This window comes from Kitasatospora sp. SC0581, from assembly GCF_048159585.1.
In the GTDB taxonomy this organism is placed as follows: Bacteria; Actinomycetota; Actinomycetes; order Streptomycetales; family Streptomycetaceae; genus Kitasatospora.
On the sequence record NZ_JBLRWA010000026.1, the window covers coordinates 57672 to 115342 of the forward strand.

Below are 57671 nucleotides of genomic sequence, written 5' to 3' on the forward strand. Positions count from 1 at the left end.
GCTGCTGCTCTCCGAATGCCGCCGGGCCGAACCGGACCTGATCGTGATCAGCAGCGTCAACGGGCACGGCCACCAGGAGGGCCTGCGGGTGATCGAGGCCCTCCGCGCCTGCCCGGAGCTGCGGAGCACCCCGACCGTCATCGGCGGCAAGCTCGGCATCGCCGGGGCCGACGACCCGGACCGCGAACGCGCGCTGCTGGCGGCCGGGTTCGACGCGGTCTTCGAGGACGGCGCCGCGGTGGCCGGGTTCCGCGCCTTCGTCGGCGGACTGCGCTCCGGGGTGCTGCTGTGACGGCTCCCGCCGGGGCCGGTCCCGCCGGGTTCGGTTCCGCGGCGGCCGGTCCTGAACGGGCGGGCCCCGCCGGGACGGGCTTCGGCGCGTTCGTGGCGCAGGCCGCCGAGGCGGGCGCGCTGGTGGTCCAGCCCCGGATGGGCATGGCGGAGGCGGCCCCGATGCGGGCGGGCCTGCTCGCCACCCGGGGCGCGGCCGCCGTCACCGTCGGCACCATCACCCTGGACAGCTACACCCGCACCGGCGACCTCGCGGCCGCCCGGCGCGCCCTGGCCGCCGGGGCGGGCCTCAACGGCTACCCGATCGCCACCCACCCCGTCGAGGTCACCCGGGCGGTGCTGCGCGGGGTGGCGGACGCGGGCTTCCCGGTGCAGGTCCGGCACGGCTCGGCCGCACCGGAGCGGATCGTCGAGGCGCTGTTGGCGGCCGGCCTGGACGCCACCGAGGGCGGACCGGTCTCCTACTGCCTGCCGTACGGCCGCACCCCGCTCCACGAGGCGGTGGCCCGTTGGCGTCGCGGCTGCGAACTTCTGTCCTCCGTCCGGGAGTTCGGCGCCGAGCCGCACCTGGAGACGTTCGGCGGCTGCCTGATGGGCCAGCTCTGCCCGCCCTCGCTGCTGATCGCCGTCAGCGTGCTGGAGGCGCTGTTCTTCCGTCGGCACGGGCTGCGCAGCATCTCGCTCAGCTACGCCCAGCAGGCCGACGCCCGCCAGGACGAGGAGGCGCTGGCCGCGCTCGGCCGGATCGCGGGGGAGCTGCTCACCGACGTCGACTGGCACCTGGTGGTGTACGCGTACATGGGCGTGTACCCGCGCTCGCCCGGCGGTGCGCGGCTGCTGCTGGAGGACGCGGCGCGGCTCGCGGTGCGCGGCGGCGCGGCCCGGCTGATCGTCAAGACCACGGCCGAGGCGCACCGCATCCCGACCGTCGCCGAGAACGTCCGGGCGCTGGAGGCCGCCGCCGCGGCCGCCACGGCGGAGCGGGCCCGGCCCCCGGCATCCGGCCGCCGTCCCGCCGTGCCGCCGGACACCGGGATCGAGGCCGAGGCCAGGGCGCTGATCGGCGCGGTGCTCGACCTAGACGCCGACGTCGGGCGGGCCCTGGTACGGGCGTTCGCGGCCGGCTACCTGGACGTGCCGTACTGCCTGCACCCCGACAACGCCGGGCGCACGCGCAGCTCGCTGGGCCCGGACGGGCGGCTGTACTGGTCCTCGGTCGGCTCGATGCCGATCGCCGGGCTGGGCGAGCGCGGCCGCGCGCCGATCCCCGGCTCGGCCGGGCTGCTCGCCGCCCTCTCCCACGTCCAGCGGAGCTACGACGGCCGGGCCCGGTACGCCGCCGCCTCCGCGTCCGCGTCCGCCGCCCGGGGCCTGCCCGTCGCGCGCTGAGCCGCCGCCCCGCCGAGCCGCCCGCGCTCCAGCCGTCCCGCCCGGCCGGCGCTCCACCACCGACGACCGCCCGCGCCCCCGACGGCGGACCACGGCCCCCGAGAGAAGAGGACTCCGACCATGCCCGACGCCACCCCCCTGCCCCCGACCGATCCGGGCCGGCACCTGACCGCCCCGACCACCCGCAGCGCGCTGCGGATCCAGCAGCACCTGCTGTCCGCCGCCCGCGAGTTCCTGCGCGGCCGGGGCTTCACCGAGCTGCTGCCGCCGATCATCGGCCCGGTCACCGACCCCGGCGCGCGCGGCTCCAAGCAGGTGGACATCGACTTCTACGGCCACCGCTACAAGCTGATGACCAGCGCGATCCTGTACAAGCAGGCCTCGCTGCTCGCCTTCGACAAGATCTTCTGCATCGCCCCGAACGTCCGTCTGGAGCCGCTGGAGACCGCCGGGACGAGCCGGCACCTGGCCGAGTTCCACCAGCTGGACGTGGAGGCGGCCGGCGCGAGCCGGGACGACGCCGTCCGGCTGGCCGAGGAGCTGGTGGTGCACATCGTCGGCAGCACGGTCCGCGAGCTGCCCAAGGAGTTCGCCGAACTCGGCCGGGACCCGCAGGCGTTCGCCGACCTGCTGAAGGGCTCCTTCGGCCGCGTCCGGCACGCCGAGGCGGTCGCCGAACTGCGCGGGATCGGGCACCCGCAGAGCCTGGACGCCGAACTCGACTGGGAGGGCGAGGCGTTGCTGTCGGCCCGGCGCGACCGGCCGTTCTTCGTCACCGACTACCCGAAGGGCTCGCGCGGCTTCTACGACCGCGAGCACCCGCAGGACCCGGGCCTGCTGCGGAACTTCGACCTGCTCGCGCCCGAGGGCTACGGCGAGCTGTGCAGCGGCAGCCAGCGCACCAACGACTACGCGGAGATCGTCACCCGGATGCGGGAGACCGGCGAGAACCCGCAGAAGTACCGCTGGTACCTGGACCTGGTGCGCGAGGGCGTGCCGGCCAGCGCGGGCTTCGGCATCGGCGTCGAGCGGCTCACCCGGTACGTCGCCGGGCTGGACGCCGTCTGGCAGGCCAGCGCGTTCCCCAAGGTCGCCGGGGTGGTGTCGCCATGAGCGACCTGACCGCGCCGGGGTTCCCGGAGGAGGAGGTCCGGCGGCGGGCCCGGGCCGGGGCGGCCGCCGTGTTCCCGCCCGCCGAGGAGTACGGGCGGGTGCTGTTCGGCGCCGGCGCGGCCGAGGAGGCGGCGCCGTCCGACGCCCTCGACGCCCTGCGGATCGTCCCACCGCTGTTCCTGCCGCAGCGGCTCGCCAAGCTGATCGACCTGGGCCGCGAGCCCGACTACCGGGACGTCGAACTCGCCACCGCCATCGGCGGGTTCGCCTCCGCGCTGCCGGTGTACGTCTCCGCGACCGGCTCCACCCGGGCGGCCGGCGGCGACCTCGGACTGGCCCTCAGCCGGCAGGCCGGGGCGCTCGGGATCCCGATGGTGATCGGCGAGAACGTGGTGCCGGTCAACGGCTACGGCCGGCTCGGCGAGGCCGCCGACCGCACCCTGCTCGGCCGGCTGCGCGCCTACGGCGAGGAACTCCCGGACGGGCTCGGCGGGGTGGCCGTCCAGCAGAGCACCGAGGACGCCGACGCCGAGGTGTGGAACCTCGTCCACAGCGACCCGGCCGCCCTGCCGCTGCTCGAATCCGGGCGGCTGGCCTTCGAGTTGAAGGTCGGCCAGGGCGCCAAGCCGGGCCTGGGCGGGATGACCGTGCTGGACGCGGAGGCCGCCGCCGCGCTCGGCGACCGCTTCGGGCTCGACCCGCTGTTCGGCGACGGGCGGGTGCTGCGCGCCGCCACCCCGGGCACCTTCACCGCGGAGATCCTGCGCCAGCAGATCCGGCTGATGCGCAACAACTACCCGCGGGTGCGGATCTGGGTGAAGCTCTACCCCGGCCGGGACGTGGCCGAGGCCGCCCGGGTGGCGCACGAGGCCGGGGCGGACGCCGTCGTGGTGGACGGCGCGGAGGGCGGCACCGGCTGGGCGCCGGGGGTGTTCCTGCCGCACGTCGGCCTGCCGCTCGCGGAGTGCCTGCGCCGGCTGGCGGTCGTGCCGCCGCCCTGCCTGCTGGTCTCCGGGCGGATCTGGGAGGGCGCCCGGGCGGTCAAGAGCCTGGCGCTGGGGGCCCGCGCGGTGGGCCTCGGGCGGGCGGCGCTGCTCGCCGTCGCGGAGGACCGGGAATCCGGGCTCCGCCGTTTCACGGAATGCCTGGCGCTGGAACTCCGGCTGCTGATCAGCGCGCTCGGGAAGTACTCCCCGGAGGCCCTGGAAGAGGCGGACGTCTGGTCCCCCGGGAATTCCGGAATCCCCCTCGGCCGGTAGCCCTGGCCTGCTCGGGAAGCGGCAGAAGGAAACTGCCGACTTCCTTCCGCCCGTTCTGCCGATAGGGCCTTCGTAATCCCCCTATCGCCTTCTTCGCCGATTCCTCTCACGATCTGGGGCTGGATGATGTCCTCTCGCGGTTTTCCCGTCGAATTCACGGCGCCCGCATTCGCGCCGTTCGCCTCCGCCGTCGCGCGCTTCCCGGGGCGGCCGGCCGTCCGGGCCGGGGCCCGGACCGTCGGCTACCGGGAGCTGGACGGACTGAGCGCCGCCCTCGCCGCCCGGCTCGCCCCCGGGCGGACGGTCGCCGTGACCGGCCGCGACCGGCTGGACCACGTGGTCGCGCTGCTGGCGGCGCTGCGGGCGGGTGCCACCTACCTGCCGCTGGACCGGGAGGCGCCCGAGGAGCGCAACCGCTGGATCGTCGAGGACGCCGGGGCCGGGCTCGCCCTCGACGGCGAGGAGCTCACCGAGCTCGGCGAAGGGAAGGGCGCGGGCGCCGGCTACGTCATCTACACCTCCGGCACCACCGGCCGCCCCAAGGGCGTGCACGTCCCGCTCGCGGCCCTGACCGGCCACCTGGCCGGTGTGGTCGAGGCCCTCGGCCTGACCGAGCGGGACGTGGTGCTGCAGTTCGCCCGTCCGACCGTGGACGTGGCCGTGGAGCAGGTGCTCGGCGCGCTGTCCGCCGGGGCCTGCCTGGTCCTGCCGGAGCAGCGGCTGCTCGCCCCGGCCGCGCTGCTGGAACTGCTGGACGCCGAGGGCGTCACCGTCGCCAACCTGGCCGCGGGCTACTTCCAGGACGTGGTGGCGGCGCTGGGCGGCCGGGTGCCGCGCACCCTGCGGCTGATGGTCTCCGGCAGCGACAAGCTGGAGCCGGCCACCGCCGCCGCCTGGTGGGCGGCGACCGGGGTGCCGCTGCTGAACGCGTACGGTCCGACCGAGACGGTGGTCACCGCCACCGTCCACCGGCTCGACGGCGGTCAGGAGCAGCCGGGCGCCCGGGTGCCGATCGGCACCGCCGTCGGCGGGCGGCTGCTGCACGTGCTCGACGAGCGGCTGCGGCCGGTGCCGCCCGGCGAGGCCGGTGAACTGTACGTCGGCGGGCCGCTGTTGGCCTCCGGCTACCTCGGCCGCCCGGGCCTGACCGCCGGCCGCTTCGTCGCCGACCCGTTCGCGGACCCGGACGGCCCCGGGGGTGCCCGGATGTACCGCACCGGCGACCTGGTGCGCCGAGCCGCCGGGGAGGGCCCGCTGGAGTTCCTCGGCCGCACCGACCACCAGGTGAAGATCCGCGGCTTCCGGGTCGAGCCCGGTGAGGTCGAGCAGGTGCTGGCCGGCCACCCCGGCGTCACCGGCTGCGTGGTGGTGGCGCACGAGGGCCGGCTGGCCGCGTACGTCACCGGCGCCGCGCCGGGGTACGCCGAGGCCCGGGCCTGGCTGGCCGAGCGGCTGCCCGAGCACATGGTCCCGGCGACGCTCACCGCGCTGGAGGCCTTCCCGCTGACGGCCGGCGGCAAGGTGGACCGCGCGGCGCTGCCCGAGCCGCGGACGGCGCCGGAGGGCCGGGCGGCCGGCCGCCCGCCGCGCACCCCCGCCGAGCAGCTGATCGCGGCGGTCTGGGCGGACGTGCTCGGGGTGCCGGAGGTCGGCGCCGACGACAACTTCTTCCACCTGGGCGGCGATTCGCTGACCGCCGTACGGGTGGTGGGCCGGGTCTTCGACGTCTTCGGCATGGTGTCGCCGTACACCATCTTCGACGCGCCGACCCTGGCCGGGTTCGCCGCCGCGGTGACCTCCGCGACCGGCGGCGCGCGCCCGGCCCCGGTGCGCTCGGGCGCCGCCGAGGCCCCGCTGTCGAAGTTCCAGCGCGGCCTGTGGTTCCTCGACCAGTGGAACCCGGACGCGCCGACCTACGTGGTGCCCTGGGTGTTCCACTTCTCCGGGCCGGTCGACCCCGAGCTGCTGCGGCGGGCGCTGGCGGGGGTGGTGGAGCGGCACGAGAGCCTGCGGACCACCTTCGAGCTCGCCGAGGACGGCCCGCGCCAGATCGTCCACCCCTCCGTGGAGCTGCCGTTCACGCTCACCGAGACCACCGCCGACCGGGTGGACGAGCTGGTCGCCGAGGCCGCGCTGGAGCCCTTCGACCTGGCGCGGGGACCGCTGGTGCGGGCCCGGGTCTTCCGGGCCGGCGGGGCGACCACGCTGCTGCTGCTCCTCCACCACATCGTCTGGGACGAGGGCTCGCTGCCCGTGCTGGAGGCCGAACTCCAGGAGCTGTACGCCGCGCTGGCCGAGGGCCGCCCGGCCGAGCTGCCGGAACTCGCCGTCCAGTACGGCGACTACGCCGCCTGGCAGTACCAGGACGACACCGCGGAGAAGCAACTCGACTACTGGCGCGAGCAGTTGCGCGACGCGCCGACCACCGACGCGCTGGCGCCGGACCGCCCCCGCCCCGAGGAGCAGGCCTTCCGCGGCGCCTTCCACCGCTTCGCCATGCCCGATCCGGTGGCCGAGGCCGTCCGGGCGCTCGCCCGCAGCGAGGACGCCACCCCGTTCATGGTGCTGCTGGCCGGGCTGGCGCTCACCCTGCACCGCCGCTCCGGGCAGCGCGACCTGGTCCTCGGCTCGCCGGTGAACGCCCGCGGCCGGGCCGAACTCGACGGCCTGATCGGCTACTTCGTCAACCTGCTGCCGCTGCGGCTGAAGCTGGAGGAGGGCACCTCCTTCCGCGAGCTGGTCCGGCACGTGCGCGAGGTGTCGATCGGCGGCTACCGGCACCAGGAGGTGCCCTTCGACGACATCGCGAACGCCGTGCTCGACGAGCGCCCCGAGGACCGCAACCCGCTCTGCCAGGTGCTGCTGGAGCTGCACCCGCTGGACCCCCGGCCGTTCACGGTCGGCGGGCACGCCGTCACCCGCTCCCTGCACTCCAACCCGGTCTCCCGCTTCGACCTGTCCGTCTCGGTGGACGACCTCGGCACCGGCTTCACCGGCCGCTTCGAGTACGACAGCGACCTCTTCGACCCGGCCACCATGGCCGGCCTGTGCGAGGAGTGGCTGGGCGCCCTGGCCGCCGCCGTCGAGGTGCCGGTGCACGCCCTGTTCGAGGCGCGGGCCGCCCGCGAGCCGGGCGCCGTCGCCCTGGTGTCCGGCGAACGCGCCGTCGGTTACGGCGAGTTGAACGCCGCCGCGAACCGGCTCGCCCGCCACCTGGCGGGCCTGGGCATCGGCCGCGGCGACACCGTCGCCGTGCTGACCGAGCGCGGGCCGGAGCTGGTCACCGCCCTGCTGGCGGCTCTCAAGACCGGCGCCGCGTACACCCTGCTCGACCCGGACTTCCCGGCCGAGCGGCTGGCCGGCGCCGTCGCCGACACCGGCGCCGCCACGGTGGTCACCCACCGGCACGCCACCGTGCCGTTCGCCGGCCCCGGCCAGGTGGACCTGGACGCCTCGGCCGCCGACCTCGCCCGGTACCCGGCCCACGACCTCGGCCTGCCGGTCGACGGCGCCGACCTCGCCACCGTGATGTTCACCTCCGGCTCCACCGGCCGCCCCAAGGGCGTCGCCGTCCCGCACCGCGCGCTCACCACCACCTACCTCGGCCAGGACTACGCCCGCTTCGGCCCCGACGAGGTCTGGCTGCAGTGCTCGCCGGTCTCCTGGGACGCCTTCGCGCTGGAGCTGTACGGCGCGCTCTGCTTCGGCGGCACCTGCGTCCTCCAGCCCGGCCAGCGCCCCGACCCGCAGACCGTCGCCGAGCTGACCCGCCGCCACGGCGTCACCCAACTCCAGCTCTCCGCCAGCCTGTTCAACTTCCTGCTGGAGGAGTTCCCGGAGACCTACGACGGCCTGAAGCTCGCCTTCACGGCCGGCGAGCGGGCCTCCACCACCCATGTCGCCAAGGCCCTGGAGGCCTACCCGGGCCTGGTCGTCGCCAACGGCTACGGCCCGGTGGAGAGCCTCGGCCTGACCACCTGCCACCGGGTCGGCCCCGCCGACGCCGCCGGCGGCTCCATCCCGATCGGCGTCGCGCTGCACGGCAAGGGCGTCCTCGTCCTGGACGAGCGGCTGCGCCCCGTCGCGCCCGGGGTGACCGGCGAGCTGTACGCCACCGGCGGCGGCCTCGCCCACGGCTACCTCGGCCGGCCCGCCCTGACCGCCGAACGCTTCGTCGCCTCCCCGTACGGCGCCCCCGGCGAGCGCCTCTACCGCACCGGCGACCTCGGCCACCGCACCGCCGAGGGCCTGCTGGAGGTCACCGGCCGGATCGACGACCAGGTCAAGATCCGCGGCTTCCGGGTCGAACCCGGCGAGATCGAGGACGCGCTCACCCGCCACCCGGCCGTCCGGGAGGCCGCCGTCGCAGTCCACGAGCCCGCCCCCGGCGACCGCCGGCTCGCCGCCTACGTCACCGTCGCCGCCGGCGCCCCCGGCCCGGACGCCCTGCTCGACCACCTGGCCGGCCTGCTGCCCGAGCACATGCTGCCCGCGACCCTGGACGTCCTGGCCGCGCTGCCGCTCAACCACAACGGCAAGGTGGACCGCAAGGCGCTGCCCGCCCCCGCCGGGCGCCCGGCCGCCTCCGACGAGGACGCGACGGCCGACGAGGCCGCCGACCCGCTGACCGAGGCCGAACGCCTGGTCGCCGAGGCGGTCCGCGAGGTGCTCGACCTCGCCGAGGTCGGCCGCGAGGACAACTTCTTCCGGATCGGCGGCAACTCGCTGGCCGCCGTCCGGGTCGCGATGCGGCTGTCCCGGGAGACCGGCAGCCGCGTCCCCCCGCAACTGGTGTTCCGGGCCCGGACCGTGAGCGCCATCGCCGAACGGCTGGCCGCCCGGTGACCGGCCGCACCGCACACGAAGGGAACGAGGCCGTGAGCCCGTCCGACCACCCGGCGCGCACCGCGCCCGTCTCCGGGCTGCAACGCGGCCTCTGGTTCCTCGACCGCCTCGACCCGAAGGCCGTCACCTACTGCACCCCCTGGACCCTCGACGTCACCGGCCCGCTCGACCTCGCGCTGCTCCGACGCGCGCTGGACGCCGTCACCGCCCGGCACGAGACCCTGCGCACCACCTTCGCGCTGCACCCCGACGGCCCCCGCCAGCACGTGCACCACCGCCTCGCCGTGCCGCTCGCGGAGACCGACCTGCGGGACCACCCCGACCGGGCCGCGCGCCTGGAGGAGCTGCTCGCCGCCCGCTGCGCCGAGCCCTTCGACCTGGCGGCCGGCCCGCTGCTGCGCGCCGAGGCCTTCCGGCTCGCGGACGAGCGCACCACCGTGCTGTTCACCGTCCACCACATCGTCTGGGACGGCTGGTCCGCCGAGGTCTTCGAGCGCGAACTCGCCGAGCTGTACGACGCGGCGCTGCGCGGCCGGGAGGCCGAACTGCCGGAGCTGACCGTGCAGTACGCCGACCGCGCCGAGGAGGAGCTCGGCACCTCCTACGAGGAGCACCTGACCTACTGGAAGGAGCAGCTGGACGGCACCCCCGCGCTGCTGGAGCTGCCCACCGACCGGCCCCGGCCCGCCGAGCGCGGCGCGGCCGGCCGCACCGAGGGGTTCGACCTCGCCCCGGGGACGGCGGCGCGGGTCCGCGCCCTGGCCGAGACCGAGGGCGTCACCCCGTTCACCGTCCAACTGGCCGCCTTCGCCCTGCTGCTGAACCGCTGGACCGGCGCCGACGACCTGGTGGTCGGCACCCCGGTCACCACCCGCGACCGGCCCGAACTGGAGCACCTGCTCGGCTACTTCGTCAACCTGCTGCCGCTGCGCCTGCGGCTCGCGCCCGCGCTGAGCTTCCGGGACCTGCTGGAGCACGTCCAGGACGTCGCCTTCGAGGCGTACGGCTACCTCGACCTGCCCTTCGACCAGATCGTCGACCGGCTCGGCGCCGCCCGCAGCGCCCAGCACCCGCCGCTGGTCCAGGTGGTGTTCGGCGCCCACGGCGAGGACCGCACCCCGCTGGCGCTCGGCCCGGCGGCCACCGCCCGGAGCCGGGTGCGCTCCAACGGCACCAGCAAGTTCGACCTCACCTGGTCCGTCTTCGACGGGGGAGACGGCGGCGAGCTGCGCGGCGAGGCCGAGTACCGCAGTGAGCTGTTCGACCCGCAGACCGTCCGCCGGCTGGCCGCCGAGTTCGACGCCCTGCTCGCCGCGGCCCTGGACGACCCCGACGCCACCGTGCTGCGGCTGACCACCCGCCCCGCCGAGGGGGCCGCGGCCACCGACACCCCCGGCCACTGCCTGCACCACCTGTTCGAACGGGCCGCCGACGCCCACCCCGACCGGCCCGCCGTCAGCGACCCCGACCGCACCCTGGGCTACGCCGAACTCGACCGCCGGGCCAACCGCCTCGCGCACGCCCTGCGCGCCCGCGGCGCCGGCCCCGGCGACCGCGTCGGCATGCTGCTGGACCGCACCGCCGACGTCCTGGTCACCGTCCTCGGCGTGCTCAAGACCGGCGCCGCCTACGTGCCCGTCGACCTGGCCGCCCCCGCCGACCGCGCCGCGCTGGTCTTCGGCGACACCGGCGTCGCCCTGGTCGTCACCGACCGCCCGGACCTGGTGCCCGAAGGCCCCTGGCAGGCCTACGACCTGACCGCCGAGGCCGCCGACCTGGCCGCCCGCCCCGACACCCGCCCGCCGGCCGCCGGCCGCCCCGGCGACGTCGCCTACGTCATCTTCACCTCCGGCTCCACCGGCCGCCCCAAGGGCGTCGCCGTCGCCCACGAGCACGTCAGCCGGCTGATGGCGGACGGCGAGCGGCACTTCGGCTTCGGCCCCCAGGAGACCTGGACGCTCTTCCACAGCTACGCCTTCGACTGGACGGTCTGGGAGATGTGGGGCGCCCTGCTGCACGGCGCCCGCCTGGTCGTCGTCCCGTACGTGACCAGCCGCTCGCCGGAGGAGTTCGCCGAGCTGCTGGCGGAGGAGGAGGTCTCGTACCTCTGCCTGACCCCCTCGGCGCTGCGCCAGCTGGAGCCGGTGCTGCGGCGCAGCCCGCGCGCCCTGCCCGCACTGAAGTGGATCATGCTGGGCGGGGAGGCGCTGGACCCGGCCGTCGTCCAGCGCTGGTTCGAACTCGACCCGCCGCCCCCGGCCCGGCTGTGCAACCTGTACGGCATCACCGAGACCACCGTCCACGTCACCACCCACGACCTGGCCGGCAGCGCCGGCTTCGAGCGCAGCCTGATCGGCACGCCGATGCCGCACCTGAGCGCCCAGGTCCTGGACGACTGGCTGCGGCCGGTGCCGCCCGGCGCGGCCGGCGAGCTGTACATCGGCGGCGGCAGCCTCGCCCACGGCTACTGGGGCCGCCCCGGCCTCACCGCCGGGCGCTTCGTCGCCGACCCGTACGGCCCGCCCGGGGCCCGGCTCTACCGCACCGGCGACGTCGCCCGGCGGCTGCCCGGCGGCGGGCTGGAGTACATCGGGCGCGCCGACTTCCAGGTCAAGCTGCGCGGCTTCCGGATCGAACTCGGCGAGATCGAGAACGCGCTCGCCGCCCACCCGGACGTGGACGCCTGCGTCGTCACCGTGCACGAGGACCGCCTCGCCGCGTACGTCACCGGACGCGAGCCCGCCGACGTCCGCGCCTTCCTCGGCCGCTCGCTGCCCCCGTACATGGTCCCGGCGAGCTTCACCGTGCTGGAGTCGCTGCCGCTGACCGTCAACGGCAAGGTGGACCGCGCCGCGCTGCCCGCCCCCGGCCAGCGGGCCACCGCCACCGGAGGCCGGCACGTCGAGCCGCGCACCCCGGAGGAGGAGGCCTTCGCCGCCGTCTGGACGGAGGTCCTCGGGGTGGACGGCATCGGCGTCCACGACGACTTCTTCCACCTCGGCGGCGACTCCATCCGGGCCGTCCAGCTGGCCGGCGCGCTGCACGAGCGCGGCTGGGGGCTGAGCCTGCGGGACGTCTTCAACGCCCCCACCGTCGCCGCCCTGCTGCCGCTCGCCGAGCCCGTCACCCAGGGCCCGGACGCCCACGAGCCCTTCGCCCTGGTCACCCCCGAGGACCGCGCCGACCTGCCGCCCGGTCTGGTCGACGCCTACCCGATGGTGTCCATGCAGCTCTCCATGGTCTTCCACATGGAGATCGCCGGCGGCACCGACAGCTACCACAACGTCAACTCCTACAAGATCTCCGGCGACCTCGACGAGCAGGCCTTCCGCCGCTCCGTCGCCGAGGCCATGGACCGCCACGCCGTGCTGCGCACCGGCCTGGACCTGTCCGGCTACGGCGAACCGCTGCAGCTCGTCCACGGCCGGCTGCCCGCCCCCGTCGAGTTCGCCGACCTGCGCGGCGCCGCCGAAGCGGACCAGGACGCCGCGATCCGCGAGGTGTTCGACACCCACCGGTGGACGCCCTTCGACCTCACCGCGCCGCCGCTGTTCCGGATCACCGTGCAGCGCCTCGCCGAGGACGCCTTCCAGCTCACCGTCTCCGAGCACCACGCGATCCTCGACGGCTGGAGCTTCACCTCGCTGCTCACCGAGATCCTGGAACGCCACACGGCCATCGCCGAGGACCCGCTCGGCGCGCCCGCCCCGCCGCCGCGCACCGCCTTCCGCGACTTCGTGGCCGTCGAACGGCAGGCCGCCGGGGACGAGCGCTCGCTCGCCTACTGGCGCGAGCGGCTGGACGGCGTCAGCGGCCAGTCCTTCCCCGGCAGCGAGTCCGTGCACGAGGCGCCGCGCACCGTCGAACGGGTGCTGCCGGAGGCGCCCGGACAGTTGCGCGACGTCGCCGACGCGCTCGGCGTGCCGGTCAAGTCGGTGGCGCTCGCCGCCCACCTGCACGCCCTCGCCGCCGTCACCGGGCGTCGGCGCGTCACCACCGGCCTGGCCGTCAACGGCCGGCTGGAACGGCTCGGCGGCACCGAGGTGTACGGGCTGTTCCTCAACACCGTCCCGCTGAGCTGCGAACCCACCGACGACCTGCTCGCCCTGGTCCGCGAGGTCCACCGGGAGGAGCTGGACATGATGCCGCACCGCCGGGTGCCCTTCGCCCGCCTCGCCCGGCTGATGACCGACACCGCGCTGGACAGCCAGTTCGGCTACCTGCGCTTCCACGCCCTCGGCCGGCTCAGCTCGGCCCGCATCGTGGACGGCCGGATCGGCACCGAGCCGACCCTGCGCCACGAACCCAACAGCTTCACCTTCGGCGCCTCGGTCATCCAGGACCCGGTCACGCAGCGGGTGCTGCTCGCCGTGGACCACCAGCGCTCGCTGGTCGCCGACCACACCGCCGAGCAGTTCATCGACACCTACGCCGCCGCCCTGCACACCATGGCCGCCGCCGCCCGAGAGTCCTGAGGAGCCGTCATGACCGATCTGCTGGACCGCCTGCGCGACACCGTCGCCGCCCACCCCGGGCGCACCGCCGTCCTGGCCGGCGCCGACCGCCTGGACTTCGCCGAACTCGACCGCCGCACCGCCGCCCTGGCCCGCGCCCTGCGCGAGCGCGGCGTCGGCCGCGGCGACCGGGTCGGCGTCCACCTCGCCCGCACCGCCGACCTGCCGGTCGCCCTGCTCGCCGTCTGGCGGGCCGGCGCCGCCTACGTCCCGCTCGACCCGGCCTACCCCGCCGAGCGGCTCGCCCACATGGCCGCCGACGCCCACCTCGCGGCCCTGATCAGCGCCGACGGCCTCCCGGCGGCCGACGGGGTGCCGGTGCTGCGCCCGGACGCCGCCGCCGACGGGCCCGAACTGCCCGAGCACGCCCACCCGCTGGACCCGGCGTACGTCATCTTCACCTCCGGCTCCACCGGCCGCCCCAAGGGCGTCGAGGTGCCGCGCGGCGCCGTCGCCGCCCTGGTCACGGCCCTGGAGGCGAGCGGCGCCTACCGCGCCGAGCCCGGTGTGGTCGGCTGGAACGCCAGCGTCTCCTTCGACGCCTCCGTCCAGCAGTGGGCCCGGATCTGCCGCGGCGACACCGTCCTGGTGATCGGCGAGGAGCACCGCGCCGACCCGGCCCGGGTGGCCGCCCTGCTGGCCGAGCACGCCGTCACCGACCTCGACCTGACCCCCTCGCACTGGGAGCTGCTGCGCGAGCCGCTGGCCGGCGCCCGGGTGCCGCGGCTGTTCATGGGCGGTGAGGCCGTCCCCGAGCGCACCTGGCGCGAGCTGGCCGACGGCGGCGTCGACGCGCTCAACCTGTACGGGCCCACCGAGTGCACCGTCGACGCCGTCACCGCGCCGATCAGCGGCCCCGGACCGCACCTGGGCGCGCCGCTGCCCGGGGTGCGCCTGCACCTGCTGGACGAGAAGCTCGCCCCCGTCCCCGACGGCGTCGTCGGCGAGCTGTACCTGGCCGGGCCCGGCCTCGCCCACGGCTATCTCGGCCGCCCCGGGCTGACCGCCGAACGCTTCGTCGCCGACCCGGTCGCCGCGGGGGAGAGGATGTACCGCACCGGCGACCAGGCCCGGCGCGGCGAGGGCGGCCGGCTGGAGTACGTCGGCCGGGTGGACCGCCAGGTCAAGCTGCGCGGCTACCGGGTCGAGCTCGGCGAGGTCGAGCACGCCCTGGCCGGGCTGGCGGGCGTCCGGGCCGCCGCCGTCACCGTCCACGAGCCCGCCCCCGGCGACCGCCGGCTGGCCGGCTACGTCACCGGCGCCGTCACCGCCGCCGAGCTGACCGAGCGGCTGCGGGCCACCGTGCCCGCCCACCTGGTGCCCTCGGTGATCACCGTGCTGGACGCCCTGCCGCTCACCCCGAACGGCAAGGTCGACCTGGCGGCGCTGCCCGCCCCCGCCCCCGCCGCCGCCCCCGCCTCCGCCGCCGCGGAGTCGGGCGCCGGCGGACTGGCCGGGCAGGTCGCCGAGGTCTGGGGCACCGTGCTCGGCGTCACCGGCCTCCGGCCCACCGACGACTTCTTCTCGCTCGGCGGCCACTCCATCGCCGCACTGCGGGTCGTCCACCTGCTGCGCCGCCGCCTCGGCATCGAACTCCAGCTGCGCCACCTGCTCGACTCGGCCGACCTGGCCGCCTTCACCGCCACCGTCGAACGGGCCGTCGCGGCCGGCACCGCCGCCCCCCGGCCCGCCCTGACCGCCCGTGCCCGGGCGGCCGGCGCATGACCACCGCCCTGCGGGTGCGGCCCCGCGTCGAAGGGGACTGGCTGTTCGTCCCCGTGCCCCAACCGCGGAGCCCGTACCGGCTGTTCTGCTTCCCGCACGCCGGGGGCGACGCCACCGCCTACACCCCGCTGGCCCGCGCCCTCGCCCCGGTGGCCGAGGTCTGGGCGCTGCGCCCGCCGGCCCGCGGCGGCCGGCTCGGCCACCCGATGCCCGCGAGCTTCGACCTGCTGGTCGACGCCGTCCTGGAGGCCCTCGGCCCGCACCTGACCGGGCGGTTCGGCTTCTACGGGCAGAGCTTCGGCGCCCTGCTCGGCTACGAGGCCGCCCGGGCGCTGCCGGCCGGGCGGCGGCCCGAACTGGTCGTCGCCGCCTCCGCCTCGCCGCCCGCCGCCTGGGCCGGGGCGGACCGCCCCCAGTACACCGCCGACGAGCTGCTGCGCCTCGCTGGAATGGGGCAACTCGTCGAGGGCGAAGCCGAGTTGAAGGAGCACGCGCTGCGCGGCATCCGCACCGACCTGGACGTGGTCGACACCTACCGGCCCCGTCCGCACCCGCCGATCGGCTCCGCCCTGCACACCGTCGTCGGCGCCGAGGACCCGCTCCTGGCCGTCGGCGGCCTCGAAGGCTGGGCCGCCCACACCAGTGGCGGCTCCGGCCACCACGTCGTCCCCGGCGGCCACCTGCTCGCCACCGTCGACGGGCCCGGCCCGGTCGACCTGCTGACCTCCCTCATCGCGCGGCCCGGCGCCGCGCACCTGTCCCGGACGGAGCACTGATGCCCACCACCACCGCGGTCGACCTCACCGACCCCGACCTCTGGGCCCGGCCCGACACCCCCGCGCTGGTCGCGGAGCTGCGCCGGGAGTCCGCCGTCCACCGCACCGACACCGTCGACGACGGGCCGGTCTGGTCGGTGCTCTCCTACCGGCACTCCGCCGAGGTGCTGCGCAACGCCGCCGTCTACAGCTCCGAGCAGGGCTCGCTGCTCGGCGCCGGCGAGGGCAACGTCCCGGTCGGCTCCGGCCGGATGATGGCCCTCACCGACCCGCCCCGGCACCGTGAACTGCGCGCCCCCGCCAACCCGTTCTTCTCGCCCGGCGCCGTGCGCGGGGCCGCCCGGGGCATCGCCGGACTCGCCGCCTCGATCGTCGACCGGGCCGTCGAACTGGGCGAGGTGGACCTCGTCGACGCGGTCTCCGCGCTGCCGCTGTCCGTCATGTGCGACCTGCTGGACGTCCCCGAGGGCGACCGCGAGATGGTCGAGCGGGTCTGCGACGTCGCGTTCCTCGGCCGCACCCCCGAGGAGCGCCGGGCAGGCCACCAGCAGCTCATCCCGTACCTGCTGCACCAGGTGATGCTGCGGCGCAGCGACCCGCGCGACGACCTGATCAGCATGATGGCCACCTACCGGGTCGGCGGGAGGCTGCTGCCGATCGAGGACGTCGTCCTCAACCTGGACAACATCGTGGTCGGCGGCGTCCAGACCGTCCGCCACACCGCCGCGATGGGCCTGTACACCCTGGTCCGGCACCCCGAGCTGTGGCGGAGGCTCCAGCGCGGCGAGGTCGGCATGGACTCGGCGCTGGACGAACTCCTGCGCTGGACCTCGGTCGGGCTGCACACCCTGCGCACCGCGAGCCGGGACACCGAGCTCGACGGGCGCACCATCCGGCGCGGCGACCGGGTCGCGGTCTGGGTCTGGTCCGCCAACCGGGACCCGGAGGCCTTCGACCGGCCCGAGGAGATCCTGCTCGACCGCGCCCCCAACAAGCACCTCGCGCTCGGCCTCGGCGCCCACTACTGCGTCGGCGCGCCGCTGGCCAAGGCCGAACTCGGCGGCCTGTTCACGGCGCTGCTGGAGCGCGTCGCCGTGATCGAGCAGACCGGGCCGGTCGTCCACAACCGCTCGATCATCAACTTCGGCCTGGACCGCTTCCCGGTCCGCCTCACCCCGCGCTGAACCGCCGGGTGCCGAGCCGGGCGATGGGACGGCGGGCGGGGCGGCAGGCGGCAGGGCCCAACTGCCGCGTTCCTGCCGCGACTCCTGCCCTTCCGCCCCGCGGCCCGCCCCTACCTTCGAAGCAACCCGAGCGAAGCAAGCCGAGCTTCGAAGAAACCCGAAGAGGACACCATGAGCAACCCGTTCGAGGACGACAGCGCCGGCTACCTGGTCCTGGCCAACGACGAGAACCAGCACTCGCTGTGGCCGGTCTGGATCGACGTGCCGGCCGGCTGGACCACCGTCCACGGCGAGGACACCCGCCAGGGCTGCCTCGACTACATCGAGGCCAACTGGACCGACATCAGGCCCGCCAGCCTGGTCGCCGCCCTCTCCGCCCCCGCCGACCGGTGACCGCCGCCATGCCGACCTGGGAACTGAACCCCGGCCGCCCGGCCCTCGCCCACGCGCCGCGCACCGCGGACATGGGCGAGGCCTGCGAGTGGCTGCGCGAGAACGAGAGCGCGCTCACCGACGCCCTGCACCGGTACGGCACCATCTTCCTGCGCGGCCTGCCGGTCACCGGCACCGAGGACGTCGCCGCCGTGCGCGACGTCCTCATCCCCGAGCGCACCCCCTACCGGGAGAAGGCCACCCCGCGCAGCGACTACGGCAACGGCGTCTACTCGTCCACCGACCTGCCGCCGGTCCAGCCGATCCGGATGCACAACGAGAACAGCTACACCCTGACCTTCCCCGGCCGGCTGCTCTTCGCCTGCCTGACCGCCCCCGACGAGGGCGGGGCCACCCCCACCGCGGACTGCCGCCAGGTGCTCGCGCAGCTGCCCGCCCACCTGGTGGAGCGGATGCGGACCAACGGCTGGACGCTCACCCGCAACTACTCGGACTACATCTCGCTCGGCTGGCGCACGGCCTTCGCCACCGAGGACCGCGCCGAGGTCGAGGCCTACTGCAAGGAGAACGGCATCAGCTGCGAGTGGCTGGCGGACGGCAACCTGCGCACCACCCAGGTGCGCCCCGGCACCATCCGCCACCCGCGGACCGGCGAGCAGGTCTGGTTCAACCACCTCGCCTTCTGGAACGCGTGGTCGCTCGACCCGGACATCCGGGAGGCGATGACCGAGGAGTTCGGGCCGGACGGACTGCCGTTCAACACCGGCTTCGGCGACGGCGAGCCGCTGGAGCGCGCCGACGTCGACGCCCTCAACGAGGCCTACCACGCCGCCACCGTGCGGGAGCGCTGGCAGGTCGGCGACGTGATGCTGGTCGACAACGTGCTCTGCGCCCACGGCCGGGACCCGTACCGGGGCGGGCGCAAGATCGCCGTCTCGATGGGTCAGCCCCTGGAGATCCAGGACTGCCGGCCCACCGCGGGGCTCACCGTCTGACCGCCGTCCGTCCCCTCGACCAGCCCGTGCCGTCAGTAGACCCGAGTAGAGGAAGCACCGTGATCCCGGTTTCGTACGCCCAACAGCGGCTCTGGCTGATCGACCAGATCGAGGGGCCGACCGCGCTGTACAACCTGCCGTTCGCCCTGCGCCTGCGCGGCGCGCTCGACACCGCCGCGCTGCGTGCCGCGACGGCGGACGTGGTCGCCCGGCACGAGGCCCTGCGCACGGTGTTCCCGGTGGCCGGGGGAGTCCCGGTGCAGCGGATCCTGCCGGCCGAGGAGGCGCGACCGCGCTTCCTGGCCGAGGACTGCGCACCGGCCGACTACCCGGCCCGCCGGGACGCCGCGGCCGCCGAGACCTTCGACCTGAGCCGCGAACTGCCCATCCGGGTCACGGTGTTCACCCTCTCCCCGACCGAGCACGTGCTGCTCGTGGTGCTCCACCACATCGCCGGCGACGGCTGGTCGCTCGGCCCGCTGCTGCGCGACCTCGCCGAGGCCTACCGGGCCCGGCTGGCCGGCGGCGCCCCCGACTGGGAGCCGCTGCCGATCCAGTACGCCGACTACGCGCTCTGGCAGCGCGACCTGCTCGGCGACGAGCACGACCCCGAGAGCCTGCTCGCCCGCCAACTCGCCCACTGGCGCGAGGCGTTGGCCGGGCTGCCGGAGGAACTGGAACTGCCGACGGACCGCCCCCGGCCGCCCGCCCCCACCGGCGCCGCCGACTCCGTCGACCTCGCCTGGGACGCCGGCCTGCACACCGCCCTGCTCGACCTCGCCCACACCCACCGCACCACCCTGTTCACCGTCCTCCAGGCCGGCCTGGCCGCCCTGTTCACCCGGCTCGGCGCCGGCACCGACATCCCGCTCGGCACCGGCCTCGCCGGACGCGCCGACGAGGCCCTGGACGACCTGGTCGGCTTCTTCGTCAACTCCCTGGTCCTGAGAGCGGACACCTCCGGCGACCCGGGCTTCGCCGAGCTGCTCGGCCGGGTCCGGGAGGCCCAGCTCGACGCCTTCGCCAACCAGGACCTCCCCTTCGAGCGCCTCGTCGAGGAGCTCAACCCGCCCCGCGCGCTCGGCCGCCACCCGCTGTTCCAGACCCTGCTGGTGCTCCAGAACCACGGCCAGGACGCCGAACTCGCCCTGCCCGGGCTGGAGTCCGCCCCCGAACCGATCGGCCTGCGGGTCGCCAAGTTCGACCTCAACATCGGCATCGCCGAACAGCACGGCCCCGACGGCGCCCCCGCCGGGCTCACCGGCTCGATCGAGTACGCCGCCGACCTCTACGACCGCGCCACCGTCGCCGCCCTCGCCGAGCGGCTCGGCCGGCTGCTGGCCGGCGCCGCCGCCGACCCCCACGCCCCCATCGGCACCCTGGAGCTGCTCGCCCCCGAGGAGCGCACCCGCGTCCTCACCGAGTGGAACGCCACCGACGCCCCCCGGTGGAGCGGCACCCTCGCCGAGTCCTTCGAGCGCCAGGCCGACCGCACCCCGCACGCCACCGCCCTCGTCCACGACGGCGGCACCCTCGACTACGCCGCACTCGACGCCCGCGCCAACCGGCTCGCCCACCACCTGACCGCCCTCGGCGTCGGCCCCGAGACCCCCGTCGCGATGCTGATGGAGCGCTCCGCCGACGTCGTCGTCGCCACCCTCGCCGTCCTCAAGGCCGGCGGCTGCTACGTCCCCATGCACCCCGGCCTGCCGCCCGAGCGGATGGCCGACGTGCTCGCCGACACCGGCGCCCCCGTGCTGCTCACCGACCGCGCCGACCCCGGCTTCCCGCACGGCGCCGCCGTGGTCCGCCCCGGCGACGAGGCCGGCGCCCCCGACCACCGCCCCGGCCTGCCCGTCCACCCGGACCGGCTCGCCTACGTGATGTACACCTCCGGCTCCACCGGCCGCCCCAAGGGCGTGGCCGTGCGCCACCGCGACGTCGTCGACCTCGCCGCCGACCGGCGCTGGCAGGACGGCCGCCACCAGCGCGTCCTGCTGCACTCCCCGCACGCCTTCGACGCCGCCACCTACGAGATCTGGACGCCCCTGCTGGCCGGCGGCACCGTCGTGGTCGCCCCGCCCGGCGCCCTCGACGCCACCGCCCTGCACGCCGTCACCGTCCGCCACGGCGTCACCGCCGTCTTCCTCACCAAGGCCCTGTTCGACCTCGTCGCCGAGCAGGCCCCGGAGACCTTCGCCGCCCTGCGCGTCGTCTGCACCGGCGGCGAGGCCGCCTCCGGCACCCTGCTGCGCCGCGTCCTGGACGCCTGCCCCGACCTGCTGCTCGCCCACGTCTACGGGCCCACCGAGACCACCACCTTCGCCACCCACCACCCGCTCGCCGCCGCCGACCTCGACGGCCCCCGGGTGCCGATCGGCGGCCCGCTGGACAACATGCGCGGCTACGTCCTGGACGCCCGGCTGCGCCCCGTGCCGCCCGGCGTCCCCGGCGAGCTGTACCTCGCCGGCGCCGGCCTGGCCCGCGGCTACCTCAACCGGCCCGGCCTGACCGCCGAACGCTTCGTCGCCTGCCCGTACCTGCCGGGCGAGCGGATGTACCGCACCGGGGACCTGGTCCGCCGGCGCGCCGACGGCGCCGTGGAGTTCCTCGGCCGGATCGACGGCCAGGTCAAGCTGCGCGGCTTCCGGATCGAGCTCGGCGAGATCGAGGCGGCGCTGTCCCGCCACCCCGCCGTCCGCCAGGTCATCGTGATCGCCCGCGAGGACCGCCCCGGCGACCTGCGGCTGGTCGCCTACTGCACCGCCGAGCCCGGGCTCACCCCGGACGGGCTGCGCTCCTTCGCCGGCACCGTGCTGCCCGGCTACATGGTCCCCGCCGCGGCCGTCCTGCTGGACGCCCTGCCGCTCAACGCCAACGGCAAGGTCGACCGGCGCGCCCTGCCCGCCCCCGACCTCGCCGCCGACGACACCGGGCGCGCCCCCCGCGACGAGCGCGAACGGGTGCTCTGCGAGCTCTACGGCGAACTCCTCGGCATCGACGACATCACCATCGACGACGACTTCTTCGCCCTCGGCGGCCACTCCCTGCTCGCCACCCGCCTGGTCGGCCGGGCGCGCACCGAACTCGGCGTCGAACTCGCCATCGGCGACCTCTTCCAGGCGCCCACCGTCGCCGGGCTCGCCGAGCGGATCGCCGAGCGCGCCGCCGGGGCCCCCGCCCAGGCCCGCCCGGCGCTGCGGCCCGCCGTCCGGCCCGAGCGGGTGCCGCTCTCCTTCGCCCAGCGCCGCCTCTGGTTCCTCGCCCAGGCCGAGGGCCCCACCGCCACCTACAACATCACCCTCGCGCTGCGGCTGCGCGGCCCGCTCGACCCCGCCGCCCTGGCGGACGCCCTCGGCGACACCGTCCGGCGGCACGAGGCGCTGCGCACCGTCTTCGCCGAGCACGACGGCACCCCGTACCAGCGCATCCTGGACGGGCCCGTGGCCCCGCTGCTCACCACCACCGACCGCCCGGTGGACGAACTCGCCCGGCACGGCTTCGACCTGGCCGCCGACCTGCCCGTGCACGCCTACCTGCGGCCCGAGGGCCCGGACGAGCACGTCCTGGTCCTGGTCCTGCACCACATCGCCGGGGACGGCGCCTCGCTCGGCCCGCTCTACCGCGACCTCACCGACGCCTACCGGGCCCGCCAGGGCGGCCACGCCCCCGACTGGGAACCGCTGCCCGTCCAGTACGCCGACCACGCGCTGTGGCAGCACGGACTGCTCGGCGACGAGGACGACCCGCAGAGCCTGGCCGCCCGCCAACTCGCCCACTGGCGGCAGGCGTTGACCGGGCTGCCGGAGGAGCTGGCACTGCCCGCGGACCGCCCCCGGCCGCCGGTCGCCAGCCACCGCGGCGCCGTCGTCCCGCTGGAGCTCGACGCGGACCTGCACGCCCGGCTCGCCGACCTCGCCGCCGAGCACGGCGCGACGCTCTTCATGGTCCTCCAGGCCGCCTACGCCACCCTGCTGCACCGGTTCGGCGCCGGCACCGACCTGCCGATCGGCACCCCGGTGGCCGGGCGCCTCGACGAGGCCGCCACCGACCTGGTCGGCTACTTCGCCAACACCCTGGTGCTGCGCACCGACCTCTCCGGCCGGCCGAGCTTCGCCGAACTGCTGCGCCGCGTCCGGGAGACCGACCTCGCCGCCTACGAGCACCAGGACACGCCGTTCGAGCGCCTGGTCGAGGAGTTCAACCCGGTCCGCTCGCTGGCCCGGCACCCGCTGTTCCAGGTGATGCTGACCTTCGCCGCCGCCGCCGAGGGCGGCCCCGCCTTCCCCGGCGTGACGGCCGCCGAGGAACCGGTGGAGTACGGCACCGCCAAGTTCGACCTCAAGCTGGCGCTGACCGAGCGCCACCGCGCCGACGGCACCCCGGACGGGCTCGCGGGCGGGCTGGAGTACGCCACCGACCTGTTCGACCCGGAGACCGCGCAGCGGCTGGCCGACGTACTGGCCCTGATCCTGCGGCAGGCCGCCGCCGACCCGGAGCTCAGCGTCGCCGCGGCCGGGCTGACGCCCGCGGGCGGAGCGGCCGAACTCCGCCACTCCGCAGGGCCGTTGGCATCCGAGGTGCCGCTGCTTCCGGCGGTGTTCGAGGAGCAGGCGGCGGCCACGCCGGAAGCGGTGGCGCTGGTGTGCGGTGACGAGGTGCTGACGTACCGGGAGTTGGACGCGCGGGCCTCCCGGCTCGCGGGCCGGCTGGTCGGTGCCGGGGTGACGCCGGGCGCGATGGTGGCGCTGGCGCTGCCGCGCTCGGTGGAGTCCGTGGTCGGGCTGCTCGCGGTGCTCAAGGCGGGCGGGGTGTACCTGCCGCTGGACGCCGAGTACCCGGCGGACCGCACCGCCTACACCCTGACGAACGCCGGGCCCGCGCTGGTGCTGACCGACGGCCGCTGGCCGCTGCCCGAACTGCTCGCCGAATTCCAGGTGTTGGACGTCACCGATGTTCCCGGACCGGTGGAGTTCACCAGGCCCGTCCTGGGCGGGTCGGACGCGGCGTACGTGATCCACACCTCCGGCTCCACCGGTCGCCCGAAGGGTGTGGTGGTCTCGCACGGGAGCATCGCCGCCCTGCTGGCGGGCCACCGCGCGACGCTGGTCGCGGACGCGGAGGCGGCGCACGGCAGACTGCGGGTCGCGTTGACGGCTTCGCTCTGCTTCGACGCCTCGATGGAGGTCGTGCTGTGGATGGTCGCCGGGCACGAACTGCACCTGATCGGTGACGAGGTGCGCCGGGACGCCCGGCAGCTGGTCCGCCACGTCCACGCGGTCGGGCTGGACGCGCTGCACGTCACTCCGTCGTACGCCGAGCAGTTGGTCGAGGAGGGGCTGCTGGAGGAGCCGGCGCCGAAGCTGCTGCTGCTCGGTGGCGAGGCGATCGGGCAGGGCCTGTGGACCAGGCTGTGCGCGGCTCCGCTGACCGCCGGCCACACCATGTACGGGCCGACCGAGTCGACCGTGCACGCCCTCACCCGTCCCTTCGACGGCGCGGACCGGCCGGTGCTCGGCCAGACCGTCGCCGGGACCACCGGGTACGTGCTGGACGAGCACCTGAACCAGGCGCCGGTCGGCGTCCCCGGGGAGCTCTACCTGGCCGGCGCCGGACTGGCCCGGGGGTACCTGGGCCAGTCCGCTCTCACGGCCGAGCGGTTCGTCGCCAGCCCGTTTGTGTCGGGTGAGCGGATGTACCGCACCGGGGACCTGGTGCGTCGTGCCCGGGACGGCGAGCTGGAGTACCTCGGCCGCACCGACAACCAGGTGAAGATCCGCGGCTTCCGGATCGAACCCGGCGAGATCGAGGCCGTGCTGGCCGGCCACCCGGCCGTGCGCCAGGCCGCCGTGCTGCCCGACGACAGCGGCCGGCGCCTGGTCGCCTACCTGGTCGCCGACGGCCCCCTCGACGCGGCCGCCCTGCGATCCTTCGCCGCCGAGTCGCTGCCCGGCTACATGGTCCCGGCCGCCTTCATGGAGCTCGACGCCCTGCCGCTGACCGCCAACGGCAAGCTGGACCGCGCCGCGCTCCCGGCCCCCGACTTCGCCGCGCTGGCCGGCGGCCGGGCCGCCCGCACCCCGCAGGAGGAGATCCTCTGCGGCCTGTTCCGCGAGGTGCTCGGCCTCGACGTGGTCGGCGCCGACGACGACTTCTTCGAGCTCGGCGGCCACTCGCTGCTCGCCATCCGGCTGCTCAGCCGGGTCCGCGCGACGCTGGGCGCGGAACTCGGCATCCGGGACGTCTTCGAGGCGCCGACACCGGCCGGGCTCGCCGCCTGCCTCGGATCGGGGGCGGAGCGTCTCGCGCTGACCGCCTACGTCGAGCGGCCGGAGCGCGTGCCGCTCTCCTTCGCCCAGCAGCGGCTCTGGCTGATCGACCGGATCGAGGGCCCGAGCGCCCTCTACAACTCGCCGCTGGCGCTGCGCCTGACCGGCGAGCTGGACCAGGCGGCGCTGGAACGCGCCCTCGGCGACCTGGTCGCCCGGCACGAGGTCCTGCGCACGCTGATGGTGGAGACCGACGGCGAACCGCACCAGCTGATCCTGCCGGTCGGGGCGGCTTCGGTGCCCTTCGAGGTCCGGGACTGCCCGGCCGACGAGGTCGGCGAGTCCGTCGACGCGGCCTCCCGCCGGCCCTTCGACCTGGCGGCCGAACTCCCGGTCCGTGCCCTGCTGTTGCGGGTCGATGCCGAGGAACACGTGCTGGTCCTGGTGCTGCACCACATCGCGAGCGACGGCTGGTCGACCCGCAAGCTGGTGCGCGACCTCGCCGCCGCCTACGCGGCGCGGACGGCCGGAACCGCGCCGCGACAGGCGCCGCTGCCCGTCCAGTACGCCGACTACGCGCTCTGGCAGCGCGACCTGCTCGGCGACGAGGCCGACGAGGAGAGTCTCTTCTCCCGCCAACTCGCCTACTGGAACGAGACCCTGGCCGGAATGCCGGAGGAACTCGCGCTTCCGGCGGACCGCCCCAGGAGCGCCGCCGCCAGCCACCAGGGCGACCGGGTGGCACAGCTGCTCGACGTCGAACTCCACCGTGCGCTGCGGACCCTGGCGCGCGAGCAGCGGGTGACGATGTTCATGGCCATCCAGGCCGCCTTCGCCGCCCTGCTCACCCGGCTCGGCGCGGGCACCGATGTGCCGATCGGCTCCGTGGTCGCCGGGCGCTCCGACGAGGCGCTGGACGAACTGGTCGGCTTCTTCGTCAACACCCTGGTGCTGCGCACCGACACCTCGGGCAACCCGAGCTTCACCGAGCTGCTGGCCAGGGTCCGGGAGACCGACCTCGGCGCCTACGCCCACCAGGACGTGCCGTTCGAGCGCCTGGTCGAGGAGCTCAACCCGACCCGCTCGCTGGCCCGGCACCCGCTCTTCCAGGTCGCGATGGTGCTCCAGAACAACGAGCAGGCCGACGCCTCCTCGGCCGGCCTGTGGAACGGGGTGCTGCCGGCCGCCACCGGGGTCGCCAAGTTCGACCTCAACGTGACCGCCCAGGAGCTCTTCGGCCCGGACGGTGAGCCCGCCGGGATCGACTTCGCGCTCGACTACGCGACGGACCTGTTCGACCAGGAGACGGCCGAGGCGATCGTCCGCCACTTCGCCGGCCTGCTGGCGGCGGCCGTCGAGCGGCCGGACACCCGGATCGGGGCACTGCCGCTGGTGAGCCCGGCGGAACTGGCCGAACTGCTGGGCGGTGCCACGCCGTTGGCTTCGGAGGTGCCGCTGCTTCCGGCGGTGTTCGAGGAGCAGGCGGTGGCCACGCCGGAGGCGGTGGCGCTGGTGTGCGGTGAGGAGGTGCTGACGTACCGGGAGTTGGACGCGCGGGCCTCGCGGCTTGCGGGTCGGTTGGTCGGTGCCGGGGTGACGCCTGGCGCGGTGGTGGCGATCGCCTTGCCGCGCTCGGTGGAGTCGGTGGTCGGGCTGCTCGCGGTGCTGAAGGCGGGCGGGGTGTACCTGCCGCTGGACGCCGAGTACCCGGCGGAGCGTACCGGGCACATCCTGGCGGACGCACTGCCCGCGCTGGTGCTGACGGACAGCCGCTGGCCGCTGCCCGACGTGCTGGCCGAGCTGCCGGTGTTGGACGTCACGGACGTTCCCGGTCCGGTGGAGTTCACCAGGCCTGTCCTGGCCGGGGCGGACGCGGCGTACGTGATCCACACGTCCGGCTCGACCGGTCGTCCGAAGGGTGTGGTGGTCTCGCACGGCAGCATCGCCGCCCTGCTGGCGGGCCATCGGGCGACGCTGGTCGCGGATGCGGAGGCGGCGCACGGTCGGCTGCGGGTGGCGTTGACGGCTTCGCTCTGCTTCGACGCCTCGATGGAGGTGGTGCTGTGGATGGTCGCCGGGCACGAGTTGCACCTGATCGGTGACGAGGTGCGCCGGGACGCCCGGCAGCTGGTCCGCCACGTCCGCGAGGTCGGGCTGGACGCGCTGCACGTGACTCCGTCGTACGCCGAGCAGCTGGTCGAGGAGGGGCTGCTGGAGGCGCCGGCGCCGAAGCTGCTGCTGCTCGGCGGTGAGGCGATCGGGCAGGGCCTGTGGAGCAGGCTGTGCGCGGCTCCGCTGACCTCTGGCCACACCATGTACGGGCCGACCGAGTCGACCGTGCACGCCCTCACCCGGCCGCTTGACGGCGTGGACCGGCCGGTGCTCGGCCGGGCTGTCGCGGGGACGGCCGGGTACGTGCTGGACGAGCACCTGAACCTGGTCCCGCGTGGGGTGGCGGGCGAGTTGTACCTGGCGGGTGCCGGACTGGCCCGCGGGTACCTGGGACGCGCCGCGCTGACGGCGGAGCGGTTCGTCGCCAGCCCGTTTGTGTCGGGTGAGCGGATGTACCGTACCGGTGACCTGGTGCGTCGTGCCCGTGACGGTGAGCTGGAGTACCTGGGCCGGACCGACGACCAGGTGAAGATCCGTGGCTTCCGGATCGAACTCGGTGAGATCGAGGCGGTGTTGGCGGCCCATCCGGCCGTCCGTCAGGCCGTGGTGACCGTTCGGGAGAGCGAGGACGGGGACCGTCGGCTGATCGCCTACTGCGCGGTGGCCGAGGATGCCGGCCCCGAGCTCGGTAGCGCGCTGCGCCGGTTCACCGCCGAGTCGCTGCCCGGCTACATGGTCCCGGCCGCCGTGGTGACGCTCGACGCCCTGCCGCTGACCGCCAACGGCAAGCTGGACCGGGCCGCGCTCCCGGCCCCCGACTTCGCCGCGCTGGCCGGCGGCCGGGCCGCCCGCACCCCGCAGGAGGAGATCCTGTGCGGCCTGTTCGCCGAGGTGCTCGGCCTGGACGTGGTCGGGGTGGAGGACGACTTCTTCGCGCTGGGCGGGCACTCACTGCTCGCGACCCGGCTGCTCAGCCGGGTGCGCTCGACGCTGGCCGCGGAGTTGGCCGTCCGGGACGTCTTCGAGGCGCCGACGCCGGCCGGGCTGGCCGCCCGCCTCGGTTCGGGGGCGGAGCGTCTCGCGCTGACCGCTCACGCCGAGCGGCCGGAGCGGGTGCCGTTGTCCTTCGCGCAGCAGCGCCTCTGGCTGATCGACCGGATGGAAGGGCCCAGTGCGGTGTACAACCTGCCGCTGGTGCTCCGCGTGGCGGGCGAGCTGGACACCGACGCCCTCGGCTCGGCCCTGGGCGACCTGGTCGCCCGGCACGAGGCCCTGCGCACGCTGGTGGTGGAGACCGACGGTGAACCGCAGCAGCTGATCCTGCCGGTCGGGGCGGCTTCGGTGCCCTTCGAGGTCCGGGACTGCCCGGCCGAGGAGGTCGGCGAGTCCGTCGACGCGGCCTCCCGCCGGTCCTTCGACCTGGCGGCCGAACTCCCGGTGCGCGCCCTGCTGTTGCGGGTCTCCGCGGAAGATCACGTGCTGGTCCTGGTGCTGCACCACATCGCCGGTGACGGGTGGTCGATGGGTCCGCTGCTGCGGGACCTCGCCGCCGCCTACGCGGCGCGGGCGGCGGGTACGGTGCCCGGGTGGGCGCCGCTGCCCGTCCAGTACGCCGACTACGCGCTCTGGCAGCGCGACCTGCTCGGCGACGAGGCCGACGAGGAGAGCCTCATCTCCCGCCAACTCGGCTACTGGAACGAGGCCCTGGCCGGAATGCCGGAGGAGCTGGCGCTGCCGGCGGACCGTCCGCGGGGTGCCGTCGCCAGCCACCAGGGTGGCCGGGTGGTGCTTCCTTTGGGTGCCGAACTGCACCGTGCGCTGGTGACGTTGGCGCGTGAGCAGCGGGTGACGATGTTCATGGCCGCGCAGGCGGCGCTTGCCGCCCTGCTGACCCGGCTCGGTGCCGGGACGGACATCCCGATCGGATCCGTGACGGCGGGGCGCTCGGACGAGGCGGTGGACCAGCTGGTCGGCTTCTTCGTCAACACGCTGGTGCTGCGGACCGACACCTCGGGCAACCCGAGCTTCACCGAGCTGTTGGCCCGGGTCCGGGAGACCCAGCTCGACGCCCATGCCCATCAGGACGTGCCGTTCGAGCGTCTGGTCGAGGAGCTCAACCCGACCCGCTCGCTGGCCCGGCACCCGCTCTTCCAGGTGATGCTGGTCCTTCAGGGCGGCGGTGACACGGCGCCGCTGGACGCGACCGGGCTGGACGTCTCGGTCGAGCCGTCCGGTCGCGCGGTCGCCAAGTTCGACCTGAGTGTCGGTATCGGTGAGTCCTTCGGTCCGGACGGCGCACCGGCCGGTCTGGAGTGCGTGGTCGACTTCGCGACGGACCTCTTCGACCGCGAGACGGTCGAGGCGATCGCCGTCCGGTTCGGCCGGCTGCTGGCCGCCGTCGCGGCCGGTCCGGACCTGCCGATCGGCAGGGCGGAGCTGCTGTCCTCGGCGGAGCGGGCCGAACTGCTGGGCGGTGCCACGCCGTTGGCTTCGGAGGTGCCGCTGCTTCCGGCGGTGTTCGAGGAGCAGGTGGCGGCCACGCCGGAGGCGGTGGCGCTGGTGTGCGGTGACGAGGTGCTGACGTACCGGGAGTTGGATGCGCGGGCCTCGCGGCTTGCGGGTCGGCTGGTCGGTGCCGGGGTGACGCCCGGTGCGGTGGTGGCGCTCGCCTTGCCGCGCTCGGTGGAGTCGGTGGTCGGGCTGCTCGCGGTGCTGAAGGCGGGCGGGGTGTACCTGCCGCTGGACGCCGGGTACCCGGCGGAGCGCACGGCCTACACCCTGGCGGACGCCGAGCCCGCTCTCGTGCTGACCGACGACCGGTGGCCGCTGCCCGAACTGCTGGCAGAACTCCCGGTGTTGGATGTCACGGACGTGCCCGGATCGGCGCAGGGGCCCCTGATCGCTCTGGGCGCAGCGGACGCGGCGTACGTGATCTACACCTCCGGCTCGACCGGCCGCCCGAAGGGTGTGGTGGTCTCGCACGGCAGTCTCGCCGCTCTGCTGGCCGGCCATCGGGCGGGCATGACGGCGGGGGAGGAGAACCGGAAGTTCGCGCTGACGGCCTCGCTCTGCTTCGACGCCTCCTGGGAGGGCCTGCTGTGGATGGTGGTCGGGCATGAGCTGCACCTGATCGACGACGAGGTCCGCCGGGACGCCGGGCAACTGGTCCGCCATGTGCGCGAGTCGGCGATCGACGTGGTGAACGCCACGCCGTCCTTCCTGGTCCAACTGGTCGAGGAGGGCCTGCTGGAGGCGCCGGCGCCGAGCGTCGTGCTGGTGGGTGGTGAGGCCGTCGGCCAGGCACTGTGGACGCGGCTGCGGGAGACCCCGCGGCTGCGGGCGTACAACCTGTACGGCCCGACGGAGTCCACCGTGGAGGCCCTGGAGCAGCCGCTCGACGGTTCGGACCGCCCGGTGCTCGGCCGGGCCGTCGCCGGGACCGTCGGGTACGTGCTGGACGAGCACCTGAACCCGGCGCCGGTCGGCATCCCCGGGGAGCTGTACCTGGCCGGTGCCGGCCTGGCCCGCGGGTACCTCGGCCGCGCCGCGCTCACGGCGGAGCGGTTCGTCGCCAGCCCGTTCGTCGCGGGTGAGCGGATGTACCGCACCGGGGACCTGGTGCGTCGTGCCCGTGATGGTGAGTTGGAGTACCTGGGCCGGACCGACGACCAGGTGAAGATCCGTGGCTTCCGGATCGAACTCGGTGAGATCGAGGCGGTGTTGGCGGCCCATCCGGCTGTCCGTCAGGCCGTGGTGACCGTTCGGGAGAGCGAGGACGGGGACCGTCGGCTGATCGCCTACTGCGCGGTGGCCGAGGATGCCGGCCCCGAGCTCGGTAGCGCGCTGCGCCGGTTCACCGCCGAGTCGCTGCCCGGCTACATGGTCCCGGCCGCCGTGGTGACGCTCGATGCCCTGCCGCTGACCGGCAGCGGCAAGGTCGACCACCGTGCCCTGCCCGAACCCGACCTGGCAGCATTCGCGCCGGCCGGTGGCCGGGCGGCCCGTACGCCGCAGGAGGAGATCCTGTGCGGTCTGTTCGCGGAGGTGCTCGGCCTGGACGCGGTCGGGGTGGAGGACGACTTCTTCGCGCTGGGCGGGCACTCGTTGCTCGCGACCCGGCTGCTCAGCCGGGTCCGCTCGACGCTGGCCGCGGAGCTGGCGGTCCGGGACGTCTTCGAGGCGCCGACGCCGGCCGGGTTGGCGGCCCGCCTGGGTTCGGGGGCGGAGCGTCTCGCGCTGACCGCTCACACCGAGCGGCCGGAGCGGGTGCCGCTGTCCTTCGCGCAGCAGCGGCTCTGGCTGATCGACCGGATGGAGGGGCCGAGTGCGGTGTACAACCTGCCGCTGGTGCTCCGTGTGACGGGTGAGCTGGACGCCGACGCCCTCGGTTCGGCCCTGGGCGACCTGGTCGCCCGGCACGAGGTCCTGCGCACGCTGATCGAGGAGGAGGACGGCACCCCGTACCAGCGCGTCCTGCCGGCCTGGGCGGCCCGGGTGCCCGTCGAGCTGCTGCCCGAGGGCACCGCGCCGGAGGCCTGCACCGGGCGCCCGTTCGACCTGGCCGCCGACCTGCCGATCCGGGCCCACCTGATCCCGGCCGGGCAGGCCGAGTACCTGCTGGTCCTGGTGCTGCACCACATCGCCGGTGACGGGTGGTCGATGGGTCCGCTGCTGCGGGACCTTGCCGCCGCCTACGCGGCGCGGACGGCGGGCACCGTGCCCGGGTGGGCGCCGCTGCCCGTCCAGTACGCCGACTACGCGCTCTGGCAGCGCGAGCTGCTCGACGAAGCGGACCAGGACGGCCCGATGGCACGCCAACTCGGCTACTGGCGCGAGGCGCTGGCCGATCTTCCGGAGGAGCTGGCGCTGCCGGCGGACCGTCCGCGGGGTGCCGTGGCCAGCCACCGGGGTGACCGGGTGGTGCTTCCGCTGGGTGCCGAACTGCACCGTGCGCTGGTGACGTTGGCGCGTGAGCAGCGGGTGACGATGTTCATGGCCGCGCAGGCGGCGCTTGCCGCTCTGCTGACCCGGCTCGGTGCCGGGACGGACATCCCGATCGGTTCGGTGACGGCGGGGCGTTCGGACGAGGCGGTGGACCAGCTGGTCGGCTTCTTCGTCAACACCCTGGTGTTGCGCACGGACACCTCGGGCAATCCGAGTTTCACCGAGCTGCTGGCCCGGGTCCGGGAGACCCAGCTCGATGCGCATGCCCATCAGGACGTGCCGTTCGAGCGCCTGGTCGAGGAGCTCAACCCGGCCCGTTCGCTGGCCCGGCATCCGCTGTTCCAGGTGATGCTGGTCCTTCAGGGCGGTGGCGACACGGCGCCGCTGGACGCGGCCGGGCTGGACGTCTCCGTGGAATCATCCGGTCGTGCGGTCGCCAAGTTCGACCTGAGTGTCGGCATCGGTGAGTCCTTCGGTCCGGACGGCGCGCCGGCCGGTCTGGAGTGCGTGGTCGACTTCGCGACGGACCTCTTCGACCGGGAGACGGCCGAGGCGATGGTCCGCCACTTCGCCGGCCTGCTGACGGCGGCTGTCGAGCGGCCGGACACCCGGATCGGGGCACTGCCGTTGGTGAGTCCGGAGGAGCGGGCCGAACTGCTCGGTGCTGCGCGGCCGTTGGCTTCGGAGGTGCCGTTGCTTCCGGCGGTGTTCGAGGAGCAGGTGGCGGCCACGCCGGAGGCGGTGGCGCTGGTGTGCGGCGAAGAGGTGTTGACGTACCGGGAGTTGGACGCGCGGGCCTCCCGGCTCGCGGGCCGGCTGGTCGGTGCGGGGGTGACGCCGGGTGCGGTGGTGGCGTTGGCGCTTCCGCGTTCGGTGGAGTCGGTGGTCGGGCTGCTCGCGGTGCTGAAGGCGGGTGGGGTGTACCTGCCGCTGGACGCCGGGTATCCGGCGGAGCGCACGGCCTACACCCTGGCGGACGCCGAGCCCGCGCTGGTGCTGACCGACGACCGGTGGCCGCTGCCCGAACTGCTGGCAGAACTCCCGGTGTTGGACGTCACGGACGCGCCCGGACCGGCGGACTTCACCAGGCCCGTCCTGGACGGGGCGGACGCTGCCTACGTGATCTACACCTCCGGCTCGACCGGCCGCCCGAAGGGTGTGGTGGTCTCGCACGGGAGCCTCGCCGCTCTGCTGGCCGGCCACCGGGCGGGCATGATGGCGGGGGAGGAGAACCGGAAGTTCGCGCTGACGGCCTCGCTCTGCTTCGACGCCTCCTGGGAGGGCCTGCTGTGGATGGTGGTCGGGCATGAACTGCACCTGATCGACGACGACCTGCGCCTCGACGCGGCCGCGCTGGTCCGCCACCTCGGTTCGCACGGCATCGACGTGGTGAACGCCACCCCGTCCTTCGTGGCCCAACTCGTCGAGGAGGGACTGCTGGAGGCGCCGGCGCCGAGCGTCGTGCTGGTGGGCGGCGAGGCCGTCGGCCAGGCACTGTGGACGCAACTGCGGGAGACCCTGCGGCTGCGGGCGTACAACCTGTACGGCCCGACGGAGTCCACCGTGGAGGCCCTGGAGCAGCCGCTCGACGGCTCGGACCGCCCGGTGCTCGGCCGGGCTGTCGCCGGGACCGTCGGGTACGTGCTGGACGAGCACCTGAACCCGGTCCCGGTCGGCATCCCGGGGGAGCTGTACCTGGCGGGCGCCGGACTGGCCCGGGGGTACCTGGGACGCGCCGCGCTCACGGCGGAGCGGTTCGTCGCCAGCCCGTTCGTCGCGGGTGAGCGGATGTACCGCACCGGGGACCTGGTGCGCCGGGCCCGGGACGGTGAGCTGGAGTACCTCGGCCGTACCGACGACCAGGTGAAGATCCGCGGCTTCCGGATCGAACTCGGTGAGATCGAGCAGGCGTTGACGACTCACCCCGAGGTCGCCGCGGCCGTCGTCCGGCCGGACGACAGTGGCACCCGGCTGGTCGCCTACCTGGTCACCGACCGCCCGCTCGACCCGGCCGGCCTGCGGGCCTTCACCGCCGAGCGGCTGCCCGCCCACATGGTGCCCGCCGCCTTCGTCGCGCTGCCCACCCTGCCACTGACCGGCAGCGGGAAGGTCGACCACCGCGCCCTGCCCGCACCGGAGTTCGCCGCCCACCCGGCCGGCCGCCCGGCCCGCACCCCGCGCGAGCAGCTGCTCTGCACCCTGTTCGCCGAAACCCTCGGCCTGGAGCGCGTCGGCATCGACGACGACTTCTTCGATCTGGGCGGGCACTCCCTGCTCGCCATGAAACTGCTCTCGCGCGTCCGCACCGCCCTCGGTGTCGATCTCGGCATGCGGGCGCTGTTCGAGGCGCCCACGGTGGCCGGGCTGGACGGCCGGCTCGACCAGGGCCCGGCGGCCGACGCCCTGGACGTGCTGCTGCCCCTGCGCACCGGCGGCGACCGGCCCCCGCTGTTCTGCGTCCACCCGGCGGCCGGCATCAGCTGGGTCTACTCCGGGCTGCTGCGCCACCTCGACCCGGGGCAGCCGGTGTACGGCCTCCAGGCCCGCGGCCTGCGCGGCGGGGCGCCGGCCAGCGTCGCCGAGATCGCCGAGGACTACGTACGGCAGATCCGCGCCGTCCACCCGTCCGGCCCGTACCACCTGCTGGGCTGGTCCTTCGGTGCGGTAGTCGCCCAGGAGATGGCCGTCCGGCTCCAGGCCGAGGGCGCGCCGGTCGGGCTGCTGGCCCTGCTGGACGGCGGCCCGGCGGTCCGCACCGATGCCGCCCCGCCGTCCGAACCCGCCGACACGGTGGACGAGTTGCTGCGCTCGCTGGGCTACGACCCGGCGGACGGCAGCGGCCAGGCCGATCTGGCGGCGGTGCTCGGCGAGGCCGCGCACGTCCTGCCCGAGGTGTTCGACCGGCACCGCAAACTGATGGCCGAACACCAGCCCCAGCACTACCGGGGCGATGCCGTCTTCTTCGGCGCCACCCTCGGCAAGCCGGCCGACTGGCCGTACGAGGAGGCCTGGCGGCCTCACCTGGACGGGCTGATCGAGGGCCACCGGCTGCCGTTCGGCCACGGCGACCTGGCCCGGCCGGAGCCGCTCGCCCGGATCGCCGCCGTCCTCGCCGACAAGCTGCGGCCCGAGAGCGCCGGCACCACCGGCAACGCAGGCACCACCTACAGCGCACGCACCACCGGCAACGCACGCACCACCGGCAACGCAGGCACCACCTACAGCGCACGCACCACCGACAGCGCCGGCACCACCGACAGCGCCGAGAAGTCCCAGAACACCGAGAAGTCCGGAGCGTGAGCCGCGATGACCACCACCGTCCCGATCGAGTCACCGGCACCGCCGGACCGGCCGCGCAGCAGGTGGGGCCTGTGGGCCCACGGGGACTTCCGCCGGCTCTGGATCGGTGAGACCACCAGCAACTTCGGCACGGCCGTCGGGAGCGTGGCGCTGTCCCTGGTGGCCGTGGTCACCCTGGGCGCCAGCCCCCTCGCGGTGGGCGTGATCAACGCGGCCGCCTGGCTGCCCTGGCTGTTCCTCGGCCTGCTGGCCGGCGCCTGGGTGGACCGCTGGCCCCGGCTGCGGGTGATGCTGGTCTGCGACCTGCTGCTGCTCCTCCTCTTCGGCAGCGTGCCGGTGGCCAGTTGGCTGGGGGTGCTGTCGCTGGCCCACCTGGTGGTGGTGGCCCTGCTGACCGGGGCGGTGAAGGTGTTCTTCTCCACCGCCTACGGCGCGGTGCTGCCCACCCTGGTCGGCAAGGCCGACCTGCTGGAGGCCAACGTCAAGCTGCGCTCCGGCGCCTCGGCGGCCGAGATCGCCGGCCCGGGCGCGGCCGGTCTGCTCTCCCAGGCGTTCGGCGCCGCCAGCGGGATGTTCGCGGACTCGCTCACCTACCTGGTGTCGGCGGTGTTCCTGCGGCGGATCAGGACGGAGGAGCGCCCCCCGCCGGTGTCCGAGCGGCGCGGCATCCCGCGCGAGATCGGCGAGGGCGTCCGGTTCCTGCTGCGCGACCCGTACCTGCGGACGTTCGCCTGCTTCGCGGCGGTCGGCAACCTGGGGCTGAACGGCATCCAGGCGGTGCAGACGGTCTTCCTGGTGCGCAGTGTGGGGCTCGAACCGGGCGCGGTGGGCGGGGTGTTCGCGCTGGTGAGCGTCGGCGGACTGGCCGGCGCGATGCTGGCCGGACGGGTCGCCCGCAAGCTGGGCAGCGCGCGTGGGCTGCTGGTCTGCGAACTGGTGGTCGCGCCCTTCATCCTGCTGCTGCCGCTGGCGGGCGACCGGCTGCCGCTGGTGGTCAGCGCGCTCGCCTGGGCGGTCGCGGTCTGCGGGGTGGTGGCGGGCAACGTCCTCGCCGGCAGCTTCTCCCAGGGCTACTGCCCGCCCGCGATGATCGGCCGGATCCGGGCCAGCTCCGCGACCCTCAACTACAGCGCGATCCCGGTGGGCGCCCTGCTCGGCGGCTACCTCGGCGAGGCGATCGGCGCCCGCAGCACGATCTGGCTGATGGCGGGCGTGCTGCTGTCGGCGGGCGCGGTGCTGCTGGCCAGCCCGCTGCGCGGCCTGCGCGACTTCCCGACCCGGCCGCCGGCCCCCACCGCCTGACCGGCCCCCGCCCGTATCGCTCGCACCGCCCGTACTGCCCGTACTGCCTGTGCCGCCGTACCGCCCCTGCCGCCCGTACCCGACTTCCGAGGAGCTTCCGATGGCCCGCACCGCCCGCCCGCGCCACTACCTGATGTGCCGTCCGACCCACTTCGACGTCACCTACGCGATCAACCCCTGGATGGACCCGGCGAAGCCGGTGGACACCGACCTGGCCGTCGCCCAGTGGGAGCGGCTGCACGCCCTGTACGGCGAGCTCGGCCACCGCGTCGACCTGATCGACCCGCTGCCCGGCCTGCCCGACATGGTCTACGCGGCCAACGGCGCCACCGTGGTGGACGGCAGGGTGCTCGGGGCGCGCTTCCGCAACACCGAGCGGGCCGCCGAGGGCCCGGCCTACCTGGAGTGGTTCCGCGCCCGGGGCTTCGAGACCCGCGACCCGGAGTACGTCAACGAGGGCGAGGGGGACCTGCTGACGACCGCGAGCTACGTGCTGGCCGGGCGGGGCTTCCGCAGCGTGGCCGACGGACACGCGGAGGCGCAGGAGTTCTTCGGCCGCCCGGTGGTCGGCCTGGAGCTGGTCGACCCGCGCTTCTACCACCTGGACACCGCGCTCGCCGTGCTGGACGGCGACGAGATCATGTACAACCCGGAGGCCTTCTCGGCCGGCAGCCGTGCGGTGCTGCGGCGGCTGTTCCCGGACGCGCTGCTGGCGGACCGGGCCGACGCGGAGGTGTTCGGCCTCAACGCGATCAGCGACGGCCTGCACGTGGTGCTGCCGGAGGCGGCCGTGGGACTGGCCTCGCGACTGCGCGAGCGCGGCTTCCGGCCGATCGGGATGGACCTCAGCGAGCTTCTCAAGGGCGGCGGCAGCGTGAAGTGCTGCACCTTGGAGATCCGCGCGACGGCCTGAGCGGGTGGCCTGAGCGGGCGGCCCACCGAGCACCGGTGATCATTGGTGATCACCGGTGCTCGACTGTAGATCGACCGTTGAACGCTCCCGGCCAGACTGGTGCCACACCACGACGGAACCCCTTCCCAGCAGGGAAGCGAGCCGAGGAGTACCAGAGATGACGCAGCGTCCGGCCACCACCATCCGCACCCGCCTCCGGCTGTTCACGGTCGGCCTCGGGGTGACCGTCGCCCTGGGCGCCGGCCTCTCGGTGACGGTCGCCGGGGCGGCGGCCGACGCCGGGGTGGCGACGGTGGTGAGCGGCGGCGGCGCGACGCCGACGCCCACCCCGACCCCCACCCCGACCGGCGGCAACGGCGACTGGAACAGCACCGGCTCCTGAGCACACCGGTTCCTGCGCACCAGTTCCTGAACGCACCGGAACCGCCAGCAGGATCGATTCCTCAGCAGCCCGAGGAGAGCCGGTCGGCGGCCCGCCGGACCGCCCGGCCCGACGGGGTCGACGGATCCGGACCCTCGGCCCGGGGCAGCAGCCCCGCCACCTCCGCCGCCTCCGGCAGCCCCAGCCGGACGAAGATCCGGTGCGCCTCCCGCAGCCGCCCGTACGCCTCGGCCTCCCGCCCGAGGTCGGCCAGCGTCCGGCCCAGCACCAGCAGCGCGTGGCCCTGGTCCCGCTCGGCACCCAGCTCCTCGCACAGCTCCAGCGCCTGCCCGGCGTGCTCCAGCGCCTCCTCCGTCCGGCCGAGCGAGCGCAGACTGTCCGCCATCCGGTAGCGGGCGTGCCCGGCCCGGGCCCGCAGACCGGACGCCGAGGCCACCGCCAGGCACTCGCCGAACCAGGTGACCGCCTCCTCGTGCCGCCCCAGCCCGTGCAGCGCCAGCCCCAGCACGTACAGCGTGTACGCCCGGCCCGGATCGTCGTTCCGGGTCCGCAGCTCGGCCAGCGCCTCGTGGCAGATCGGCACCGCCTCGGCGGCCCGCCCGCTGCGCACCCGGGCCAGCGCCGCGTTCACCGTCGTCACCAGCGCCCCGGAGCGGTGGCCGAGTTCGCGGGCCAGCAGCAGCGCCTCGTCGTAGTGCCCGACGGCCTCGTCGTAGCGGCTGAGGAACTGGCAGACCAGGCCGAGGTCGTTCAGCGCCTGGCGCAGGATCACCGTGTCGCCCGCCGCGCGGGAGGCGGCCACCGCCAGCCGGGAGGCCGCCTCCGCCTCCTCCAGCCGGGTGGCGGCCAGGGCGACGTTGCCGCGCAGGAAGTGCGCACGACCAGCTGCCCGGTGGTCGGCGCGGTGGACCGCGGCGGCGGCCAGGGCCTCCGCGGTGGTGGCCAGCTGGCGGCTGGGCGGGGCGAGGACGAAGGGCGTGAGCGCGATCAGCAGGTCGATCGCGGCGCGCAGCGGGGCCGTGGTCGGTCCGTCGGCGGGGTCCGGTGCCGGGCCGTCGGAAGGCTCGCCGCTCGGGCCGTCGGCGTCGTCCGCGACGCTCCAGCCCGCCACCTGCGCGGCCAGCGCGATCGCCCCGGAACCCTCCGCCTCGGCCCAGGCCCGCGCCCCGTCCGGCCCGTCCAGCGGGACGCCCGCGCTACGGGCCGGCCCGAGCGCGCCGGCCGCCGGATCCCCGGGAACGGCGTGCTGGAAGGCCGAGCAGGCGGTGGCCAGCAGGTGGTCCAGCATCCGGTCGCGGGCCGCCACGGCCGCGCCGGGATCGTCCGGACGGCGCCGGGCGAACGCGCGCAGCAGGTCGTGGAAGCGGTAGCGGCCGGGGAAGGGCGACTCCATCATCGCCACGTCCACCAGGGCCTCCAGCAGGTCCTCGGCGTCGTACTCGTCCAGGTCCAGCAGGGCGGCCGCGGCCTGCAGCCCGAGGTCCGGCCCGTCCACCGAGGCGGCCAGCCGGAACGCCCGGGCCTGGGCGGGCGTCAACTGGCGGTAGCTCAGTTCGAAGGCCGCCGCCACCTCCAGGTCGCCGATCCGCAGCTCGTCGATCCGCCGCCGCTCGACCGCCAGCCGGCGGCCCAGCGTCTGCACCGTCCAGCTCGGCCGGGCCGCCAGCCGGGCCGCCACGATCCGGACCGCGAGCGGGAGGTGGCCGCAGACGAGCAGCAGCTCCCGGGCGGCCTGCGCCTCGGCGGCCAGCCGCTCGGCGCCGATGGTGCGGCCCAGCAGCTCCAGCGCCTCCTCGGGTTCGAAGACGCCGAGGTCGGCCTGGACGGTCGCGGGCAGGCCGGACAGCCGGGTCCGGCTGGTGGTGAGCACGGCACAGCCGACCGCACCCGGCAGCAGCGGTCTGATCTGCGCGGTGTCGTGGACGTTGTCGAGCACCAGCAGCAGCCGCCGGCCGTCCACCGCCGAGCGGAACAGCGCCGAGCGGGCGTCCAGACCCTCCGGCACCGCGTCGGCCGGCACGCCGAGCGCCACCAGGAAGCCGCTGAGCACCGCCTCCGGATCGGCCGGGGTGGCGTCAGCGCCGCGCAGGTCGACGTAGAGCTGACCGTCCGGGTAGGCCTCGCGGACCCGGTGGGCGACGTGCAGGGCCAGCGCGGTCTTGCCGACCCCGCCCATGCCGACCACGGTCGCGATCACCAGCGCCTGCTGGCCCGGTGCGCCGGGGTTTCTGTCGGGCGCCCCTCCGTGCGCCCCGCCGAGAGCCTTGCCCAGCCGTTCGACCAGGACCGATCGGCCGGTGAAGTCGGCTGCGTCGGGCGGCAGTTGGGCCGGTCTGGGGGTCGGTGTGCTGCTCCCGGCCGGGGCGGTGTTCCCGGCCGGTGCGGCGGCGGGAGCGTTCGGCGCCGCCGGTCCGGTGGGCGGGTCCGGCGCCTCGGCCCCGGGTGCGGGCGGCTCCGCCGGACCGGCGGCGGCCGGGCCCGGGACGAGCGCGACGGGGACGAGCGCGACGGAGGGTGCCGGGGCGGCGAGCGACGGGTCCCCCTCCAGGATCCGCTGGTGCAGCAGGTCCAGCTCCGCCCCGGGCGCCACCCCCAGTTCGGCCAGGAACAGCTGACGCGCGCCCCGGAACACGGCCAGCGCGTCCGCCTGCCGCCCGGCCTGGTACAGCGCCCGCATCAGCAGCCCGTACGCCCGCTCGTGCAGCGGGTGCTCGGTGGTCAGCGAGGTCAGCTCCGGGATGCACCGGGAGTAGCGCCCCAGCGCCAGGTCCAGGGCGATCCGCTCCTCCAGCAGGGTCAGCCGCAGCTCCTGGAGCCGCTGGCGCTGCCGCTGCGCGAACGGCCCGGGGATGCCGGCCAGCGGCTCGCCCTGCCACAGCTCCAGGGCCTGGTTCAGCAGGTCGCGCGCCTGCTGCGGCTCCCCGGCGGCCGCCGTGCGCTCGGCCTGCGCCGCCAGCTCCTCCGCCTGCGCCGCGTCCACCGCGTGCTTGGGCAGCACCAGCCGGTAGCCGTCCCCGACCGAGGTCAGCACGGTCGGCGCGTCCGGCGCCTCGCCGTGCAGGACCTTGCGCCACCGCCAGGCGTAGGTGCGCACCGTCGTCATCGCGGTGCCCGGCGGCTCCTCGCCCCACAGGGCGTCGATCAGGTCGGTGGCGCTCGCGCCGTGGCCGGGCCGGAGCAGCAGCACCGCCAGCATCGCCTGCTGCTGGGGGCTGCCCACCTTCAGTACGGTCGCGCCGCGCTGCGCCCGCATCAAGCCCAGCACCGAGAACCGGAAATCATCCATTCCTGCACCTGCCCGCTTCATGTGCTCGCCCCCGCCCGCACGTGCCACCCCCGAATTGGTGAGTCCCTATCAACCCACGGGACCTGGCGGGATGTCGAGAGATCGTCGACCCGGTGGTGATCCGGTGTTGATCGGCCGTCGCCACAATCGGTGATGTGGCGCCCGCAGTCGGCCCGGCCCCTCACCGCCGGACCCGCCACGTCCCCGGTCGCCCGGCCGCCGACCGGCGACCCCCACGGCTCTCGGAGGCGGACGCCCATGAACACGGACCGGAACAGCGACCTGAGCACCGGCCGGAAAGCGGATCCGAACGCGGAACCGAGTACGGCGTCGAGCACGGACCTGAGCACCGACCGGGCCACGGACCGGCAGGGCGGACTGGACACCGACCTGCTCCACCGCCTGCTCGACGTCGACCCGGCCTGCGGACCCGTCGAACTGCTCCACCGCGCCCGCGGCGAGCGCCACCTCCCGTACCTGGTGCTCGCCGCGCTCGCCCGGGAGGACGTCCGGATGGGCGCGCACGCCCGGGACGAGCTGCGGCGCGCCCGCGACCGGGTCGAGTGTTACGCCCGGGTCGCCCGTGACCTCGCCGACGCCACCGGGGTCCGCCCGATCCGCGACCTGCCACTGGCCGGCTACTACCCGCCCGACCTGCCCCGGCCGCTGGCCGAGCTCAGCCTCGTCAGCCCCACCGAGGCCTCGCTCTGGCAGGCCGTCAACCGGCTGGTCACCGACCACCCGGTGGAGTCCGTGGAGGTCACCCTGCTCGGCGAGCGCCCCCGGCACACCGCCGTCACCCTGCGCTGGCCGGCCGGGGACCCGCTGCTCGACCCGTGGTACCAGGTGCGGGTCGCGACCGCCGCGCTCCCCGGCGACCTCGCCACCGTCCCGGTCCGCCCCTACCTGGCCGCCGACGACCACGTCGAATGCCTGATCGCCCTCGCCGAGGAGGGGCTCGGGCGCACCTTCCTCGCGGGCGACGTGATCGACGTGGCCCGGCTCGCCGGGCAGCCCTTCGAGCCCGTCGAGACCGCCGCGGTGGTCGCCGCCTACCGGCTCGCCCCGGAGGCCGCCGCCCTCCTCGACCTCGCCGCCGAGCACGTGCCGCTCGGCGCCCTGCGGGACGTCCGCACCGTCCTGGAGGCCGAGGTCGCCCCCGAACTCCGCCGCCGGACCTCTGCCGGCACCCCGCCGTGCCACGGCACCTCGCCGCGCCACGGCACGCTGCTGCGCCGCACCGTCATCCGGCACCAGTGGGACGAGGCGCTGCTGCTCCCGGCCGGCGACGCCACCCTGCTGCTCACTCCGGTCGCCGACTACCTGCTCGGCCCCGAGGGCACCCGGCCGACGGACCGCGAGCGCACCGCCGCCCTCGCCGCCCTGCACGCCTGGGACGCGACCCTCCCCGGCAGCCCGGACGGGGCCCCGTGCACCGGCCTGTCGGGGCCGCGCCACCGCTGAGCCGGCCCCGCGGGGCGTGGCCGAGGGCGGGGGGACTTGCCGACCCGCCCCGGATGTCTTGTATCGTTCCTGGCGAATCATCCAGAGGGGTGGAGGGACCGGCCCTACGAAGCCCCGGCAACTCCCCGTTCGACCCGGCGTCCGAAGTACGCGCCGTGTTGGCGGGGGCAGTGCCAACTCCGGCCTGTCGCCACTGTGGCGCGGGAAAGATGAGGAGACACGGTGCTCTCTGTGCTGTCCTTCGCCCGGGCGCTTCCCGCCCCGGTCCTTTCGCGTACCCGTCTCGTGCCCGGCGCAGGCAATCGGCCGACTTCTCCGGCCTGTCCTCGCTGACCACACCCCCCGGCTCCCCGCCAGGAGCCGCCGTGAGCAGCGCGGACCCGCTGCTCCCGGGCCTTGAGACTGGAGTACCCATCCCATGGAGAACACGAGCGGCGTCGGCGTGCTCGACAAGGTCACCTCGATCCTCGGCACCCTGGAGGCCGGGCCCGCCACCCTGGGCGGCCTCGTCGCCGCCACCGGCATGGCGCGGCCCACCGCCCACCGGCTGGCCGTCGCACTCGAACACCACCGCCTGGTCAGCCGGGACGTCCAGGGCCGGTTCATGCTCGGCCCCCGCCTCGGCGAGCTCTCGGCGGCCGCCGGCGAGGACCGGCTGCTGGCCGCGGCCGGTTCGGTCCTCGCCCAGCTGCGGGACGCCACCGGCGAGAGCGCCCAGCTCTACCGGCGGCAGGGCGAGGTCCGGATCTGCGTGGCCGCCGCCGAGCGGCTCACCGGGCTGCGCGACACCGTTCCGGTGGGGGTCACCCTCCCCATGAAGGTCGGCTCCGCCGCCCAGATCCTGCTCGCCTGGGAGGAGCCCGAGCGCCTCCACCGCGGCCTGCAGGGGGCCCGCTTCACCGCCACCGCGCTGAGCGGCGTGCGGCGCCGCGGCTGGGCCCAGTCCGTCGGCGAGCGCGAGGTCGGGGTCGCCTCCGTGGCCGCGCCCGTCCGCGGCCAGTCCAACCGGGTGGTGGCCGCCGTCACGGTCTCCGGGCCGATCGAACGGCTCAGCCGCCACCCCGGTGCCCAGCTCTCCCAGGCCGTCGTCGAGGCGGCCCACCGGCTCACCGAGGCCCTGCGCCAGCCCTGACGGGGGCTCCGAGGCTCTCGGATTCCGAGGTTCCGGGGTTCCCTGGTTACGGGTTCCGAACCTCGGGTTCCGAACCTCGGGTTCCGAGACTCCGGGCTCCGGGGCGCACCTCCGCGCGCCCCGGGGCCCGGTTCCGGCCCGTACCGGTCCCGGGTCCGGCTTGGCTCGGGCCCGGTTCCGACCGGCTCAGGCCCGGTGCGGCAGGCCGGTGAGGCTGGGGCGGGGGATCCGGCTGATCACCGCGCCGATCAGTGTGCCGATCGACACCCCGAAGACCGCCGAGACGGCCGCCAGCAGCGACTGCGCCCCGTTCCCGACCTCGATCTGCGCGGTGTTCAGCAGACCGAAGGAGCCCGGCACGACGATCCAGAACGCCGGGAGGTAGAGCACCTGCCAGAGCGGACCGCCCGGCAGCCAGTGCACCAGGGTGGCCGCGACCGCGGCGGCCACGGCACCGGCCAGGCCGCCGATCGCCGCGCCGTGCACCGACCCCACCGCCACCTGGGCGGTGACGCTCACCGCGATCACCGCGACGATCCACGGGATGGCCGAGGGCGGGGTGTGGACGTTGACCACCACCCCGGCCACCGCGATCGCCAGCCCCAGCGCGATCACCCACCAGCTCGGCTTGGCCACCTGCACGTTGGCCAGCGCGGTGGACGGCATGCCGATCGCGGTCGCGGCCGCGGCCACCCCGGCGAGGAACAGCGTCAGCTGCACGGCGCCGGAGACCAGCCGGGCGGTGCCCGCGTTGGCCGCGCCGGCGGCGATCTCGGACAGCCCGGTGACCAGCAGCCCGCCCGGCAGCAGGATCGCCAGGGTGGCCACGATCGTCCGCAGCGGCCCGTCCAGCAGCGAGGCCCGCGCGAGCGCCAGGACCAGCAGCGCGACCAGGAAGCCGGCCGTGACGGGCAGCAGCGGCCGCAGGTGCGGCCGCCGCCGGGCGAGCACGGTCAGGCCCACCACGATCAGCGAGCCGAGCCCGGCGGCCAGCACGTTCGCCACCACCGGCTGCAGGAAGATGCAGACCCCGACCCCGACCGGCAGCGCCCCGAAGTCCGCCACCCACGCGGGCCAGCGGGCGGGCGCCCGCCGGATCCGGTCCAGCTCGGCGCGCGCCCGGGGCCCGTCGAGTTCGCCCGCCCGCAGCCGGTGCACCAGGTCGAGGACGTCGGCCGTCTGCTCGAACCGCAGGGTGCCGCCGAGCGGCTGGAACCTGGTGGCGCCGTCCGGGTCCAGGGCCACGAACAGCCCGTTGGTCAGCACGGCGACCTGGACCTCCGGGGCGCCCAACGCCCGCCCCAGTCCACGGAGTTCGTCCTCGACCTCATGGACGGGCAGGCCGCCGCCCAGCAGGGCTTCGCCCAGGTCGAGCAGGAGACGGCAGAGCGGGTCGGGCGGGGCGTCGGCGTCCCGGACCGATGGAGACTTGCTAGGCATGGCAGGTATCGTCCCACCCTGCCCGATTCGGTCTGAATCTGCCCCGGTCTGTTCGCTTCCCGAGCGCCTGCTGCCCCCGGGGTCCGGGTGACCGCTACGGGCGGACGGTGAGGACCAGCTTGCCCGTGACCCGGCCGGTCTCGCCCTCGGCGTGGGCCTTCGCGGCCTCCGCGAGCGGGTAGGTGGCGGAGACGTGCGGGCGCAGCTGCCCGGCTTCGACGAGGGCGGCGATCGCGGCCATGCCCGCCCGGTCGTGCTCGACCAGCAGGGCCTTCGCCGTCACGCCCAGCTCGGCGGCGCGCTCGGCCACCTCGTCGATCCCCTGGGGCAGGATCGACACCAGGACGCCGCCGGGCCGGAGGGTCTCCAGGGAGCGCAGCCGGTCGTCGCCGCCGAGCGGGTCGAGGACCACGTCGATGTCGCGGGCCTCCGCCACGAAGTCGGCCGTGCGGTAGTCGATGACCTCGTCCGCGCCCAGGCCCCGGACGAAATCGTGCTTGGCGGCGGACGCCGTACCGATGACGTACGCGCCGCGCGCCTTGGCGATCTGCACGGCGACGTGCCCGACGCCGCCGGCCGCCGCGTGCACCAGGACCCGCTGCCCCGGCCGCAGCCCCGCCGTGTCGACGAGCGCCTGCCAGGCGGTGAGCGCCACCAGCGGGAGCGCCCCGGCCTCGACGTGGCTCAGTACGGCGGGCTTGGGCACGAAGGCCCGGGCGGGGCCGACGACGTACTCGGCGTGCGCGCCGGCGCCGTACGGGTAGGGCAGCATGCCGAACACCTCGTCGCCCGGGGCGAAGAGCGAGACGCCGACGCCGACCGCCTCGACGCTGCCGGAGACGTCCCAGCCGAGCGTGAACGGCGGCTGCCCGAGGAAGTAGCCGCGGTCGCGGTGCTTCCAGTCGGTGGGGTTGACCCCGGCGGCGTGGACGGCGACGAGAACCTGGCCGACGCCGGGCGCGGGCCGCTCGACCTCGGCCTCGTGGAGGACGTCCGGGGTGCCGAGGGTGGTCTGGGTGATGGCCCGCATCGTGTTCGTGCTCGTGGAGTTCATGGTCATGGAGTTCGTGGTCATGGAGCCAGCCTGCGGCCGCGCCCCTGACCAGCGAAATGGCAAGATTGCCAAAGACCGATAGAATCGTGCCATGCCTGCGATGGAACCCTGTGGTCCCCTCGGTTCTGGCGGCCCCGGCGCCCGGCCGCCGCACCGCGTCGTCGTCCTCGCCCTCGACGGCGTCTACCCCTTCGAGCTGGGCATCCCCAACCGGGTCTTCCCCGGGGTGCCGGGCGCGTACGAGGTGGTGACGTGCGCGGCGACGGAGGACCGGACGGTCGCGACCAGCGCCGACTTCACCATCACCGTCGGGCACGGGCCCGAGGCCCTGGAGAGCGCCGACACCGTCGTCATCCCGCCGTACGCCCTGCACCGCGCCACCGCCGACCTGCCGGAGCCCGAGCGCGCGGCCCTCGCCCGGATCCGCCCCGGCACCCGCATCGTCTCCATCTGCACCGGCGCCTTCGCGCTGGCCGCCGCCGGCCTGCTCGACGGACGCCCCGCCACCACCCACTGGGCCCTGGCGCCGGCCTTCCGCCGGATGTACCCCCGGGTCGCCCTGGACGCCGACGTGCTCTTCGTCGACGACGGCGACATCCTCACCTCGGCGGGCGCCGCCTCCGGCCTCGACGTCTGCCTGCACCTGGTGCGCTCCGACCACGGCAGCGCCGTCGCCAACCAGGTCGCCCGCCAGTGCGTGGTCCCGCCCTGGCGCGAGGGCGGCCAGGCCCAGTACATCGAACAACCGGTGCCCCCGGAAGGCGCCAACGGCACCGCCGCCACCCAGGCCTGGGCCCTCCAACACCTCGACCGCCCGCTCGCCCTCCGCGAGCTGGCCGCCCACGCCCGGATGAGCCCGCGCACCTTCGCCCGCCGCTTCCAGGACGAGACCGGCACCAGCCCGGGCCGCTGGCTGATCCAGCAACGCCTCCACCGCGCCCGCCACCTGCTGGAGACCAGCGACCTCCCCGTCGACCGCATCGCCACCGAGATCGGCTTCGCCACCGGCGCCTCCCTCCGCCAGCACCTCCACGCCGCGATCGGCGTCTCCCCCCAGACCTACCGCACCACCTTCCGCGGCCACCCCGGCCCCCAACCCCACCCTGACCACCGCCCGACGTAGGAAGTCGGCAGGCCCGACTTCCTACGTCGAATCGTTAGCCGCCGCCGAATCGACGAGCGAGGAGCCGGGGCGAGGTGAGCCCCGGAGCCCGGTTGTCCTGTCCGGCAGCCATGTGATCGAGCCACCGCTCATACCAGGCGAGAAAGTCCGGGGCCGAGGAGACGTTCGGACCCCAGAAGCCGTCTGCGTTGCCGACGACCACGCGCCCGGCGAGAGGGCCGGTCATGCCGACGAGGGCGAGATCGCTGCAGCCGCGTTCGATGACGTGTAGGAACAGGTCACCACGGCGGGTGGGACGGTAGGCCCGGCTGAATCCCCTACCGCCCATGGTGGTGGGGATGCCGGGACGGCGCACCCCAGGTCGTCGACAATGAGAACGGATGGGTCGGTTTCCACTACTACGTGGCGCTGAATCGGCTCTTGTACTGGCTCTGCCGGTCAACAGGGTCCCTCATCGGTCTCGCCCGACGAAGTCGTTGAGCGACAACGTGAGTACCTGTTTCTGATGGCACGCGAACGAGCCGAGGTGCGTGGTGGGCGACGGGGGCTGTCACTGCTGGTGTGGCAACGAGTACGTTGATGGGGTGGATGAACCGACGGTCCCGACAGCGGGTATGACGATCAGCGTTCGGACGCGCCAGGACGTGGTGATCGTTGATCCCGAGCGCTTCCTCGCCTCGGCCCGCCAGGCGTATCGCGAACTGTCTCCCGATGTCACCGAGGAGACCGCGTCCGAGATCGTCAACGATGTCCATGAAGCTGTGTTCGTCCTGCTGGAGCGGTTCGGCCACCTTGCAGCCGATGCGCCGAACACGTTCGCCGGCCTTCCCGGCCAACGGACTTTTGATCGTTCGGATGGTCTTTCGCCTGCGGGCGAACGCAGGCAGGTCGTGCTCGACGATCCGATGCCGTTGCAGGACTACGGCTGTTTCGGACCGGAGGACCCGTTCGTCCTTCCAGGGGATGCTATTGAGCGTCCGTAGGCACATGGAGATGTCGCCGTGCCCTCTGCGATGCTCGGCTCATGCGCGTGAGTTTCGACGGTGTCACCCCGGTGCCGCGGATGCTGCTGGTCAGCGAGTTCCTGCTCCGCCCCGACTTCCGGGTCGAACTGGACGGGTCGGTATTCGTCGCGGTCGGCGACCGAGTCTCGTACGAGGACGGCACCATTGCTGTGACGTGCCCGACCGGTCAGCGACGCAGGCATCCGGCCCGAAACAGCTACTGGATCTGCCGCTGATCGCAGCGATCGTCAACTGGCCCTCGCACCGTTGGCCGGTCTCCCCAAGGCCGTCATTGCCTATCGGAGCTCAGGCAGTGGTCCGGAGTTCTTTGGGTAGCAGCCCTCTTGAAGCCGGAAGAGGTACTTCCGGAGGTCCGCGCGGAGCCCTTCAGTGATGTAGGCGGCAAAGTCCCTCAGCCCCTCCGCGGCTTCCCTCTCGTCAGACCTGTCGCTGGATGACCATGTGGGCAGGAGGGACTCCAGGTACTCGGTGACCCGCCCACGGTCGAGCCACCAGTCCCGAACAGCCTCGGGTGTCCATCGGCTGTTGCCGTCGCAGGCATAGCCGCGGTACGGATCTTCCTGGGCTGCTGTCACCAGGTTCAGGACCTCGGCCGTGGTCGCCGGCTGGCGATACACATATTCACCGAAGTACTCGCCGCCGTAGAGTACATGACGTGGTGCGTGTAGCCGGCCCGTCCAACAGTTATCGGCGATCCCGGTATAGAAGGGGCCAGGAACGTTCAACCAGAGCCGGTCCTCCCAACGCCCACCGAAGGACGTCTCGGGCTCGCCTTCTGGAAGCGCCGCTATCGGTTCCCAGCACAACTCTTCATAGGTCATCCGCGAAGCTTAGGATCCGATGGGAAGGATCTCTAGACGTTTGCGCTGCTTCGTCCGGTGTCGCGTCGGATGTCGGGCATGCCGAGGTGGACCGCGGACGGTTGTGCTGCCCGGTCGCGCATGGCCTCCAGCTTCTGCGCGGCGGCAGCCATGATGCTCTCGATGGCGGTCACCTCGTCGAGCCCTGCTCCCCGGCCTCTTGGGGCCGGTCACCCCGTGGCCGGGCTGCGGGGGTGGGCGCGGTGGGTGCGCCAGGCGGTGAGGGCTTCGGTGTGGGTGCCGGTCGGATGGGAGGTGTGCCAGGTGCGGAGGAAGCGGTTGAGTTCGAACTGTGGGTCGATTTCCTGGGGTTGGGCGGCGGCCCGGCGGGTGGTGTGCCAGTGGGTGGTGGCGTCGGCCAGGGTGCGTCCGGCGGATTCGGCGATGAAGGTGCGCATGTGGGCGTCGAAGTGGAAGGCTGGGCCGATCTCGCGGCGGAAGTACTCGCGCAGGACTTGGCTGCACCGCTGGCCCTCGGGGATGACGGTGGATCCGTCGACCGGGGCGGCGAGTTGGCGGCCGGCCTTGCGTGCGCGGGGTGGGGCGGTGGGTGGGGCGGCGCCGTCGAGTGCGGCTCGTAGCCGCTCCGTCAGTGCTGCCTTTCCGCCGCCGCGCGGCACGCCGAGTTCCCGGGCGAGCGTGGTCAGTTCGGCCAGCGTCCAGTACCAGCGGGCCAGTTCGTTCCCGCTCAGTGCCGCGCTCGGCTCCGGTCGGATCTCAGTGCCCGTATGCGAACTCATGCCTCCATGATAGGAGGGTGGTGTACGTCCGGTGGTTCATGGAGGAACCTGTGGCGCGGTGTGGAAAACCCCGAATCCGCCCTCGCCGCTTCGGATCTGCAGATGGTGATGTGCTGTGCGTGAGTTCGCACGAGTATAGGAGTGCGTGCCGGGGTATCCGCACCTGGTTTTTGACCATTTGAAAGCCGTCGGGAAATCTTTCAATCCTGATGTCCGGCGGGTCCGGGTTCTACCGGGTCGATCTTGGAGCATGGGATGATGTCATCCATGACGTGCATTCGAAGGGGCTATGCCGCGTAGAACACCGGCTTCACTTCGGCCGCGCGTACGCGGCTGGGGGAGGGCCTGGGTGCGGTATCGCGATGTCCCGGGTCTTTCGGGGGCGGCCAACGCCGCCGTCCGTGTGCTTGAGCGGGAGCGGTTGGCTCCGGGCATGGTGTCAGTGGCGCTGAGCGTCTGGTCCGTGCGTGTCCACGGCACCGAGCGCCGGTGGAGGCGGTGGGAGGCCGAGTTCACCTGTCCGTGCTGTGGGTCGGGCTGGGCCCGGGACACGTTGCAGGAGGCTCTGTTCATGCTTCCGTCAAGGGCTGCGGGCGAACTCCGGGTTCAGCTGGATCGCCTGGACGTGGTGCTTCTCGGGCGGACGCATCATGAGCCGACGGCGGACGCCGAGTTGGCGTGGTGGCATCGCAGGTGCTGATAGGCCCGGGGCCTGGACCGTGGCGTTCGGGCAGGCTCCCGCAGGACGTTCCTGCGATGTCGGGCGAGGGCGTCCGCGGTCGGTCCGCCCGTAGGAGCCGGCCTTCGCCGCCCGCGAATCCGACGCCTTGGAAGGAGGTGCCGAACTCCACCTGCACGAAGCCGAGTTCCCGGTGCAGGTCGAGCGAGGCGCGGTTCCTGGCGGAGACGAAGCACCAGACCGCCGAGTCCCTTTCCCAGGCCCATTCCATCCGGCGTCGGGTCAGCAGCCTCGCCAGGCCCCGGCGCCGCCAGGCGGCATCCACCGTGACGCCGGTCAGGTAGTGGCCGGCCGGGGCGCCGTCCGCCGGGTGCGCGGGCAGGTAGGCCGCACTCGCGTACCCGACGGCTTCACCGGAGACCTTCGCGGTGACCATCAGGCTGCGCTCACCGCGAAGTGCCCGGTGGATGCGGTCCGCCCATTCGTCCGCCGAGCCGCCGCGCGCCCGGGCCTGCAACTCGGCCAGCACGGGTGCGTCGTCCTCGGTGGCCTCCGCCACCACCGCGATCACGGGTGCGTGCCGCGCGGCCGGGTCGGGGGCGTAGGCGGCGAACCGCGGATCCGTCCCTGCCATGTCGTCCCTCTCGCCGGGCCGGTGCTGTCCTGGCCCGCCACGCTATGGCGGCCGACGCGGCCCCCGCTACCCGGCCGACGGCTCGGCCGACGGCTCGGGCGAAGGTCAGGTCGACGGGGTCGGGCCCGGCCTGAACGCGTCGGCGTGGTCGGCGACCCACCGGGAGAACGGTCTCGGCGGTACTCCGAGGATGTCGGACACCGCGGAGGTGAGGTACGCGGGCCTTCCGATCGTCGCGCCCCAGGCGTTGAGCAGCATGTCGACGGCCGGGCGCGGTGCCTTTCCGTCCATCGCGCCGCGGAACTCGTCCGGCGACAGCTCCTCGAACCTGGTCGGGCGTCCGAGGACGTTCCCGATGATCTCCACCTGCGCCGCCTGGCTCAGGGACTCGGGGCCGGTGAGGACGTAGTCGCCGTCGGCGTGTCCGTCCCCGTAGAGGGTGCGGGCCGCGACGGCCGCGATGTCACGGTCGTCGACGGGGGCGGTCTCGGCGGCGCCGTACGGCCAGCGGACCACCTCGCCGGCGCGGATGGCGGGTGCCCACCAGGCCAGGGAGTTCGATGCGAACATCCCCGGTCGGATGATCGTCGATTCGAGGCCGGTGGCCGCGATGAGTCGCTCGATCTCGGCGTGGAGTACCGCCATGGGGTTCGGCTGCCGGAAGAAGGGGTGGGGTGTCTGGTGCGGCGAGGAGAGGAGGACGACGCGCTGCGCGTGGGCGGCCAGGCGCTCGACGACTGCCGCGGCGGTCGGCGGCGGTGCGGTCCAGAGGAGGAAGACGGCGCCGACGCCCCGCAGCGCCCCGTCGAGGGAGGCGGGCACAGTGAGATCGCCGGTGACGACGTCGACGCCGGGCGGCAGCGTCGCCGCCGCTTCGGGACGACGGGTGAGGGCGCGGACCGGCACGCCCGCGGTGAGGAGTTCGTCGACGACTCCGCGCCCGATCCGGCCGGTGGCCCCGGTGACGAGCACCGGCGGCATGGGGGTTCGTGCGGTGTCTCGTGCGGCGTTTTGCGTGCTGTTCGGCTGGGTCATTCCTCCAGGAAATCGTTACTCGGTTAAAAACGCAACCTGGTCACTAATGTTATGCTGTTCAGGTGATCGAGCCGACGGGGCTGCGCGCCCGCAAGAAGGCGCGGACCCGTGACGCCATCGCCGAAGCGGCGGTCTCACTGTTCCTGGCGCACGGATTCGACCAGGTCTCGGTCAGCGACATCGCCGCCGTGGCCGAGGTCTCCAAGCCGACCCTCTTCCGGTACTTCCCCACCAAGGAGGACCTGGTCCTGCAGGGGTTCGCGGACCACCAGGGCGAGGCCGCGCGCGTCGTGCGCGACCGCCCGTCCGACGTCTCGCCGATGGCGGCACTGCACGCGCACTTCCTGGACGGCCTCGATCGGTTCGAACCCGTCACCGGCCTCAACGACCATCCCGCGGTGGTGGATTTCCACCGTCTGGTGTTCACCACGCCGAGCCTGGCGGGACGGCTCCTGCAGTACATGCTCGCGGACGAGCAGGCGCTGGCCGAGGCCCTCGACCCGGGCCCGGACGTCCAGGCGCGGTTGAGGGCGGCCCAGGTGATCGCGGTCCAACGGGTGCTCGCCCGCGCCAACTGGCAGAAGATCGCCGACGGGCGGAGCGCCCGCGACGTGCGGCCCGAGGCCGTCGCCGACGCCGACCAGGCCTTCGCCCGCCTGCGGTAGCGGTCCGGACGCGGCCTTCGTACAGGTTCCGTCGGTGCCCGGCGACGCTGGCGGAGAGCCCCTCGGCGATCCAGAATGATCGGATGATCAGGCTTGAGACTCCCCGTTTGATCCTGCGTCGCTGGCGCGAGGAGGACGTCGCGCCCATGGCCGCCGTCAACGCCGACCCCGAGGTCATGCGGTGGATCCGTGACGGCAGCGTCCGTGACGAGCAGCAGACCCGCGACGGGATCCGGGCGTGGGAGGCGGAGTGGGAGGCGCGGGGCTTCGGCCTGTTCGCCGTGGAGATCCGCTCCACCGGCGAACTGGCCGGGTTCACCGGCCTTTCGGTGCCCTCCTACCTGCCGGAGGTGCTGCCGGCGGTCGAGGTCGGCTGGCGGCTGGGACGTGCCCACTGGGGGCGGGGCCTGGCCACCGAAGCGGCCGCGGCCGCCGTACGGTTCGGCTTCGAGGAGCGGGGGCTGGAGCGGATCGTCAGCATCGCCCAGGTGGGCAACGACGCCTCCGAGCGGATCATGACCAAGCTGGGGATGCGGCTGGAGCGCGAGACCGTCAATCCCACCGGCGGCCGGCGAGTCCGGGTCTTCGCGTTGTCGGCGGACCAGTACGTCCCAACTGCCCGTTGACGGCGGGCCCGCACGGCGGCTTTCCGCACGGCTGCTTTCCGGGTGAACGTCCACGGCGGCCGCGCGTGCCGAGGACGTGGCGCGGGGAGCGGGCGGGCGACGATGCGGGCGTCGTGCGCCGCTCCGGCGGCGCGACCGTACGCAGGGAGAGGTGCCCATGTCCATCGAAGAGAACAAGAGGCTGGTCCGCCGGTTCTACCAGGAGGTGGACGCCGGCAACCTGGATGCCATGGACGACCTTGTCGCCGAGGACTACCAGGACCACTCGCCGCCGCCGTTCCCGGGGCTCGCCGCCGGCCGGGAGGGCTTGAAGCAGGCGTTCCGGCTGTTCTGGGAGGCCACACCCGGAGTCCACGAGATCGAGGACCAGATCGCGGAGGGCGACAAGGTGGTGACCCGGCTGACGGGCCGTGGGATGTGCGTGGGGGACCTCCCGGGCATCCCGGCGACCGGCCGGCCGATCACGATGACGGCGACGGTGATCCACCGCATCGAGAACGGGAAGCTCGCCGAGAAGTGGTCGGACAAGGACGTCCTCGGCTTCCTCCAGCAACTGGACGTGATCCCGCCGCTCGGCGGGCCCCCGGAGTAGCCCGCTGCGCCCTCGGAACGGTTCGGGTGGTGTTCCTGGAGGCGAAGTCGGCGGCGGCGTCCACCATCTGTCGGCGGCTCGCGCAGACGCGCACACACGAGGGTGGTCTTCGCGGACGGGACGCCGCCCGCGAAGACCACCCTCGGCAGTGCGCGCCGTGCTGGTGATGACCCGACACGTCGGCCGGTCGGTACGGCGGGCTCAGCGGAAGTCGTCGGCGTGGTCGACGGCCCACTGGGCGTAGGCGTGTGCCGGGGCGCCGGTGATCTTTTCGGCGATGACGGAGGTCACGGCCGCGACGCCGTCGGCGGCGGCCCACTGGCCGACGATCGCCTCGGCCACGACCGGGTGCATGGTCCTGGCGACGTCCGCGCGGGCCTGCTCGTGGGAGACGTGCTCGACCCGGATGGGACGGCCGATGGCCTCGCCGATGTGCTCGACCTGGCGTCGCAGGGTCAGGGACTCGGCGCCGTGGACGGTGTAGGCCTGGTGCGAGTGGCCCGGTTCGGTGAGGGCGGTCACCGCCAGCGCCGCGATGTCCTTCTCGTGCACCGGCGCCGACTGCGCGAGCGGGTAGGGGAGGCGGACGACGTTGCCGGTGCGGATCGACTCGGCCCACCAGGTACGGGTGTTGGCCGCGAACGTCCCCGGCCGGAGGAACGTCCAGTCCAGGCCGGACCGTTGGACGGCCTGCTCGATCGTGCGGTTCAGGCGGGCGACGGGGTGGTCGGCGGCGGGGTCCAGGACGACCGCCACCGACGAGAGCAGGACCACCTGCCGGATCCCGGCCGCCGCGGCCGCCGCGGTGACCTTCTCGATGTCGTAGGGCTTCTGGGGGTCGAGCATTCCGTACAGGAACAGCTTGTCGGCACCGTCGAGCGCCGCGGGCAGCGTCTCGGGACGGTCCAGGTCGGCGACGACCGCTTCGTACCCGGGCGTCGGGCCCGTGGCCGGGGTCCTGCTGACCGCTCTGACCTGCTCGCCGGCGGCCAGCAGGCCGTCGGCGACATGACGACCGACGTTGCCGCGGGCGCCGAAGACGACTGCCACCATGATGGAACCTCCTGCTTGGTGTGGACCTTGCTGTGGACGTGAAGTGCCGTACGGGAGCGGGCGGTTGCGAGCTGCGCCGCTGCGGGTCCGCCCCCGATCGCGGATCGCCGATCGCCGGTCAGGGCCGGATGTTCTCCAGGTCCGCCAGCACGCCGGGCTGCCGCGGCTCCCAGCCGAGCGCCTGCCGGGTGCGGGCGCTGGACGCGGGCTGGTCGGCCCGGAAGATCGGGCCGAGCGGGCCGTAGGTCTCCTCCGGCACCGACTGGACCGGCAGGCCCAGCCGTCGGCCGATGACGGCCGCGATGTCCCGCACCTCGTCCCCCTCGTCGGCCACGGCGTGCCAGGCGGTGCCGGGCTCCGCCCGCTCCAGGGCGAGCCGGAAGAGGGCGGCCGCGTCGAGCGCGTGGACGGCGGGCCAGCGCTGGGTGCCGTCGCCGGGGTAGCCGGAGATCCCGCTGCGGCGCGCGATGTCGGTCAGCAGGCCGGCGAACCCGCCCGCGCCCTCGGTGTGGACCGTGCGCGGCAGACGGACGGAGGTGCTCCGGACTCCGCGCGAGGCCAGGCCGAGGATCGCCGTGACCGTGCGACCGCGGCCGCCGACCGGCCCGTCGGTCGGCACCGGGTCGGCCTCGGTGGAGGCGCGGCCCGGCACGTGGGGCGTACCCGAGACGGTGACCAGGGGGCGGTCGCTGCCGAGGAGCTCCTCGCCGAGGGTGGTGAGGGCGGCGGTCTCCTCGGCGACGTTCCGGGCGAGGGCCTCGGGGCTGCTGAAGTCGTTGCCGAAGGCCAGGTGGATCACCCCGTCGGCCTGGGCAGCGCCGGAGCGCAGCACGTCCAGGTCGGCGAGGCCTCCCCGCAGCGGCTCGGCGCCGGCCGCCTCGGCGGCCCGGGCGGAGGCGTCGGAGCGGGCAAGCGCGAGGACGGTGTGGCCGTTGCCGAGGAGTTCGGCGACGACGGCGGAGCCGATCAGACCGGTGCCGCCGGTGACGAAGACACGCATGGGAATCCTCCCGGAAGTGATGGGACTCTTGTCCCATCACCGTAGCAGGATGATGGGACAAGAGTCCCATCACATATGCTGATCCCATGAGTCGATGGGAACCAGGTGCGCGTGAACGCCTCGTCGTGGCCGCGGTCGACCTGTTCACGGAGCAGGGGTACGACGCCACGACGGTCGCGCAGATCGCCGAGCGCGCCGGGGTCACCAAGAGCACCTTCTTCCGGCACTTCCCCGACAAGCGTGAGCTGCTGGTCGCCGGGCAGGAGACGCTGAGCCGGCTGCTGACCGAGGGCATCGCCGAAGCGCCCGGTGACGCCAGCCCGCTGGAGGCCGTCGCCGCCGGTCTCGAGCGCGCCTCGACCGCTATGGGCCCGGCCACCCGCGAACTCGCCCCCCGCCTGAAGGCGGCCATCGCGGCCAGCGCCGAGCTTCAGGAGCGCGACACCCTCAAGACCGTCAGCCTCGCGGCCGCGATGACCGCCGCGCTGGTCGCCCGCGGCGTACCCGATCCGATCGCGGCCCTCGCGGGCGAGCTGGGCGTCCTCGCCTTCAAGCGGGGGTACGCCGAATGGGCCGAGGGCGACCGCGGCGCAGAGGGTGAGCGAGGCGCCGAGGACGACGGTGGCGCCGAGCAGGCGCTCGCCTGGTACGTCCTGGCGGCCCTGGACGAACTGCGCGCGGCGAGCGCATCGCTGGGCTGACCGGAAGACCATCGTCCAGCGCTGGTGCGGCGGATGAGAAGCAGGCCTGACGGCTGCGGATTCGCGGTCGGGGCGTCTGCGAAGATCACTCCCAGCGCGTCACGCCACGCGGTTGATCAATGATCCGACGCCCCTCAAGCCGCGATGTCCTGGCCGATCGCCCGCAGGACGTCGGCGAGCCACACCAGGTGGTACCCCACCGCGCGATCCGGCTCGGCGAGGAGGCCGGTCAGGTGCTGCCAGGACTCGGAGAGCTGACCGATCGTGAGCTCGTCCGGGGCTCAGTAGACGTCGTAGAGGCCGTCCGGGGGGACGGACCAGAAGTAGTCCTTGTCCAGGGCGACGGTGTCGCCAGGTGTGGCGGCCTCGATGTGGCGTAGTACCAGGTCGAACGATCGGCGCAGGTCGGCAAGGGGGATGGACAGGGGTTCATCGGCCATGGGGATCAGTATCGGGCCTGTGCGACGGCGCTCGCTCCGGCTTTTCCGGCCGCCCGGCTCGGATCACCATGCGGCTGCGCGAGAAGTCGGTGGAGCCGACTTCCTGTGCGCGGGGGTGGTTGGGAGCTTGGGCTGAGCACGTCGGCCGCCCGCACGGTGTGCTCGGCGCCGTGAAAGGCTGGGGCATGTCCTATCACCTGCGGTTCTTCTTCGAGTACGGCGTCGACACCCCGTTGTGGCCGGGCCCTCAGAGCGCTCCCGACCTCGACAGCCCCTACGAATACCCCTGCGTCCTGGAGAAGCTGCCCATCACCCCGGCCACCCGGGACGAACTCACCAGACTCGCCGACCTGTACCAGTCCTCCCTCGACTGGGACCACCCGGCCGGCCCCTCGCCCTGGACCCGGGACCAGCAG

The 57671-nt window shown here is 74.4% G+C and carries 36 protein-coding genes, 1 pseudogene and 1 riboswitch (2 of these 38 cut by a window edge); of the genes and pseudogenes, 25 read left to right on the forward strand and 12 right to left on the reverse strand.

The annotated features are described in order from the left end of the window. The 15 genes from ACLWS4_RS29215 to ACLWS4_RS29285 form a co-directional block, all read left to right on the forward strand. Positions 1-292, forward strand: the 3' portion of a protein-coding gene (locus tag ACLWS4_RS29215) for a cobalamin B12-binding domain-containing protein (RefSeq protein WP_049658201.1). 161 nt of this gene lie to the left of the window's left edge; the window shows 292 of its 453 coding nt (coding positions 162-453); its start codon lies beyond the left edge, outside the window; it ends in the stop codon at positions 290-292. Next, positions 289-1680 (forward strand): methylaspartate mutase, encoded by a 1392-nt coding sequence (locus ACLWS4_RS29220; RefSeq protein WP_416875696.1) that lies wholly within the window; start codon positions 289-291, stop codon positions 1678-1680. The genes ACLWS4_RS29215 and ACLWS4_RS29220 overlap by 4 nt, the downstream gene beginning before the upstream one ends. Positions 1681-1800: 120 nt before the next feature. Further along, positions 1801-2793 (forward strand): asparagine synthetase A, encoded by a 993-nt coding sequence (locus tag ACLWS4_RS29225; protein ID WP_259316464.1) that lies wholly within the window; start codon positions 1801-1803, stop codon positions 2791-2793. Further along, entirely contained in the window at positions 2790-4052 is a 1263-nt protein-coding gene (locus ACLWS4_RS29230; protein ID WP_387823595.1) for a glutamate synthase-related protein, read from the forward strand. Before ACLWS4_RS29225 ends, ACLWS4_RS29230 begins: the two co-directional genes overlap by 4 nt. A gap of 123 nt (positions 4053-4175) precedes the next feature. Beyond that, positions 4176-8897, forward strand: coding sequence for an amino acid adenylation domain-containing protein (locus ACLWS4_RS29235; protein ID WP_416875697.1), 4722 nt, complete (start codon positions 4176-4178; stop codon positions 8895-8897). Positions 8898-8929: 32 nt separating this feature from the next. After that, complete coding sequence (locus tag ACLWS4_RS29240; RefSeq protein ID WP_416875698.1) at positions 8930-13372, forward strand: amino acid adenylation domain-containing protein; 4443 nt, start codon at positions 8930-8932, stop codon at positions 13370-13372. A 9-nt stretch (positions 13373-13381) separates the two neighbouring features. Continuing rightward, positions 13382-15136: a non-ribosomal peptide synthetase gene (locus tag ACLWS4_RS29245; RefSeq protein ID WP_416875699.1), complete on the forward strand. Its 1755-nt coding sequence runs from the start codon at positions 13382-13384 to the stop codon at positions 15134-15136. Then, positions 15133-15912: a thioesterase II family protein gene (locus ACLWS4_RS29250; protein ID WP_388051483.1), complete on the forward strand. Its 780-nt coding sequence runs from the start codon at positions 15133-15135 to the stop codon at positions 15910-15912. Before ACLWS4_RS29245 ends, ACLWS4_RS29250 begins: the two co-directional genes overlap by 4 nt. Continuing rightward, positions 15912-17096: a cytochrome P450 gene (locus ACLWS4_RS29255; RefSeq protein WP_074006452.1), complete on the forward strand. Its 1185-nt coding sequence runs from the start codon at positions 15912-15914 to the stop codon at positions 17094-17096. Before ACLWS4_RS29250 ends, ACLWS4_RS29255 begins: the two co-directional genes overlap by 1 nt. A 171-nt stretch (positions 17097-17267) precedes the next feature. Beyond that, the gene (locus ACLWS4_RS29260) at positions 17268-17489 is read left to right on the forward strand and encodes an MbtH family protein (protein WP_049650867.1); all 222 of its coding nucleotides are present in this window, start codon (positions 17268-17270) and stop codon (positions 17487-17489) included. Positions 17490-17497: 8 nt separating this feature from the next. Next, the gene (locus tag ACLWS4_RS29265; protein WP_074006474.1) at positions 17498-18484 is read left to right on the forward strand and encodes a TauD/TfdA family dioxygenase; all 987 of its coding nucleotides are present in this window, start codon (positions 17498-17500) and stop codon (positions 18482-18484) included. A gap of 59 nt (positions 18485-18543) precedes the next feature. Further along, positions 18544-35109: a non-ribosomal peptide synthase/polyketide synthase gene (locus ACLWS4_RS29270; RefSeq protein WP_416875700.1), complete on the forward strand. Its 16566-nt coding sequence runs from the start codon at positions 18544-18546 to the stop codon at positions 35107-35109. A gap of 6 nt (positions 35110-35115) precedes the next feature. Then, positions 35116-36411, forward strand: coding sequence for an MFS transporter (locus ACLWS4_RS29275; protein ID WP_049650866.1), 1296 nt, complete (start codon positions 35116-35118; stop codon positions 36409-36411). Positions 36412-36511: 100 nt separating this feature from the next. Next, positions 36512-37324: a dimethylargininase gene (gene ddaH, locus ACLWS4_RS29280; RefSeq protein WP_049650865.1), complete on the forward strand. Its 813-nt coding sequence runs from the start codon at positions 36512-36514 to the stop codon at positions 37322-37324. Between the two features lie 157 nt (positions 37325-37481). Next, entirely contained in the window at positions 37482-37706 is a 225-nt protein-coding gene (locus ACLWS4_RS29285; RefSeq protein WP_117486792.1) for a hypothetical protein, read from the forward strand. Positions 37707-37767: 61 nt separating this feature from the next. Here ACLWS4_RS29285 and ACLWS4_RS29290 read toward each other — a convergent pair whose 3' ends face one another. Then, positions 37768-40992, reverse strand: a complete 3225-nt coding sequence (locus ACLWS4_RS29290) for an AfsR/SARP family transcriptional regulator (RefSeq protein ID WP_416875701.1) — start codon at positions 40990-40992, stop codon at positions 37768-37770. A 258-nt stretch (positions 40993-41250) separates the two neighbouring features. On the opposite strand from ACLWS4_RS29290, the gene ACLWS4_RS29295 reads away from it, so the two are divergent. Together ACLWS4_RS29295 and ACLWS4_RS29300 are read left to right on the forward strand one after the other, a co-directional pair. Further along, positions 41251-42456, forward strand: a complete 1206-nt coding sequence (locus ACLWS4_RS29295) for a hypothetical protein (protein ID WP_416875702.1) — start codon at positions 41251-41253, stop codon at positions 42454-42456. Positions 42457-42530: 74 nt separating this feature from the next. Beyond that, a riboswitch (SAM riboswitch) is annotated at positions 42531-42672 on the forward strand. Between the two features lie 202 nt (positions 42673-42874). Next, on the forward strand, positions 42875-43588 hold the full coding sequence (locus ACLWS4_RS29300; protein WP_049657219.1) for an IclR family transcriptional regulator: 714 nt from the start codon (positions 42875-42877) through the stop codon (positions 43586-43588). Positions 43589-43774: 186 nt separating this feature from the next. Here the strand turns inward: ACLWS4_RS29300 and ACLWS4_RS29305 are convergent, their stop codons facing one another. Both ACLWS4_RS29305 and ACLWS4_RS29310 read right to left on the reverse strand, forming a co-directional pair. Further along, complete coding sequence (locus ACLWS4_RS29305) at positions 43775-45028, reverse strand: threonine/serine exporter family protein (RefSeq protein WP_416875703.1); 1254 nt, start codon at positions 45026-45028, stop codon at positions 43775-43777. A gap of 94 nt (positions 45029-45122) precedes the next feature. Further along, the gene (locus tag ACLWS4_RS29310; RefSeq protein WP_416875704.1) at positions 45123-46103 is read right to left on the reverse strand and encodes an NADP-dependent oxidoreductase; all 981 of its coding nucleotides are present in this window, start codon (positions 46101-46103) and stop codon (positions 45123-45125) included. Positions 46104-46182: 79 nt separating this feature from the next. Here ACLWS4_RS29310 and ACLWS4_RS29315 point away from each other — a divergent pair, with 79 nt between their 5' ends. After that, the gene (locus ACLWS4_RS29315) at positions 46183-47205 is read left to right on the forward strand and encodes a GlxA family transcriptional regulator (protein ID WP_416875721.1); all 1023 of its coding nucleotides are present in this window, start codon (positions 46183-46185) and stop codon (positions 47203-47205) included. A gap of 34 nt (positions 47206-47239) precedes the next feature. Here ACLWS4_RS29315 and ACLWS4_RS29320 read toward each other — a convergent pair. Next, positions 47240-47530 (reverse strand): annotated as a pseudogene (locus tag ACLWS4_RS29320) (SMI1/KNR4 family protein); the annotation flags it as partial. A gap of 289 nt (positions 47531-47819) precedes the next feature. Here ACLWS4_RS29320 and ACLWS4_RS29325 point away from each other — a divergent pair. Together ACLWS4_RS29325 and ACLWS4_RS29330 are read left to right on the forward strand one after the other, a co-directional pair. Then, positions 47820-48188, forward strand: a complete 369-nt coding sequence (locus tag ACLWS4_RS29325; RefSeq protein WP_074006459.1) for a hypothetical protein — start codon at positions 47820-47822, stop codon at positions 48186-48188. Positions 48189-48229: 41 nt separating this feature from the next. After that, positions 48230-48445 carry a hypothetical protein gene (locus tag ACLWS4_RS29330; RefSeq protein ID WP_074006460.1) on the forward strand — a complete coding sequence of 72 codons (216 nt, stop codon included), beginning with the start codon at positions 48230-48232 and terminating at the stop codon, positions 48443-48445. A 60-nt stretch (positions 48446-48505) separates the two neighbouring features. Here the strand turns inward: ACLWS4_RS29330 and ACLWS4_RS29335 are convergent, their stop codons facing one another. The 5 genes from ACLWS4_RS29335 to ACLWS4_RS29355 form a co-directional block, all read right to left on the reverse strand. Continuing rightward, entirely contained in the window at positions 48506-49051 is a 546-nt protein-coding gene (locus ACLWS4_RS29335; protein WP_074006461.1) for a hypothetical protein, read from the reverse strand. Positions 49052-49083: 32 nt separating this feature from the next. After that, positions 49084-49224 carry a hypothetical protein gene (locus ACLWS4_RS29340; RefSeq protein ID WP_158077807.1) on the reverse strand — a complete coding sequence of 47 codons (141 nt, stop codon included), beginning with the start codon at positions 49222-49224 and terminating at the stop codon, positions 49084-49086. A 36-nt stretch (positions 49225-49260) separates the two neighbouring features. Further along, on the reverse strand, positions 49261-49830 hold the full coding sequence (locus ACLWS4_RS29345; protein ID WP_416875705.1) for a DUF6434 domain-containing protein: 570 nt from the start codon (positions 49828-49830) through the stop codon (positions 49261-49263). A 569-nt stretch (positions 49831-50399) separates the two neighbouring features. After that, positions 50400-51080, reverse strand: a complete 681-nt coding sequence (locus tag ACLWS4_RS29350; RefSeq protein WP_416875706.1) for a GNAT family N-acetyltransferase — start codon at positions 51078-51080, stop codon at positions 50400-50402. A 168-nt stretch (positions 51081-51248) separates the two neighbouring features. After that, positions 51249-52124, reverse strand: a complete 876-nt coding sequence (locus ACLWS4_RS29355) for an NAD(P)H-binding protein (RefSeq protein ID WP_416875722.1) — start codon at positions 52122-52124, stop codon at positions 51249-51251. Between the two features lie 116 nt (positions 52125-52240). Here ACLWS4_RS29355 and ACLWS4_RS29360 point away from each other — a divergent pair, with 116 nt between their 5' ends. From ACLWS4_RS29360 to ACLWS4_RS29370, 3 genes are all read left to right on the forward strand, one after another. Continuing rightward, positions 52241-52843 (forward strand): TetR/AcrR family transcriptional regulator, encoded by a 603-nt coding sequence (locus ACLWS4_RS29360; protein ID WP_416875707.1) that lies wholly within the window; start codon positions 52241-52243, stop codon positions 52841-52843. 83 nt (positions 52844-52926) lie between these two features. Continuing rightward, positions 52927-53469: a GNAT family N-acetyltransferase gene (locus ACLWS4_RS29365; protein WP_416875708.1), complete on the forward strand. Its 543-nt coding sequence runs from the start codon at positions 52927-52929 to the stop codon at positions 53467-53469. Between the two features lie 157 nt (positions 53470-53626). Continuing rightward, entirely contained in the window at positions 53627-54061 is a 435-nt protein-coding gene (locus tag ACLWS4_RS29370) for an ester cyclase (protein ID WP_117486781.1), read from the forward strand. 201 nt (positions 54062-54262) lie between these two features. Here ACLWS4_RS29370 and ACLWS4_RS29375 read toward each other — a convergent pair whose 3' ends face one another. Next, positions 54263-55114: an NAD(P)H-binding protein gene (locus ACLWS4_RS29375; RefSeq protein ID WP_416875709.1), complete on the reverse strand. Its 852-nt coding sequence runs from the start codon at positions 55112-55114 to the stop codon at positions 54263-54265. 118 nt (positions 55115-55232) lie between these two features. Next, complete coding sequence (locus ACLWS4_RS29380; RefSeq protein WP_416875710.1) at positions 55233-56114, reverse strand: SDR family oxidoreductase; 882 nt, start codon at positions 56112-56114, stop codon at positions 55233-55235. Positions 56115-56200: 86 nt separating this feature from the next. Between ACLWS4_RS29380 and ACLWS4_RS29385 the strand changes: the two genes are divergently transcribed. Continuing rightward, positions 56201-56815: a TetR/AcrR family transcriptional regulator gene (locus ACLWS4_RS29385; RefSeq protein ID WP_416875711.1), complete on the forward strand. Its 615-nt coding sequence runs from the start codon at positions 56201-56203 to the stop codon at positions 56813-56815. 281 nt (positions 56816-57096) lie between these two features. On the opposite strand, the gene ACLWS4_RS29390 is transcribed toward ACLWS4_RS29385, so the two are convergent. Further along, on the reverse strand, positions 57097-57255 hold the full coding sequence (locus ACLWS4_RS29390) for a hypothetical protein (RefSeq protein WP_416875712.1): 159 nt from the start codon (positions 57253-57255) through the stop codon (positions 57097-57099). A 185-nt stretch (positions 57256-57440) separates the two neighbouring features. Between ACLWS4_RS29390 and ACLWS4_RS29395 the strand changes: the two genes are divergently transcribed. After that, positions 57441-57671, forward strand: the 5' portion of a protein-coding gene (locus tag ACLWS4_RS29395) for a hypothetical protein (RefSeq protein ID WP_416875713.1). It continues 90 nt past the right edge of the window; the window shows 231 of its 321 coding nt (coding positions 1-231); the start codon lies at positions 57441-57443; its stop codon lies beyond the right edge, outside the window.

Excerpts from the sequence above, each read along its gene's own strand:
- ACLWS4_RS29250 (WP_388051483.1), top strand. The coding sequence starts at position 15,133 with ATGACCACCGCCCTGCGGGTGCGGCCCCGCGTCGAAGGGGACTGGCTG.
- ACLWS4_RS29390 (WP_416875712.1), bottom strand. The coding sequence starts at position 57,255 with ATGGCCGATGAACCCCTGTCCATCCCCCTTGCCGACCTGCGCCGATCG.
- ACLWS4_RS29385 (WP_416875711.1), top strand. The coding sequence starts at position 56,201 with ATGAGTCGATGGGAACCAGGTGCGCGTGAACGCCTCGTCGTGGCCGCG.
- ACLWS4_RS29260 (WP_049650867.1), top strand. The coding sequence starts at position 17,268 with ATGAGCAACCCGTTCGAGGACGACAGCGCCGGCTACCTGGTCCTGGCC.
- ACLWS4_RS29375 (WP_416875709.1), bottom strand. The coding sequence starts at position 55,114 with ATGGTGGCAGTCGTCTTCGGCGCCCGCGGCAACGTCGGTCGTCATGTC.
- ACLWS4_RS29315 (WP_416875721.1), top strand. The coding sequence starts at position 46,183 with ATGGAACCCTGTGGTCCCCTCGGTTCTGGCGGCCCCGGCGCCCGGCCG.
- ACLWS4_RS29285 (WP_117486792.1), top strand. The coding sequence starts at position 37,482 with ATGACGCAGCGTCCGGCCACCACCATCCGCACCCGCCTCCGGCTGTTC.
- ACLWS4_RS29225 (WP_259316464.1), top strand. The coding sequence starts at position 1,801 with ATGCCCGACGCCACCCCCCTGCCCCCGACCGATCCGGGCCGGCACCTG.
- ACLWS4_RS29310 (WP_416875704.1), bottom strand. The coding sequence starts at position 46,103 with ATGACCACGAACTCCATGACCATGAACTCCACGAGCACGAACACGATG.
- ACLWS4_RS29235 (WP_416875697.1), top strand. The coding sequence starts at position 4,176 with ATGATGTCCTCTCGCGGTTTTCCCGTCGAATTCACGGCGCCCGCATTC.
- ACLWS4_RS29265 (WP_074006474.1), top strand. The coding sequence starts at position 17,498 with ATGCCGACCTGGGAACTGAACCCCGGCCGCCCGGCCCTCGCCCACGCG.
- ACLWS4_RS29300 (WP_049657219.1), top strand. The coding sequence starts at position 42,875 with ATGGAGAACACGAGCGGCGTCGGCGTGCTCGACAAGGTCACCTCGATC.
- ACLWS4_RS29295 (WP_416875702.1), top strand. The coding sequence starts at position 41,251 with ATGAACACGGACCGGAACAGCGACCTGAGCACCGGCCGGAAAGCGGAT.
- ACLWS4_RS29305 (WP_416875703.1), bottom strand. The coding sequence starts at position 45,028 with ATGCCTAGCAAGTCTCCATCGGTCCGGGACGCCGACGCCCCGCCCGAC.
- ACLWS4_RS29345 (WP_416875705.1), bottom strand. The coding sequence starts at position 49,830 with ATGAGTTCGCATACGGGCACTGAGATCCGACCGGAGCCGAGCGCGGCA.
- ACLWS4_RS29290 (WP_416875701.1), bottom strand. The coding sequence starts at position 40,992 with ATGGATGATTTCCGGTTCTCGGTGCTGGGCTTGATGCGGGCGCAGCGC.
- ACLWS4_RS29275 (WP_049650866.1), top strand. The coding sequence starts at position 35,116 with ATGACCACCACCGTCCCGATCGAGTCACCGGCACCGCCGGACCGGCCG.
- ACLWS4_RS29255 (WP_074006452.1), top strand. The coding sequence starts at position 15,912 with ATGCCCACCACCACCGCGGTCGACCTCACCGACCCCGACCTCTGGGCC.
- ACLWS4_RS29365 (WP_416875708.1), top strand. The coding sequence starts at position 52,927 with ATGATCAGGCTTGAGACTCCCCGTTTGATCCTGCGTCGCTGGCGCGAG.
- ACLWS4_RS29335 (WP_074006461.1), bottom strand. The coding sequence starts at position 49,051 with ATGACCTATGAAGAGTTGTGCTGGGAACCGATAGCGGCGCTTCCAGAA.
- ACLWS4_RS29355 (WP_416875722.1), bottom strand. The coding sequence starts at position 52,124 with ATGCCGCCGGTGCTCGTCACCGGGGCCACCGGCCGGATCGGGCGCGGA.
- ACLWS4_RS29325 (WP_074006459.1), top strand. The coding sequence starts at position 47,820 with ATGACGATCAGCGTTCGGACGCGCCAGGACGTGGTGATCGTTGATCCC.
- ddaH (WP_049650865.1), top strand. The coding sequence starts at position 36,512 with ATGGCCCGCACCGCCCGCCCGCGCCACTACCTGATGTGCCGTCCGACC.
- ACLWS4_RS29370 (WP_117486781.1), top strand. The coding sequence starts at position 53,627 with ATGTCCATCGAAGAGAACAAGAGGCTGGTCCGCCGGTTCTACCAGGAG.
- ACLWS4_RS29380 (WP_416875710.1), bottom strand. The coding sequence starts at position 56,114 with ATGCGTGTCTTCGTCACCGGCGGCACCGGTCTGATCGGCTCCGCCGTC.
- ACLWS4_RS29330 (WP_074006460.1), top strand. The coding sequence starts at position 48,230 with ATGCGCGTGAGTTTCGACGGTGTCACCCCGGTGCCGCGGATGCTGCTG.
- ACLWS4_RS29245 (WP_416875699.1), top strand. The coding sequence starts at position 13,382 with ATGACCGATCTGCTGGACCGCCTGCGCGACACCGTCGCCGCCCACCCC.
- ACLWS4_RS29230 (WP_387823595.1), top strand. The coding sequence starts at position 2,790 with ATGAGCGACCTGACCGCGCCGGGGTTCCCGGAGGAGGAGGTCCGGCGG.